This window comes from Micromonospora sp. NPDC005707 (assembly GCF_040631005.1).
Lineage (GTDB): Bacteria > Actinomycetota > Actinomycetes > Mycobacteriales > Micromonosporaceae > Micromonospora.
In genome coordinates this window covers 113841-168090 of the sequence record NZ_JBEXYR010000008.1, presented here as the reverse complement: position 1 = coordinate 168090, position 54250 = coordinate 113841, and the positions used below count along the sequence as shown (strand labels likewise).

Genomic DNA, 54250 nt, shown 5'->3' with positions numbered 1-54250 from the left:
CCTGGACGTGGTCCAGCCGGGCGTGGATGATCAGCCGCTGGTAGTTGTCGAACTTGGGGTTGCAGGTGGTCAGGGTGAGCAGCTTCTCGCTCGGCCGCTCGGTCGGCTTGCCCGGCACCGGCGCGACGACCTCGACCTGGTACGGCTTGACGATCCGCTGCTGGTAGACCTTGTAGATGAACCACTCGGTCTGCGTCTCGACCACGACGGCGTCGCCGGGGCGCAGCTCGTCCAGGCGCCAGAAGGTGGCCCGGATGCGGTGGCCGGCGACGGAGAAGTTGCCCACCTGGCCCGGCATGGCGCTCTTCGGGTAGTGGCCCGGGGCGTACCGGATGTCGTCCGGGCTGACGCCCTCGACCACCACCCAGTGCTTGTCGAACTTGGGGAGGTAGAGCCCGGCGACCGGCTTGCCCTCGGCGGGCGGCTTCGGTTTGACGCTCGGCCCGGTCGACGGCGCGACCGTCGGGTCCGCCCCCCACTCCTGGGCGAGCTGGCTGCTGAGGTCGTTCTGGTGGGCGTCGACGATCACCGCCTTGCCCCAGATCTCGTAGCCGGCGAAGAGCAGCACCACCAGGCCGAAGGTGATCAGCACCTCGCCGGTGCCGCGCACGATCCCCCGCAGCCGGGAACCGACGGTGGGCCGGGTCAGCTCGGAGTAGACGCTCTTGTACCCCTCGCCGGTCTGCTCGGGCCGGAGCTGCACCACGCGCTCGCCGCGGCGGGGCTGCGGCGGCTCGGCCGGGGCGCCGGCCGGGTCGCCGTCGCCGGTGTCCGGGACCGGGGGCACGGCACCCATCAGCGCGGTGTGGTCCAGCGCCGCCGGACGGGCCGGCGGGCGGCTGACGGCCGGGATCACCGCGGTCGCCCCCGGGTCCGCCGGGCCGGTCGCCGCCGGTACCGCCGGGCCGGTCGCTCCCGGTACCGCCGGGCCGGTCGCTCCCGGGACCGCCGGGCCGGTCGCCGTCGGTCGAGGCGGGCCGCCGTCGGCCGGGCCGGCCGACCGCGGTACGCCGGCTCCCGGCGCGCCGGGACGCAGCGGCCCGGCGGCGGGGCGGCGTTCCGGCCGCTCGCCGAGCGGGGGGATGAACGCGGTCGGCGCGTCCGCAGGAGACGTCGGCCGTGCCGCGTCGGGCCGGCGCCCGGGCTCGGCAGGGGGTCTGGTCGGCCCGTCGGGGCCGCCGTCGCGCTGGTGCCAGGCCGGCTGACCGTCGGGTGCCGGCGGGCGGTTCCGATCGCCGGGCCAGACCGGCGGCGGGGCCGCGGGCGGGCGCGCCGGCCGCTGTTCGCTGACCGGGGGCGGCGCCGCCTGGTCCGGCCAGGGCAGGTCGAGCGGGGGGCGGGGCGGCGCGGGTGCCGGCCGGTCGACCTTCGGCAGGAAGGCGGTCGCGTCGTCGCTCTGGTCGCGGTGGCGGCCGTCCCGGTCCCGGGGGTCGTCCCGGCTCACCGCGGCACCTTCGCCGACTGCAGCGCGGTCGAGTCCTCGAATGCCGGCACGGTGACCGTGGAGACGGTCTCGGAGTAGCCGAGCTGGTAGTGGTCGACGGCTTCCCTGAACAACCGGACTCCCTTGGACGCGGCGAGTTCCCGCTGGAACGCGGCGGGGTCGCCGATAGCCACGATCTTGAAAGGAGGGGAGTACACCCGGCCGTGCAGCAGCAGAGTGTTACCGACGCAGCGTACCGCGCTGGTGCTGAGCACGCGCACGTTCATGATTGACATGGCCTCCGCGCCGCCCGCCCAGAGCGCGTTCACGACGGCCTGGACGTCGCTCTGGTGGACCACCAGGTCGTCGTTGCTCGCGCCCTTGGGCAAGGGCTGGTCGGCGCGCCGGGGCGCGTCGTTCAGCTCGATGGTGATGCCGTTGCCGGTGAGCGCGGTGAACCCGGCGGCCTGCCGGGTGGCGGCGGCCCGGTCCCGCTGTGCCTTGATCGGGCCGTCGGCGCCGGCCAGGGCGCCGGTCTGCTCCTCGACCTCGGCGCGCAGCCGGGCGGCCTTCGCCTCGCTGGCCGCCACCTGCTCGCGTCGGTCCTCGATCAACTGGGTGAGCTGGGGACGCCGGTCCTCCCGCAGCGCGGTGCCGCCGGCGGTGGTGGCGGTCGTGGTGAACAGCAGCCCGGCCGCGGCGGCGATCAGGGGTACGCCGATCGACCAGCCCGGGCGGCGCTGGCGCGGCCGGCGCGGCAGCAGGCCGACCACCGCGCGCCGGAGGACCTTCTGCCAGGAGGCGGCGCCGGACGTGTACTCCACCGGGCGTTCCCTTTCCCGTCGTCTCGTTCCGGCCCGCGACGGCGCGGACCGGTCTGCTCGACCCGAAAAGTCCCGCTCTTTTCGGTCACTCCGTGCACCGGCCTGACCCCATTCGTGGCCTGTAGGGTCTGTCGGGACTACGCTAGCTGTCGAACATTATTGGCCATGGACCGTCGCCCCCGCGCCCGGTTGTCAGGCCGGACGAGGTCGTACCCCCCTCTGGAGAGCGTCGTGCCCAAGTCTCAGGTCCGCAAGAAGAAGGTGTACACCCCGCCGACGGACGTGCGTCCGACGGCGACGGCGGCGACGCGCAAGCCTAGCCCGGTCTGGCTGCCGATCACCGCGGTCGCGCTGATCGTGGTGGGCATCGGCTGGCTGGTCATCTACTACCTCTCCGAGCAGGCCTACCCGGTCGCGACGTGGGGCTACTGGAACCTCGCCGTGGGCTTCGGCGCGATGGTCTCCTCGCTGATCCTGCTCTCCCGCTGGCGCTGACCCCGACCGGCTCCGCCGCCCTGCGACCGAGGGCGTACGTCACGCCGGGACGCCCCTGACCGGCGCCCGGCGCCCGCTGCCCCTAAGGTGTCGGCAGGGCGGCGTGGCCGGATGCGAGATGACTCACGTTACTGCTGGGTAACCTTGCGCGTAGGCTGCACTGACAAGCAGCAGACCGGGAGGCCAACTCGATGGGCAGCGTCCAGATCGTCACCACGATCCTCGCGGCCGCCATCACCGCCGTGGCGGTGTGGCTTGCGGTGCGCGCGGTCATGAAGATGACGGCCGTCATCCGGCTCGGCCAGCCCGCGCCGGAGCGGTTCGACGACAAGGGCGCCCGCACGAAGAAGATGCTGGTGGAGACCGCCGGCCACACCCGCATGCTCAAGTGGAGCGTGGTGGGCGCGGCGCACTGGTTCGTGATGGTCGGCTTCATCGTGCTGTCGCTGCTGGTGCTCGAGGCGTACTTCGAGGTGGTCACCCCCGGCGGCGGGCTCCCGATTATCGGGCACTGGACGGTCTTCGGCCTGGCCACCGAGTGGATCGGGATCCTGGGCCTGGCCGGCATCCTGGTGCTGATGGGCATCCGGCTGCGCAACCGGCCCACCCGGCCGGGCGGCCGCTCCCGGTTCACCGGATCGACCATGTGGCAGGGCTACTTCGTCGAGTGGGTCGTGCTGCTGGTCCTGATCTTCGGCTTCGTGATCCGCGGCTTCAAGGTCGCCACCGACCACTTCGAGTACCCGGTCTGGGCCACCCCGCTGAGTCACGCGGTCGGCGCCGCGCTCCCGGCCTGGACGGCCGGCGTCAGCGTCGCCGCCCTCATCAAGATCGCCATCTCGATGACCTGGCTCATCGTGATCTCGCTGAACGTCACCATGGGCGTCGCCTGGCACCGGTTCCTTGCGTTCCCGAACATCTTCTTCAAGCGCGACCCGGAGAAGCCGGCCGGCTCCGGCCTCGGCCCGCTGCGCCCCATGACGAGCGAGGGCAAGCCGCTCGACTTCGAGGAAGCGGACCCGGAGAAGGACCAGTTCGGTGTCGCCCAGGTCGAGCAGTTCACCTGGAAGGGCCTGCTGGACTTCAGCACCTGCACCGAGTGCGGTCGCTGCCAGTCGCAGTGCCCGGCCTGGAACACCGGCAAGCCGCTGTCGCCGAAGCTGCTCGTGCTGAGCCTGCGCGACCACGCGTACGCCAAGGCGCCGTACCTGCTGGCCGGCGGAGGCAAGGACCTGACCGGCGAGGAGAAGGCCACCGCCGCGCAGCTCGCCCACATGGACGTGCTGGCCCTCGCCGAGGCCGACCGGCCGCTGATCGGCACCGCCGAGGAGGGCGGCGTCATCGACCCGGACGTGCTCTGGTCGTGCACCACCTGCGGCGCCTGCGTCGAGCAGTGCCCGGTGGACATCGAGCACGTCGACCACATCGTCGACATGCGCCGCTACCAGGTGCTGATCGAGTCGAGCTTCCCGTCCGAGGCCGGCGTCATGCTCCGCAACCTGGAGAACAAGGGCAACCCGTGGGGCGCCCCGCAGAACACCCGCGAGGACTGGACCAAGGGCCTCGGCTTCGAGGTGCCGCGGGTCGGCGAGGTCGACGACTTCGAGTACCTGTTCTGGGTCGGCTGCGCCGGCGCGTTCGAGGACCGGGCCAAGAAGACCACCCGCGCGGTGGCCACGCTGCTCAACGAGGCCGGCGTCTCCTTCGCCATCCTCGGCGAGGGCGAGACCTGCTCCGGTGACCCGGCCCGCCGGATCGGCAACGAGTTCGTCTTCCAGATGCTCGCCCAGCAGAACGTCGAGACGCTGAACGAGGCGTTCGAGGGCCGGGAGAAGAGCAAGCGGAAGATCGTCGCCACCTGCCCGCACTGCTTCAACACCCTGGGCAACGAGTACGGCCAGCTCGGCGGCGAGTTCGAGGTGGTGCACCACACCCAGCTGCTGGCCCACCTGGTGGCCGCCGGCAAGCTCACCCCGGTGCAGCCCGTCGACGGCGGCGTCACCTACCACGACCCCTGCTACCTGGGTCGGCACAACCGGATCTTCGCCGCCCCGCGTGAGGTGCTCGGCGACTCGATTCAGGGCGAGCTGACCGAGATGCCGCGCAACAGCGAGCGCTCCTTCTGCTGCGGCGCCGGCGGCGCCCGGATGTGGATGGAGGAGAAGATCGGCAAGCGGATCAACGTGGACCGGGTCGAGGAGGCCATGTCCACCGGGGCGAAGACCATCGCGGTCGGCTGCCCGTTCTGCTCGACGATGCTCAACGACGGTGTCAACGGCAAGGGCGCCGGCGAGCAGGTCGAGGTGGTCGACGTGGCGAGCGTGCTGCTCCGCTCGGTCAAGCCGGACGCCCCGGCGGGCGAGAAGGAGACCGAGACGGTCGCCGGCTGAGGCGTACCCCCGGAAGAGCTGAACCACGACGGCGGCGGCACCCACGAGGGTGCCGCCGCCGTCGCCGGTCAGGAGACCGTCGTGGTCGCGATGGCGGCCGTGGCGGCAGCGGTCGTCGCCACCAGCACCGCGGCCTGCGTCTCCTCGATCGCCTTCTTCGTGGCCGCGGAGGCCCAGTCGCCCGCGGCGATCTCGGCCAGGCGGGCCTTGACCCGGTCCCTCGGCAGCTCGCGGAAGAGCTTCCGGTCCAGGCCGACCGCCCGGGTCAGGGTGAGCAGCGCGGCCGTCCGCGCGTCCACGGGGCCGGCGGCGGCCAGCGCGGCGAGCATCCGCTCCCGGGCCGCCGTCTCCACCGCCGGCTCCGCACCGGTGGGCGAGGGATAGCGGGTACGCGGGAACACCCACAGCACCCGGTCCGACTCGCGGCGCAGCACCCCGGCGTCGACCAGGCCGTCGAGCACCCGGTCCGGCAGGCCCTTGGCCAGCTTGCCGATCCAGTCCTTCGGCTTGCGCGGCCGGTCCCCGGCGACGGTGGCGAGCGCCCGGTCCAGCAGCGGCACGCCGGTCGGGGCGGGGTCGGTCACCGCGAGCCGGCCGCCGGTCACCTCGACGCGGCCGGCCAGGGCCAGCTCCAGCAGGACGGCCCCGGCGAGGCCGTAGTCCAGGTGCGGCCGGCCGAGCCGGTTGGTGCCGCCGTCGTCGTAGGCGAGCAGGACCAGTTCGTCGGTGAGCAGCAGGCGGTTCATGCGACCCACGCTACGTCCGGGTCGCCAGCCAGCCGGCCGCCGGCTCGTGCCCGCTGCCGGCCCGTGGAACAATCTCGCTCATCGACGGCCTGCTGGTTACCGCGCTGTTGCCCCTGGTCGGCTTCGTGCTGCTGACCGCCGGCAACGCGTTCTTCGTCGCGGCCGAGTTCGCCCTGGTCACCGTCGACCGGGCGGAGATCGACCGGCGGGCCGGTGAGGGCGACGGCCGGGCCACCACGGTCCGCCGGGCGCTGCGCGAGTTGTCCTTCCAGCTCTCCGGCGCCCAGCTCGGCATCACCATCACGGCGCTGCTCACCGGCTACCTGGCCGAACCGGCGCTGTCCCGCCTCTTCGCCCCGCTGCTGCGCCCGGTCGGCGGGGCCGAACGGTTCACCGGGCTGCTCGCCCTGGCGCTGGCCACCCTCATCTCGATGCTCTTCGGCGAGCTGGTGCCCAAGAACCTCGCGCTGGCCCGCCCGATGCCCACCGCGCTCGGCACCGCCGGACCGATGCGCACCTTCTCCCGTACCTTCGGCTGGCTGATCCGGCTGCTCAACGACTCGGCCAACCGGCTGGTCCGGCGGCTCGGCGTGGAGCCGCAGGAGGAGCTGGCCAGCGCCCGGTCCCCGGAGGAGCTGGGACTGCTCGCCGCCATCTCGGCCCGGGCCGGCGCGCTGCCGCCGGACACCGCCATGCTGCTGCGCCGCACCATTCGGTTCGGCGACAAGCGGGCCGCCGAGGCGATGACGCCGCGGGTCGACGTGATCGCGCTGCGGGCCACCGCGACGGTCGCCGAGCTGCTCGACCTGTCCCGGCAGACCGGCCGGACCCGGTTCCCGGTCTACGAGGAGACGCTGGACCTGGTCACCGGCGTGGCCGGGGTGCCGGACGCGCTCGGGGTGCCGCTCGCCAGCCGGGCCGCCACCACGGTCGGCGCGGTCGCCCGCGAACCGGTGTACGTCCCGGAGAGCCTCGACCTCGACGGGGTGCTGGCCGCGCTCAAGGACGCCGGCGCCGACCTGGCCATCGTGGTTGACGAGTACGGCGGCACGGACGGTGTGGTGACCGTGGAGGACCTGGTCGAGGAGCTGGTCGGGGAGATCGCCGACGAGTTCGACCCGGCCGCGGTGGACGATGCCGGGCCGGTCGAGCTGACCGTGCCGGGCGGCGAGCGCACTGTGCTGGTGGATGGCGTGCTCCGGGAGGACGAGCTGGTCGAGCAGACCGGTTTCCGGCTGCCCGAGGGGCCGTACGAGACCCTGGCCGGCTTTCTGATGGCCCGGCTCGGGCACATTCCGGTGCCGGGCGAGACGGTCGAGGAGGCCGGGTACGAGTTCACCGTGGTGGAGGTCGACCGGCACCGGATCGAGCAGGTGCGGGTGGTCCGGCCCGAGGAGCCCGACGACGGTGAGTGAACTGCTGATCGCCCTGGTGCTGCTGCTCGGCAACGCCTTCTTCGTGGGCAGCGAGTTCGCCCTCATCGCCTCCCGCCGTACGGTGCTCGAACCGCTGGCGGCGACCTCGAAGCGGGCCCGGTGGGCGCTGTCGGCGATGAACCAGATCCCGCTGATGATCGCCGGGGCGCAGCTCGGCATCACGGTCTGCTCGCTCGGCCTCGGCGCGATCGCCGAGCCGGCGCTGGCCCACCTGCTGGAGGCGCCGTTCGAGGCGCTCGGCCTGCCCGCCTCGGCGGTGCACCCGGTGGCCTTCGTGATCGCCCTCGGTGTGGTGGTCTTCCTGCACACCGTGGTGGGCGAGATGGTGCCGAAGAACATCACCCTGGCCGGCCCGGAGCCGTCGGCGCTCTGGCTGGGGCCGGCCATGCTCGCCTTCTGCCTGGCCACCAAGCCGCTGCTGCTGGCCATGAAGTGGTCGGCCCGGCAGGTGCTGTGGTTGTGGCGGGTGGAGGCGACCGACGCCGTGAAGACGGTGTTCACCGCGGAGGAGTTGGCCGGCCTGGTCTCGCAGGCGCGCACCGAGGGGTTGCTGGACGCCGAGGAGCACGCGCGGATCACCGGGGCGCTGGCCCTGCACAGCCGGACGGCCGCCGACGCCCTGCAGCCCTGGTCGACGGTGACCACGGTGGCCGAGGACGTCTCACCGGCGTCGCTGGAGGTGCTGGCCACCCGCACCGGCCGGTCCCGCTTCCCGGTGGTGCAGCGGTCCACCCGCCGGGTGCTCGGTTTCGTCCACGTGAAGGACGTGCTGGGCTACGCGGGCGCCACCCGCCGGGCGCCGGTGCCGGCCGACATCTACCGGCCGCTGGCCGTGGTGCCGCCGGACCGTACGCTGGCCGACCTGTTGCTCTCGATGCGCCGCGAGCGCCGGCACATGGTGCTGGTGAGTGACGGCCGTCGACCGCTGGGTGTGGTGACGCTCGACGACGTATTGACCGCGATCGTTGGCAAGTAAACGAATACCCTTGGTGTGCAAGCGGTTGCGCAGACGTGATTGAACTAAACGTCGCCTTGATTCCACCCCCGTGCCTTCCCTAATGTGGGGCACCGACCGCCTCTGGGTCGTCTGCCTCGACCTTCCCTCTCGCGAGGCGCCCGGCGGTCGGTTGCAAAGGAGTCCGTGCCGGTGGCAACCATGCCCCCTGAACGTCACGCCCCGAGCCAGCCGCCCGTCCGCCCGGCCGGGACGCGCCGGGTGGTACGCCGTCTCCTCACCCTGGTCGCGGCCGTCGCGGTCGGCGCCGGGATGCTGACGGCCCCGGCGCACGCGGCGCCGTCGGTGGACGAGATCGACGCGCAGATCGACAAGCAGTGGGAGAAGCTCGAACCCACGATCGAGCAGTACAACAAGGTCCGCTCCCAGCTCAAGGTCAACAAGAAGAAGTCCGCGGACCTGCAGAAGAAGATGGTGCCGCTGGAGCTGGAGTCGGCGCTCGCGATGAACAAGGTCGGCGACATCGCCGCCCGCTACTACATCCAGGGCCCGTCCCAGGACCTCGGCGCCCTGCTGGTGAGCACCAGGCCCGGCACCCTCGCCGAGCAGCTGGTGATCCTCGACCGGCTCGCCGACGACCAGCGCAAGCAGATCGCCGGCGTGCTCGCCGTCCGGGACAAGTACAACAAGCAGAAGCAGAAGCTGGACGCGCTGATCGCCACCGAGCTCAAGCAGGAGAAGGATCTGGCGACGAAGAAGAAGCAGATCGACTCCGAGATCAAGCGGTTGACGGCCATGCTGCCGGTGACCTCGATCCGGCCGGCCGGCTGCCCGGCTATCGACGGCGTGGTCAGCAGCGCCGCGCGTACCGCGATCAAGACCGCGTGCGCGCAGGTCGGCGACCCGTACGTGTGGGGCGCCACCGGCCCGAACTCGTTCGACTGCTCCGGCCTCACCCAGTACGCCTACAAGGCGGCGGGCATCTCGCTCACCCACTTCACGGGCGCGCAGTGGAACGAGGGCCGCAAGGTCTCCCGCTCCGACGCCAGACCGGGTGACCTCGTCTTCTTCGGCAGCGACCTGCACCACGTCGGGCTATACCTCGGCAACGGGGTGATGGTGCACGCGCCACGGACCGGCAAGCCGGTCCAGGTGTCGAGCATCAGCACACAGCCGCTCGCCGGTTTCGTCCGGGTCACCTGACCCGTCCCCCAGCGACGAGAAGGCCCCCGGTCCGCCTGGACCGGGGGCCTTCTCCGTCGAGCGCTGGCTGCTACCTCGGTGCGCCGACCGGGGACGGCAGTATCAGCACGTCGTCGAGGTTGACGAACATGATCCGGTGGCCGAACTGGACCTGCGCGTACTTGGTCTCACCCCGGACCACGGTCCGGTCGCCCGGTGCCGAGCCGTCGAACGAGACGGCCCGGTAGTACTCGCTCGGCAGGACGCCGCCGAGTGCGTACCGCTGGCCGGCCGCGAACGTGTACTGGAGCGGGGACACGCCCTGGAACGGGATGGTGGCCGGGTAGGCCGCCTGCTCCGGGTAGGCGCGGCCGTACACCGGGATGGTGGTCTTCCCAGGCTTGGGCGTCACCACGAAGCCCGTCGACCACTTGGCGGTCGGCGCCGAGGCCGGGTTGAGGAACCAGGCCTTCTGCCCGAGGTACCAGATCGCCGTCCAGTCACCCTGCACGTCGGCCACGGCGTACGTCTGGCCGGCCGAGGCGCGGGCGCCGTGGTCGGAGATGTACATGGTGTCCGGCGTGCCGTCCGGGCGCAGCCCGAGGTCGTTGACCAGCGGGGCGGTCGCGCTCGGCGCGGTGTGCAGGACCACCGCGGACGAGCCGCGCAGCGGGCACGGCGCGGCCGGCGGGGTGGGCTTTGGGACGCCCGGCGGCTGCTGGTTGCAACCGACGAAGGCGGGCTGGTTGGTGGCGAAGTCCGGGTCGATGGTGACCAGGCCGGTGTGCGCGTTGCCGAGGGACCGGAAGGGCGCCTTCATGAGGTCGAAGTAGTGCGACCAGTCCCAGTACGGGCCCGGGTCCCAGTGCATCCCGCGCACGGTCGAGGCGGTGGTGCCGGGGACGTTGTCGTGGCCGATGATGTGCTGCCGGTCCAGCGGGATCTGGAACTTCAGCGCCAGGTGCCGGACCAGCTTGGCCGAGGCCCGGTACATCGCCTCGGTGTACCAGGTGCCGTGCCCGGCGAAGCCCTCGTGCTCCAGGCCGATGGACTTGGCGTTGACGTACCAGTTGCCGGCGTGCCAGCCGACGTCCTTGGCCTTGATGTGCTGGGCCACGTAGCCGTCCACCGAGCGCAGCGTGTAGTGCCAGCCCAGGTAGTCGGCGCGCTTCACCAGGTCGACGCTCGGGCCGAAGTAGCCCTCGGTGTCGTGGATGACGATGTATTCGATCTTCTGCTGGGCCGGCCGGTTGCCGAGGTCGTGGTTGCCGTAGTCGCCCGGGTCCGCGCTGAGCTGCTCGTAGGGGGCGGGAATCCACTCGCAGGCCAGCCGGACCGGGCACTCCAGGCCGTCCGGCCGCTCGGCCCGGCGCAGCCCGAGCCGGTGCAGCGCGGACTGGTCCGGCTTCACCGCGGTGGCGGCCAGGGTCACCCGCTGGCCGTCGTCGGTGGTCCGGGCCGCGCCGAGGCCGAGCTGGTCGTAGACCTCGTCGGCGAAGGCCGCCGCCGCGTCCTCGGTGTCCGCGCCGGAGTAGCGGGCCACCGCGCCGTACCAGGCCGCCGGGTCGGTGGTGGCGCCGACCGGCGAGCCCAACTGCTTCTGGTACGAGGCGAGCAGCGCCGCGCCGCCCCGGATGTTCGCGGCCGCGTCGGTGCGCAGCGTCTCCTCGGCGAGGCCGGTGAGCGCCGCGGCGGCGTCGAGCGTCTGCAGGGACGCCTGCGGCAGCACGTCCTCCGCCGGTGCGGCCGCGGTGGCCGGGTCGAGGGTGAGCGGCCGCGAGTCGTCGCCCCGCGGGTCCTCGTCCTCGCTGACGTGGCCGCTGGCCGGGGTCGCGAGGACGTGTTCGGCGTCGGTGAGGTGCATCGGGCCGTAGCCGCCGCTGGTGCTCGGCTGGCCCGGGTGGGTGTCCCAGCGCGACTCCAGGTACGAGACGCCGAGCAGGACGCTCTGCGGCACGCCGTACTCCGCCGCGGCGGCGGCGTACTGGTCCTGGCGGTCGGTGGCGGGTTGGGTGGTGAGCGGCTGGGCGGCCACCGGACCGGTCGCCACCAGGGCGGTGGCGGCTGCAACGGCTGCTGCCAGCAGCATCCGTCTGCCCGACGGCGGGGGTGAGAGGTGCATCGAACCTCCAGACAGGGATGGGGGTCACTGCGCCTCACCCTCACCCCGCGCACGGCCCGGGTCAATACCTTTCCGAGAGGTAATCTCCGCTGAAAGAATCTTTCGGGTACGGAGTGTCACGGCGTCTCGGGTTGCGGAACGATAACGACGCTCTCTACTCTGGTCAATCGTCGGCCGCGAGTTTCACCGTCCAACCCGGGTGGTGACGGTCCGGCACCGCCGAGTCGCCTCCGGGCGAGCCGGGGACCCAGGTAACTGGGGTGAATCCGCAGCCACTGCGGTAGGGCGCCTCCCTTCCCGCCCGAACCCGTCAGCTAACCCGGTAGGCGGCCAGGAAGAAGGAGTACGGAAGCCCGGTGGCACACCATGCCCCGCGGCCACCGTCGGTCCGGTCGGTCGACCGGTCGACGGCTGCGCCGCGTTCCCGCTGGTCCCGTTTCACCACCGCCCTCGCCGCCCTGGCCGGCACCGCCGTCGTCCTGACCGGCGGCGCCACGGCGGCTCACGCCGAACCGTCGGTCACCGAGATCGAGCGCCAGATCGACCAGGACTGGAACAAGCTCGAACCGATCATCGAACAGGTCAACGCCACCCGCGAGCAGCTCGCCGCCAAGCGGAAGCAGGCCGCCACGCTGGCCAAGCAGATCGCCCCGCTCCAGGCCCGGGTGGACGCCGCCCTCGGTCAGGTGGGCGGGCTCGCGGCCGACGCCTACAAGGGCGACAACAACCTCTCCACGGTCAACGCGCTGCTGGGCAGCCGGTCGCCGAGCGACCTGGTCGACGGCCTCGCCCTGCTCGACCGCTTCGCGAACCGCCAGCAGAAGCAGGTGCGGACCGTCGCCGCGCTGCGCGACCAGCTGGCCGCCAAGAAGCAGCCGCTCGACGAGATGATCACTGAGCTGTCGCGCACCGAGGCCCAGCTCGCGGCCAAGAAGAAGCAGATCGACGCCGAGATCGTCAAGCTCCAGAAGCTGCGCCTCAAGGTCTACGGCAACGGCGGCGGCGGTCCGCTGCGCCCGGCGCCCTGCCCCGCCGGCTACCCCGGCGGCCCGGCCGGCACCGCGGTCAAGTTCGCCTGCGCCCAGATCGGCAAGATCTACGTCTGGGGCGCCGCCGGCCCGGACCACTACGACTGCTCGGGCCTGACCATGGCTGCCTGGGCCAAGGCCGGCGTCTCGCTGCCGCACAACGCGCGGCAGCAGCACGACGTGACCCGGCGGGTGAGCCGGAGCGAGCTGCGCGCCGGTGACCTCGTCTTCTACTACAGCGACCTGCACCACGTCGGCATGTACGTCGGTGACGGCTGGGTGGTGCACGCCTCCCAGTCCGGCAAGCCGATCACGATGAAGCGCGTCGACGACGGCCAGATCAACAGCTACGGCCGCCCGGGCTGAGCGGTCCGCAGGGGTTGAGCGGTCCGCAGGGGCTCCCGCGTCGCGGGGGCCCCTGCGCCGTTGCCGGCCTCGGGCCGGTCAGCGGGTCGGCCAGGTGCGCCAGCTCTGCCAGGAGCGGCTCGGGGTCGGGCCGCGCTGGCCCTGGTAGCGCGAGCCGTACACCTCAGAGCCGTACGGGTGCTCGGCCGGCGAGGAGAGCCGGAAGATGCAGAGCTGGCCGATCTTCATGCCCGGCCAGAGCGTGATCGGCAGGTTCGCCACGTTGGACAGCTCCAGCGTGACGTGACCGGAGAAGCCCGGGTCGATGAAGCCGGCGGTCGAGTGGGTGAGCAGGCCGAGCCGGCCCAGTGAGCTCTTGCCCTCAAGTCGTCCGGCGAGCTGGTCGCCGAGCGAGATCACCTCCAGTGTGGAGGCGAGCACGAACTCGCCCGGGTGCAGCACGAACGGCTGGCCCTCGGCCACCTCCACCAACGAGGTGAGGTCGTCCTGCTGCACGGACGGGTCGATGTGCGTGTAGAGATGGTTGTTGAAGACCCGGAACAACCGGTCCAGACGGACGTCGATGCTGGACGGTTGCACCAGCGTGGGCTCGAAGGGCTCCAGCGCGAGCGTGCCAGTCTTGATCTCGGAGACCAGGTCCCGGTCGGAGAGCAGCATCGGAACACCATAGCGACCGGTACGGGTGACCTGCGTGTCGGACTACATCTTCGTACACCTGTTCGATAGAATGTCCGCATGGCTTCCTGGTCCGAATTCGCCGCCGACGAGCCCCGCCTCGCCGACGAGATCCGCCTCCTGTTGCAGCAGTACGGGCCGGGTTTCGGCTACCTCGCCACGGTCCGCGCCGACGGCGGCCCGCGCGTGCACCCCGTCTCCCCGGTCATCACCGACGACGGGCTCTGGTGCTTCGTCATCGACTCGCCCAAGCGTCGCGACCTCGAACGCGACGGCCGCTACGCGCTGCACTCCTTCCCGCCGGAGGAGAGCGACGACGAGGCCTACGTGGCCGGCCGGGCGCTCCCGGTGACCGACCCGGCGACCGTCGCCCGGGTGGCCCGGATCGGCCGGGCCGCGCCGCAGGGCGACTGGCGGCTGTTCGAGTTCACCGTCGACGTGGCGATGCTGACCCGGCGTGACCAGGTGGCCTGCCCCGGCGCCGGCCGGCCGGAGGTGCGCGTCTGGCTCGACCCGGGGGCCGGCGTCCCGGCCCGGCGTGACCCGCTCGCCGCGGAAGGCCGGCGTGGCCGGCACGGCTTCGACACCCGCCGCCCGGCGGCCTGAGTCCGTACCCGATGGGTTCCGGCCCGAACAGAGCCGGCGCCGGCCCCGTCCGAGGACGGGACCGGCGCCGGCGTGTGGTGCGTGGCGGTCAGGCCGCGCGGTAGGCGTTCCACGCGGTCAGCATGCGGCTCGCCTGACCAGCGGTGAACTGGTACATGCACGAGTCGTAGGTGTAGTCCATGAAGTTGGTGATCGGGTCCTTGCCGGTGGCGGTGCAGGTGTCGCGACCGGTCGGGCACTGATAGGCCGGCGAGGCCTCGGCCGGGGTGTCGGAGACGCTGTCACCCGAGCCCGAGCAGCCACCCTGGAAGGTGTGGTAGAGGTTCAGCCAGTGGCCGACCTCGTGGGTGCCGGTGTCGCCCTGGTTGTAGTTCGTCGCGGTGCCACCCGGCAGCGACTCGCTCAGCGCGACCACGCCGTCCATGCTGTTCAGCTTGCGCTGCGGGAAGGTGGCCCAGCCGAGCAGGTCGTCGCTCAACTCGCCCAGGTAGAGGTTGAGCGTGTTCTTGCCGCCCTCGCGCAGCGAGGTCTTCATCGAGCGCTCGGCGGAGGAGCCCTGGACGATCGGGTACCAGGCGGCGTTGGTGACGTGGTGCACCTTGGTCAGCTGGAAGCTGAAGGCGGTCGCCGCGCCACCGGTGCCACCGCTGTACGCCGTGTTCAGCACGGAGATCTGCTGGGTCACCATCGAGTCCGGGATGTTGCCGCCCGCTCGGGTGCTGTCCCGCTGGATGACGTGGACGACGACGGGGATGGTCACCGTGGCCAGCGGGGTGGCCCCGGCGCCGGCGCGGAAGCTCGCCCGCTCACGCAGCGCCGCGGCGAGGTCGGCGTCACGCTCGCGGACCTGCTTGGCCGTCAGCTCGTTCGGGTCGAGCTTGGCGTGGCCGCCCTTCTTCACCCGTGCGTCCGAGTGGACGTCGGCGGGCTCGGCGCAGGAGCCGGACGGGGCGGCCGAGAAGGCCGAAGCTGCGGGGACGACGCCTACCGCGGCGGTGCTGAGCAGCAGCGCGAGGGTCGTCGACGCGACACCGGCGGTACGCCGGGTCAGCAGGTTGGGACGAAGTCCCATGGGCCCACCTCTTTCTGCGGGCGTGACAGGGGGTGTGTCACGCCCGGTCGGAGAACGTGGACGAGACGTTACATCCGATCGAAAGATTTGAGAACAACCATATGTTGCCGTGGTGAAACTTTCTGCTGGTAGTCCGCGGGCCGTCGCGCTCGGTCCGGCTGCGGGGTACCTGGGTGCACGGAGGCGGTGACCTCCTGTACAGTGGTGCCGCCTGCGGGTGTAGTTCAATGGCAGAACATCAGCTTCCCAAGCTGACAGTGCGGGTTCGATTCCCGTCACCCGCTCCACGCGAAGGCCCTGGTCAGGACGTAAGTCCCAGCCAGGGCCTTCGACGTTGCTGCGGTCAGCAGCGCCCGGCGGGCCATCCACGGGCCACTAGCCACGCTTTTTGCCCTTGCCCTTGGCGGAGGAGCCGGCCGCCGGCTTCTTGGCTTTCTTGCGCTCGGCCTTCACCGCGTCGCTCACCGCCTGGGCGATGGCCCGATCCGCCTCCGAGGTGGCGTGCTGGTAGATCATGGCCGCTTGCGCCGAGTCGTGACCCATCCGGGCCATCAGGTCGCGGGTGCTCGCACCGGTCCTGGCCGCGATCGTGTTACCCGTATGCCGCAGATCATGGAAGTGCAGACCCGGAACGCCGAGCTTGCCGGCCGCCGTCGACCAGCCGATGACCTTGTTCAGGTTGCCGCGCCAGATCGGCCGGCCGGAAGGCGTCGTGAAGACCAGCGCTTCCGGGTTGTCGTCGACGAACGCCGCCAAGTGCTCACGCAGGGCCGGCAGGATGGCCGCCGGCACCGACACGGCACGCCGACCAGCACGTGACTTCGGCGGACCCAGAACCATCCCGACGCCGCGCACCTCTGTGAACGTCTGCCGGACACGGATCACCCCGGCGTCGGCGTCAACGTCCTGCCGTTGCAACGCGGATACCTCGCCCCACCGCAGGCAGGCGAACGTGGTCACCAGGACCAGGGCGCGGTACTGCTCGTCCATCAGCTCTGCGAGCTTGAGCACCTGGGCGAGCGTGAGAACGGGTCGCTCGGCCGCCTTCTCCTGATCCGCGCCCGGAATCCGGCACGGGTTCTTGCGCAGCAGCTCGTCCTCGTTGACCGCCGTCATCAGCACGGCCCGCAGCAGCCGGTACGCCTTGGCGGCCATCGTCTCCGAGACGCCGTTGCCGAGCAGTCTCGCCCGCCACTCGCGGATCATCGGCGTATCCAAGCGGCTCAGCTCCACCCCGCCCAGGTACGGCGTGATGTGCTTGCCGAGCAGCCACCGGTACAGCGCCACCGTCCGAGGACGCAGCCCAGGGCGTTGCGCGATCCACCGCTCCGCATAGTCAGCGAGGGTGATCCGCGCTCGCTCGGGGTCGATCCACTCCCCGCGCGTCATCTGCGCTTCCACCATTGACAGGTACCGGTCCGCGTCCGACTTGCGCGTGAAGGTGTCCGGAGCGGTCCGCTGGCGCCCATCCGGTCCCGGGTAGCGCACCTGGTACCGGCCAGAGTCACGCTTGCGGATGCTGCCGAAACGTCGCCGCGCCGTCATCAGGCAACGCTCCGCAGGCCGGTCCACACCTCGGAGGCGGTGAGCGGCTCCACCCTGCCGGCGTTGATGTGGGCGTCCACGTCCGAAGCCTTGAGGCGGACGCTTCGGCCGACCTTGTGGAAGGCGATGCGCCGCTGCGCAACCAGCCGGCGCACGTGGCCTGCTGGCGACCTCCGGCCGGCATCGGCCGGGCCGGCCGGCCACGCTTGGGGACGACAGTGCCTTGAAGACCTCGGGGCTCCGCCCCGAACCCCGACCCTCCTCAGAGATGCCGCCCGCGGCTCACCTCGCCGGGCACCACAAGGGCTACCAGCCTCCCCAGACGGGGACCAGGTCGTTCGTCCGGTAGGGCGCTCCACCTGGTCCCCGTCTGGGGAGGCTGGACGGTCTGGCGACTGCCCGACGAGGAGATCCGCTAGGAAGCCGTACGGTTTCCCGCATGACACATGTCCCTCCCGACGCCGAGCAGCCGGCGTTCCTCGCCCGCATGAACCAGCTCGCAGCCGAGGTTGACGAGACGGGCGACGTCTACGCGGCAGGCTTGCGGCTGTGGGAGGTGTCTGGGCGCGCAGTCGACGCGGGGGAGCTTGCGGGGAACTTCTGCGCTTTGTGGGGTGCACTGACCGACTGGATAGAGCTGAAGCCCGACGAGGCGGACCAGGCTGAAGCCGCTATGAGGCGGGCCGCGCGGGAGTGGCTTGGCCTTGACCAGACGGACAGCGGTGCGATCCAGAGATATCTCGATCACTGGCTCCACGACATCTGTGGCTACGAGCGCCCCTAGCTGGGCCACATGGGCCAGTAGCCGTGGCCCGCAGCGGTCACGAGCGGGCACGAGGGGAAGTCAGCATTGCCGCCGGACGCAGGCGTTTCGGGCATCACGACCGGTTGAGCGCGCTCTTCCAGACTGACGATGCCGTTGGTCGGCGGTCAGGGCAGCAATGCCCGAAGTCGGCCTATCCCATCCAGCACGTCGGCACGGTGCTTGCCATCCTTGATCCACGCGGGCAAGCGCTCAACCAGGGTCTGGCTTCCCATGTCCTGGCCGCGTTCCCGCAGCCGAGCGGACACATACGCCTCCAGCAGGTCCAGGTGCTCGGCGTTGAACGCCCAGAGCACTCGCCCACGGCACTCGATCGAAAGCCAGAGGGGCAGGCCGAAGTACGGGTCATTCGGGCCCGAGAACTCAGGCAATGCGCGCGCGTTGCCTGCGAGGCGAGGAGCCTCCCAGAGATCCGTATACGCGCACCCCAGACAACTGAGCCGACGGCTCAGCCAGACATGATGCCGGGAGTTGTCGGCCGATTCAGGGTCAGGAAGGACCGAAGCCCGGCCGGCACAGCGTGGGCAACGGACGAAAATCTCGCCAGCAGCCAAGCCGCGCAGCCAAGACTTCGGATCGCGGAAGCGTCCGCCGTTGCCTTCCTCGGCCGCTGCCATAGATCAACTGTACAGCCATCGATACAGCCAAGACCGCCGCCAACCGCCGACACCAACGGACGACGACGGACGGCCCGGCCAGGGAAATTCCCACCCGACCAGCGATCCGCGATCTTCTTCTAATCCCAAGGCCATCGGGCCCCCCGCTAGGGTCCTCCCTGTGGCAGCAGGTGGCGACCTTGGCGAAGTCTGGCGCGTCTACGGTGCGGGCGGCGAACTGCTCGGAGAGATCGAGGTTGAGGAGCACGACATGCCCTGGAACCGGGGCAGGTTCCGACCTCAGCCCGGGTTCGAGCAGTTGCGTCCGCTCTTTGATGAGTGGAACCGTGCGGTTGACTCGGGCGATCCGGAGCCGATCGACCAGGCGTACGAGGCGATCCGCGCCGCAGTCACGATGACCTACCCCGACGGCCGCCAGGTCCCCGAGTTCATGCTTGGAATCGAGGGTGATTACGCGGGGTTTCGGTGGCACGACGAACCCTTCGGTGACGACTAGCTCGCTCGCTTCTGGCCCTCGTAGCTTCGAGTTGGACGGGCCACCCATGGGCCACAAGCCCCTGTCACGGGAGGCTAACCCAGGCCGCCAGCGACCAGGCCGAGCAGGAGAAACGCCGTACCAGAGCCCGATCTTGTCCAATTCCCAAGCTGACAGTGCGGGTTCGATTCCCGTCACCCGCTCCACGGTCGAGGCCCTGGTCAGGACGCGAGTCCGAGCCGGGGCCTTTGACGTTCCGTAGCCTGCGATCGTTGCCCGTGCCATTGGCGACCTTCTAGGGTCAACGATCATGCCGCTTGTCCCTGGCGTGCAGGGGGGTCGGATGGAGACGTGGCGTGTCCTGGCGGCTGTCATCACGGGCCCGGCTGTGAGCCTCGTCGGCCTCGCCCTGGCCACCAACTTTCGCGGCGTGACGGAGTGGCACGTGCGGCGCTCGATGTCCACCGCAGGCGTGCTACGGCGAGTTCCGCCATGGCGCTGGCTACCAGACGTCCCGCACGAGGAGCGTCTGGCGCGCTTCATTCTGTTGGAACGAGTGATTGGCGTAGCAATCGCAGTGGCCGGCATCATGATCTTGCTTACCGTCGCCTACAGCGTCTTGACCGGTCAGCCGATGCGGACGGTGAAGTAGACAACCTGACCTCGCCCGCCGGCCAGGTCGATCAGCGTCTACGCAGACGAGGCCCAGGATGACGACCAGCAGGGCGAAGAGTGCCAGTTCGACCGGCTGAGCATCGGCTCTCGCCGCAACATCCATGCGTCGATCATGACTTGTCTCTCCAACCGGTGCCGACAGGGCGGGTTAGAGTCCCGTCACCCGCTCCAGCGCGAAGGCCCTGACCAGGATGTGAGTCCCGGTCAGGGCCTTCGATGCTTCAGACGCCGGTGCGGCGCTCAGCCTTCGGCTGATCCGCTCTGCCACTGCGAGCGGAGCTCGGCCAGCCAGGGGCCCGTGGCGTGCTGTGCCGTGACGGTGATCGTGACCGTGTCGCCGTCCTTCACCGACGCCAGCTCGGGCACGCACCACCCCTGATCGTTCCGCTTGACCTGGCAGCTGGCGTTCGGACCGTTACCGACATAGTCGTAGACCTCGCCGGTGAGCACGCTCACGCCGTTGACGGAGACGCGGTAGATGCCCGGCGTCTGCGCGACCACGGTGAAGTCGTAACCGCGATGCCAGACCATCGTCGTGCTGACCGGTCGGTTGGGATCTGCCGGGTCGCTGTGGAGGACCTTGGTGCCGGGCTCGCTGGCCATGCCGTCCGGCTTCGGCGGCTTCAGCGCGGCCGGCCGGGCCGGCAGGGGGTACTGGGTGAAGGGCACCCTCTCGGCCACGGCGAAGTGCAGGGTGCCCTGCGTCGGGATCGTCGACAACCGGCGCCCGCCGCCCTGGGCGCCGGTGACCGTGTACGTCACCGACACCGTGTCGCCGACGCTCGCTCCCAACCCGGGGGGCACCGATCCCGTCGGGTCCTGGTGCAGCTCCGAATCGCAGTTCACCGAGTACCCGATGGGCTCGTCGTTGATCGCAATCTCGGCGTCGAGTGCGCGCTGATGAGGTAGGCCGGGGCAGTAGCTGAAGAACTGGACGTCCGTCGAGTTGACCGTCCAGCTGAGCCGCACCTTCTTCGCGCTCACCGGCGCCGTGCCGACGGCGACCACCCGGTAACCACGGGCGTACTCGTCGAAGGGCCCGATCTTGCGGCCCGCCACGGGTTTCGGAGAAGCCGACGCACTGGCGGGCCTCGCTGACGGGGTCGTCGATCCGGCGGTGAAGGCCGAGGGCGGAGCCGGCTCCCCACCGGGACCGAGGGTGGCGGAGCCGACCGCCACCGCCGCTGCCGCCGCTGCCACCGCTCCCGCCACGACCCGCCTGCGCCGCCGTACGCCGATCTTGCGCTGGACCTCGACCAGTCGTCCATCGGAGGGCATGCCGTGAGCGGAGCGCTCATCCATGAGGTCCTTGAGGTCGATCACCGCTGCAACGCCTCCAACGTCAGCGACCTGTCCAGCCGCAGCTTCTCCAGTGCCTTCTTGGCCTGGCTCTTGACGGTGCCCACCGAGATGCTCATCGCGTCCGCGATCTGCGCCTCGGTCATGTCTTCGAAGTAGCGCAGCACCAGCACCGCCCGCTGCCGGCGGGGCAGCCTCCCGAGCGCCTGCCACACCTCGTCGCGCCTGTCCACCTGAGACATGTGGTCGACGGCCGCCTGCTCCGGCAGCTGCGCCGTCGGCTGCTCCACGTGGCGCCATCTGCGCCGCCACCACGAGGCGTAGACGTTCACGAGGATCCTCCGCACGTACGGCTCCGGGTCCCCGTGGATCCGCCCCCACGCGCTCCATGCGCGCACCAGGGCCGTCTGCAGCAGATCCTCTGCCTGCGCCCAGTCGTGGGTGAGCAGATAGGCGGTGCGCTGAAGACGGGGTGATCGCGCCGTCACGAACTCAGCGAACGTGTCGCTCGGTGCCACCGGCTCTCCTTCGAACGGGGTCACCGGCTACTACCCGACCGACGCCTCGGGAGGTTGCCCCGCGCGCGAAATGACCGACGGACGCATTGTCCAGCCGTACTCCCGCGCCTGGGTCGCTGACGGCCTTCGAGCGGGGACAGCGGCGTTGGCAGGCGCTGCCTATCCTCTCGGCTATGGGAGCTATCAAGCCGTGGCATCTGGCGGTCCTGTCAATCTGCTGCCTGTTGCCGGCGGTCGCAGCGGTCGTGGGCGGGGTGTGGGCGGTTCGCCGGTCCCGCAACCGTCGTTGACCGCACGGCTCACCACCGCTGTCCGCGCTCCCCTTCGAGTCGCGTGATGAGCGAGAGCACGGCGGCGGGGCCGTCGTCGGCGCGGACCCGACGAGCGAGTTCGGTGGCGCGCTGCCGGTAGGTCGATCGTTCGAGCAGGACCGCAGCGCGTCGGTCAGGGTGTCGGCGGTCAGCTCGCGCAGTGGCAGTGGCCGGGGCGCAACGCCGACGCGTGCCGCTGCGCTTCTCGGCCGCGTTCATGGCGGCGGAGACGGCCGGATGGCGGAGTGTTGCCGGTGGGCTGTGACGCGATGATGAGCCGCATGGGGTTTGGTTTCAAGACCACCTGGCTCGCCGTGCGGGAGCGGAGCCCGGAGGAGGTCGCCGACGCGCTGCAGTTGACCGACCGCGAGCGTCTCTCCTGGGACGAGGGCGTCGACCGGGCGTACGTCTCCGGCGTGTTCGTGGCCGGTCCCGTGGCCGGGTGGACCCTGGCGCATGGCCGGCGCGATCTCGCCACGTTCGACTACAGCGCCACCGATCCGCGATTCCCGGAATGGTTCGCAGCCCTGAGCGCGCGCCTGGGTGAGGTCCAGTTCTTCGTCAACGAGCGGGGTTGGTTCTCCCACGGATGGGTGCGGGCGGTCGACGGGGTCGTCGTGCGGGCGTTCGCCACCTTCGACGGCGACGTCCCCCTGTTCATCGGTGACGTCACGCCGGCCGAGCGCGAGGTCGGCAAGGGCCTCCGGGGCTGGGGGGACAACTGGCGGAACTGGCAGGAGGAGGACTGGGACGCCTGGTACGAGTCGGCGCCCCACGAACACGACGTGCTCAAGCTGGCGGCCCGGTGGAGCCTCAACCCCATGCTGGTCGACAGCACACAGGTCGGCGACGGGGGGATCTACGGGATGCCCGCGCAACGGCGCTGACCCGCGGGACGAGTGCCCTGGCCGGTGCGGGCGGGTCAGCCGCCGAAGCGACGCCAGGCGTCGTCGCCGACCGCCATGAGGTTGTGCCGCCGCTCCGGCAGAGCACCCGGGGCGCGATCACTTCGCGCAGCAGGACGCCCCCGTCGCCGTGACACCCGGGCGGCTCCACTGCGCGACCGGGCGGCCGTCGAGTCGCCACGGGTGCCCGCTGACCGTCGGCCACCCCTCCGGTGAGTCCTCCCAGTTCTCCTGCCGGCCGTAGACCGTGAGGTCGAGGGCGTGGTAGCTGGTCGTCAGCGCCTCCACGCCGCGCCCTGTGGTCCAGTAGGTCTCGTAGACCCGGTCGTCGTCGCGCAGGTAGCAGGCGATGAACCCGAAGTCACGGCCGTCCGCCAGCGCCGGGTCGGAGTCCCGCGCCGAGTACCAGGGGAACGAATAGCCCATGAACTCCGCGAACGCTGCGCTGTCGGCGTAGGGGCCCTGACAGAACACGGCGTAGGTGACGTCGCGGGCGTGCAGGTAGTCCCGCATCTCCAGGTGGCAGGTCGCGAAGGTGCAACCCTCGCACTGGTCCTCGAACGGCTTGCCGTCGTGCCACATGTGGAAGTAGGCCATCAGCATGCGGCGGCCCTCGAAGACCTCCAGCAGCGGCGTCTCCCCGTCGGGGCCCTGCACGGTGACGGGCGGCACCAACGTCATCGGCAGTCGGCGCCGGGCGGCGGCGATCGCGTCGCCCTCGCGGGTGTGCGCCTTCTCCCGGGCCAGCAGCTGGTCGCGCTCGCGCAGCCAGGTCTCCCGGTCGACGATCGGCGGCAGGGCAGCGCGGAATGTGGGGGTTGCCATCGGGGCGGTCTCCTTCGCGGCGTCCGAGTCGGTCACCGGTATGGACCTGTCCGGCCGGCGATTTTCGTCGGTCGACCGGAAATCAGGAGTGCCCGGTGAGGTCGAGGACGTGGCGCAGGCAGGGCTGGCCGCTGAGCTGCACCTCCTCGACCGGCACGAATCCGGTCCGCCGGAGCACCGCCAGCGAGGCCGGGTTCGCCAGCGCGGCCGAGGCGACCAGTTGGCGCAGCCCGTACTCGTCGCGGGCCAGCTTGCAGACCCGGCGGACACCCTCGCGGGCCAGGCCGCGCCCGGTGGCCCGCTCGGCCACCCGGTAGCCCAGCTCGGCGCTGCCGTCGGCGACGTCGACCAGGTTGAACCGGCCCAGCACGGTGCCGTCCTCGTCGTCGACCAGGACGTGGAAGTGGCACAGTCCGCTGTCCTGCTCGGCCAGCAGGCCCGCGAGCCGGTCGGCGAACTTGTCGAAGTAGTCGTCGCCCCGGTCCGGGACGAACCGGGCGAAGTACGCCCGGTTCACCTGCTCGAAGCGGAGCAACGCCGGGGCGTGCCGGAGTGCGAGCCGTTCGAGTTCGGGCATCAGGCGACGCTAGCAACCCGCAGGTCGGCCAGCAGATCCTCCACGGCGGCGAACTCGTCCGGCCGCAGCGGACCCTGGGCGAGCGCGCCGGCGTTCTGCTCGACCTGGGCGACGGTGCGGAACCCGGGGATCGGGACGGTGGCTCCGCTGCGCGCCCAGAGCCAGGCCAGCGCGCCCTGCGTCGGCGTGCGGCCGCCGGTGGCGAACACCTCCCGCAGTGCCTCCACCCGCGCCAGCCACTCGGGTGCCCCGGCGCCGCCGCGGAAGTACGTCATCCACTCGTAGCTCTGCGACCGCACGTCGTCCCGGGCCACCGTGCGCCCGTCGGCGTACTTGCCGCTGAGCAGGCCCATGGCCAGCGGCCCCCGGTTGATGCTGGCCAGCCCGGCCCGCTCGCACAGCTCGATCATCGCCGGCCGGTCGGCCAGCACCGACATGTCGTGCTGCACGGCCGTGCAGTGCGGGCCGGCGGCGGCGAAGGCCGCGGCGCGTTCCGGGTCGTCGGTGCTCCAGCCGTACGCCCGGATCTTGCCGGCGGTGACCAGGTCCTCCAGCGGGGCGACGAGGTCCAGGGCCTCCGCGACCGGCAGGTCGCCGAGGTGGAGCTGGTAGAGGTCGACGTGGTCGGTGCCCAGCCGCCGCAGCGAGCCGTCCAGGCAACTGCGCAGGTACGCGACGCTGCTGTCCGTGCCGAGCGCCTCCCTGGTCCGCTCGTCGAAGGTGAACCCCCACTTCGTGGCGATCACCACCCGGTCCCGGTCGGCGCCGAGCGCCTTGCCGAGCACCACCTCGCTGTGCCCGGCGCCGTAGCTGCTCGCCGTGTCGAAGAAGGTGACGCCGAGTTCGAGGGCCCGCTGGACGGCCCGGGTCGACTCGGCGTCGTCGACCCGGCCCCAGCCGTACTGGTTGTCGCCACCGGCGTACGGGCCGCCGATCGCCCAGCAGCCCATGCCCAGCGCGCTGACCTCGATGCCGCTCCGCCCCAACGTGCGCTTCATGATCCGCTTCCCGTCCCGCGTCGTGGTTCCGCCGGTTGCCACTCTCCGGCTTCGAGCGGGCTCGAAGTCAAGACCCCGGATACCAGCGCAGCTCGACGGTGTTGCCGTCCGGGTCGCGGACGTAGATGGAGGTGGCCGTGCCCCGCGCCCCGAAGCGCGGCACCGGCCCGGTCAGCACGGTGAACACCCCGGACTCGACCACCTCCGCCCAGTCCAGCGGCTCGACGACGAGGCAGAAGTGGTCCACGTTCGACCCGTCCGGCTCCCCACGGACCAGGTCGATGATGGTGTCGGCGTTGACGCGTACCGAGGGGAAGGGCACCTCGCCGGCCCGCCAGCGGTCGACGCGCACCGGCGCCAGGCCGAGGGTGCCGCAGTAGAACTCCAGGGACCGTTCGACGTCGGTGACGGCGAGGACCAGGTGGTCGAAGCCGGTCACCCGCACGGCGCTCACCGGGTCTCCAGCGCGTACGCGTCGCGCAGCCAGCCGGCGAACAGCTCCGGGTCGATCTCGTCCACGGTACGCAGCTTCACCGAGGCCATCCGGCGGGCGCCCGGGGCGAGCCGTCCGGAGCCGTCCGCCACGTCCTGTCCCCGCCACAGCCCGAACGTGACGTACGCCGGGTACGCCTTGACCAGGCAGACGGGGGTCTGGCCGGGCCGGTCGCCCAGCCCCCACACCGGGTGGCCGTGCCACATCGCGCCGGTGGCCTCCGGCAGTGCGGCCTCGATGACGGAACGCAGCTTCTCGGCGGTCTCGCGCAACGGTGCGTCGAGGCCGGTCAGATAGGTGGTGACGGGGTCCATGTGGTCCTCCAGTGTGCGGTGGGAACACCGTCAACACTCGTCCTCGCCGCCGTCCGGACCAAGACGCGATCGGGCTACGATCGTTGATCAGGATTCAACGATGGGGGCGGCGGGTGCTGGAGCGGTACGAGGTCGAGACGTTCCTGACCCTCGCCGAGGAGCTGCACTTCGGGCGGACCGCGGAGCGCCTGCGGGTGACCACTGGCCGGATCAGCCACGTGGTGCGGAAGCTGGAACGCCGGATCGGCGCGCCGCTCTTCGAGCGCACCAGCCGGGTGGTCCGGCTCACCCCGATCGGCGCCCGCCTCGCCGACGACCTGCGTCCGCTGGTGGCCGGCATCGAGGACGCCGTGCAGCGCGCCGTTGACGCCGGGCGCGGGCTCACCGGCGAACTGCGGGTGGCGTACGTCGGTGAGTCGACCGCCCCGGTCCTGCTGCGGGCCGTCACGCTGTTCGGCGAGCGCCACCCGGACTGCGTGGTGCACGTCCACGAGGCCCCGCTCGCCACCACCCGGTCGAGCCTGCGGGACGGCACGCTCGACGTGCTGATCGCCTCGTACCCCTTCGACGGCATGGCGAACGGTCCGGCGCTGCTGCACGAGGCCCGGGTGCTCGCGGTGGCCGCGAACCATCCGCTGGCCGGCGCGGAGTCGGTGTCGCTGGAGGTGCTGGGCGACCATCCGGTGGTGCAGTACCCGGCGGTGACCTCGGCCGCGTTCAAGCGGGACCGCACCCCGGACCGGACCCCGGCGGGGCGGCCGGTGCCGCGGGGGCCGGTCGGCGGCAGCTTCTCCGAGATGCTGGCCCTGGTCGCCATGGGCCGCGGGGTGCTGCCGGTGGGCGAGCAGACCCGGCACTACCACGCCCGCCCCGACCTGGCGTACGTGCCGATCCACGACGCGCCGCCGATCCGGCGCGGTCCGGTGTGGCTGGCCAGCAACACCACCACCCGGGTACGCGAGTTCGTCCGCGCCGCGGTCGACGCCAACCCGGCCCCGGCGGCCTGAGGCTGTCGGACCCGGCTGGCAGCATGACGGCGTGCGGGACGAGATCCGGGCGCTGGTCGAGGCGCTCACGCCGGGCGACGAGCAGGAGGCGCGGCACCGCGCCACGACGCTGGCCTGGCTGGCCACGACGGAGGACATCTTCCGCCGGGCGAAGCCGCGCACGCCCTCGCCGCACCTGGTGGCCTACTTCCTGCTCCACGACGAGACCGACGGCGCCGTGCTGCTGGTCGACCACCGCAAGGCTGGAATGTGGCTGCCCAGCGGCGGTCACGTCGAGCCGGGCGAGCACCCCGCGCAGACCGTACGCCGGGAGATGGTGGAGGAGTTGGGCGTGCCGGCCGTCTTCGCGCCGGCCCTCGGCGAGCGTCCGGCCTTCCTCACGGTGACCGAGACCGTCGGCCCGCCGGAGGACCGGCACACCGACGTCAGCCTCTGGTACGTGCTGTCCGGCAGCCGCGACCAGAAGCTGATCCCCGACCCGGCCGAGTTCCGGGGCGTCCGCTGGTGGACGCCGGGCGAGGTGGCCGGGGCCGCGCCGGGAACGGTCGAGCCACACCTCGGCCGGATGCTGGCGAAGCTCAGCCGAGGCGCACGGTCAGGGGGCGCGGGTCCCGGCGGGGCGTCAGTGCGGTGAGCAGCAGCACCAACGCGCTGGCCAGCCCGATCAGGAAGAACAGCGAGAGGGTCGGCTGACCCAGCCACTCCCAGAGCGGGTGCCAGCTCGGGTGCGGCTCGTCGAGGTGGTGCCGGGCCAGCGACGAGGTGGCGAGCGCCACGGGCACCCACCAGAAGAACAGGGTGACCCCCAGCAGCAGCGGTGCGCGCCGCCGCCCCTCGGTGCGCCGGCTCGCCCAGGCGAAGACCAGCCAGGCCAGCGCGCCCCCGGCCAGTCCGGCCAGCACGGCGGCCGGCAGTACGGCCGGCGGCGCGGCCCGCTGCAGCGCCACCCCGAGGTACGAGCCGAAGGACCGGGGGTCGTCGAAGGTGGCTCGGAGCACCGTGTCGCCCCGCCGGGCCACCAGGACGGTCTCGACCGGCTGGCTGGCCGGGTCGCAGCGCGGGTCGGCGCAGGTTTGGAGCACCTCGGAGGTCGGCTCGTACACCTGCCAGCCGGCGGCCCGGAGGCGCTGCTGCGCCGTCGCCAGCGTCTGCGCCTCGGACGTCGGCATCGGGCCGGTCGCCGAGCCGCCGGCCACCCCCTCCTGGTATTCGCCGCCGTCGCCGAACAGCAGATCGCGCAGGGACGCCCGGGACAGCGGCTGGCCGTAGATGACGAACAGCGCGCGGGCGCTCGACACGTCCTCGCCGAGCCGGTGGCCGGGGAACGCCTCGGTGAAGACCGCCGTGAACTCGGCCCGGTCGGGTTGCGGCCGGGAGGTCTCCCACGCCACCCGGGCGGCCAGCGCGCCGGTGAACAGCCCGCAGATCAGCGCCGTGAGGACCGCCCAGACGCCGACCGTGCGGCTGGCCGGCCGGCCCAGGCGGCAGCGCAGCCCCGCCCGGACCAGGTCGGCCGCCTCGCGCAGGGTGGGCCGGGTCCGCCCGGCGGGCGCGCTGTCGAGCAGCAGGCCGAGGATCTCCTCGCCGCGCTCGCGTCGGTAGGCACTCGGATAGGCGAGCAGCAGCCGTCGGTAGCGGCGGGCGAGGGGGTCCCCCGTCGGTGGCATGGCCGTCCCCTTCAGGTCGTTCGGGTGGTGGGCCGGTGGCGGCCCGGGACGCGGGTCAGGCGGTGCGGGGGCGCAGGGCGCGCAGCCGGGCCTCGGCGGCCGTGGTGAGCTGGCGCAGCCGGGCGGTCTCGGCGCTCAGGGCGTCGAGGCCGACGGAGGTGAGCCGGTAGTAGCGGCGCAGCCGGCCGTCCACCACCTCCTCGTGGTCGGGCTCGACCAGGCCCTGTGCCGTGAGGCGGTCCAACGCGGTGTAGAGGGTGCCGGGCAGCAGGGTGACGCGCGCGGCGGAGAGAGTGGTGACCTCCTGGATGATCCCGTAGCCGTGCCGGGGGCCACCGGCGAGCGCGGTGAGGATCAGGAACGTGGGCTCCCGCATCTGAGTCACACCGGCAACATATATAAGTGATCGATACATCGTCAACGCCTTGACCCTGCCCCTGCGGCAAGGCCCAGCGTGGTCCGTGCCGGTCGCCGCGACCGGCACGAGGAGACGCGACCGGCGCGAGGAGGATGGGCCTGTGGAGCTGCTGACCATCGGGGCGTTCGCCCGCGCGGCGCGCCTGACGCCGAAGGCGCTGCGGCTCTACGACGAGTTGGGGCTGCTGCCGCCCGCCGCCGTCGACCCGCACTCGGGCTACCGGTACTACGCGCCGGCCCAGCTCGACCGCGCCCGGCTGATCGCCGCGCTGCGCCGGGCCGGCATGCCGCTGGTCGAGATCCAGGCCGTCTGCGGCCTGCCGCCGGACGCCGCCGCCGAGGCCGTCGACGCCTGGTGGCGGCGGGTCAGCGCCGACACGGCAGCCCGCGGTCGCACCGTCGCGCTCCTCGTCGACCAGCTCACCGAGAGGGGCACCACCATGTCCGACACCACCTTCCGGTACGCCGTCCGCTGCGAGACCGGCACCGTCCGGGACTCCAACGAGGACACCGCGTACGCCAGCGGGACACTGCTCGCCGTGGCGGACGGTATGCGGGGCCCGGGCGGTGCGGCCGCCAGCACCGCCGCCGTGGACGCCCTGCGGCCGCTGGAGCCGGCCGACGCGCCGGACACCGAACTGCTCGCGGCGCTGGCCGACGCGGTGGGCGCCGCCGACCGGGCGGTACGCGCGCACGCCACCGACGACCACCAGCCGGTCACCACGCTCACCGCCGTCCTGCGGCGCGGCACCCGGCTGGCCCTGGTGCACGTCGGGGACACCCGGGCGTACCTGCTGCGTGGCGGCGAGCTGTCCCGGCTCACCCAGGACCACACCTACGTCCAGTCGCTGGTGGACCAGGGGAAGCTCAGCCCGGCCGAGGCCGGGGCGCATCCGCAGCGGGCCCTGCTGGCCCGGGCGCTCGGGGCCGGGGTCGAGGTCGAGGCGGACCTGGCGCTGCGGACCGCCCTGCCCGGCGACCGCTACCTGCTCTGCTCCGACGGGCTCGCCGCGGTGGTCGACCCCGAGGCGTTGCACGCCGCGCTCGCCGGGGCCGACGACCCGGAGACCGCCGTCGGGCGCCTGGTCGACCTCGCGTACGACGCGGGCGCTCCCGACAACATCGCCTGCGTGGTCGCCGATCTCGTGGAGGCGTAGTCGGTCGACCCGGGTCGGCCTGTCCGACCCGGGTCGTACCCTGGCGATCATGCGAATTGGCATCGTGATCCTGCCCGACCAGCGCTGGTCGGACTCGCGGCGGCGCTGGCGGCAGGCGGACGAGTGGGGCTTCGACCACGCCTGGACCTATGACCACCTGGGGTGGCGCGACCTGGTCGACGGCCCCTGGTTCGACTCGATGACCACGCTGACCGCCGCCGCGACGGTGACGTCCCGGATCCGCCTCGGCACCCTTGTCGCCTCGCCGAACTTCCGGCACCCGGCCGCGTTCGCCCGGCAGGTGACCGCGCTGGACGACGTCTCCGAGGGGCGGGTGCTGCTCGGCCTCGGGGCCGGCGGCATCGGTTTCGACTCGGCGGTCCTCGGCGGGGAGACCCTGCCGCCCCGGCAGCGGGTCGACCGGTTCGCCGAGTTCACCGAGCTGCTCGACCTGATCCTGCGGGAGGACGGCACGACCTGGCGCGGCGAGTGGTTCGCGGCGGTCGACGCGCGGAACAATCCCGGCTGCGTCCAGCAGCCCCGGGTGCCGTTCGTGCTCGCCGCGAACGGGCCCCGCTCGATGCGGCTGGTCGCCCGCTTCGGGCAGGGCTGGGTGACCACCGGTCTCGGCGGCGACGACCTGGAGAGCTGGTGGTCGACGGTGGCGGAGCTGTCCGCCCGGCTGGACGCGACGCTGGAGCAGGCGGGGCGCGATCCGGCCACCCTGGACCGCTACCTGTCGCTGGACTCGGCGCCGGTCTTCTCGCTGCGCGACGCGGACCTCTTCGCCGAGCAGGTCGCCCGGGCCGCCCGGCTGGGCTTCACCGACGTGGTGACCCACTGGCCCCGGGCCAGCAGCTGGTACGCCGGCGACGAGGCGGTGCTGGTCCGGGCGGCCGAGCTGCTGCCGGAGCTGCGCCGGCTCTGACCGGTCAGGTGCCGAGGTCGCCCGTGCTGATGCCGCCGTCACCGGCGGAGACCAGCCGGAACCGGATGCAGACCACCTGGCTGTCGTCGTCGACGGGGAAGCCCACCCGGGCCCAGTAGCGGCGGTGGCCCTCGCGCCACTCCTCGATGGACCGGTCCCCCTCCCCCTCGGAGCGGGCGAAATCCCAGGACACGTCGGCGAAGCGGACCACCTCGACGTCGGTGACCTCGACCACGCCGATCAGCTTGTCGTCGTCGTCCACCAGGACGAGGCGCTCGCCGACGTGCTCCAGCTCCTCGTTCTCGGTGGCGTACTCGTCGGTCAGCAGGCCGGCGGTCGCGGTCTTCACGCCGGAGAGCACGAGGGTGTTGAGGGTGGTGCGCAGCTCGCCGGGCGTGCCGAGGGCGAGGGTGCGGAGTCCACCGATGCGGGGCCACATCCTGCCGAGGCTAACCGCCGGCCGCCGGCCCGTCGCGGGATTTCGCCCGCCCCACGAGCCGGGGTCGGCGACGCCGTCGAGGACCTCCTCAGAGGAGCTGGCCGGCGTAGCCGGCGGCGGCCAGCACTTGGGCGTCACCGGTCGCCGCGTGCGCCTCCAGCACCGCGTCGGCCAGCTTCACGACGTGCTCGTCGCCGTGCCGGGCCGCCCGGGCGAACACCTCCGCCGGCTCACCCGCCGCAACCGCCGGCGTGGGGGCCGGTGTGGGTGGGGCGTACACCGAGGTCACGGCGGCCGTTGCCGACCAGGCCGCGGCGAGGCTCGGCGCCCAGAGCGCCGGATCCAGGGCCGGCAGGGTACGCAGTACCGCGGTCGGCGCGGTCACCGCGTGCACCAGCATCACGGGGTTGCCGTGCCCGAACCGCAGATAGTCCAGCGCGGTCCGGTGCACCAGTTCGGTGAGGGTCCGCTCGGCTCCGGCCGGGTCGGCGGGTGGGCGCAGCGCCGTGACCGCGGCGGGCCATTCCGGTACGTCGGTCAGCCGGCCCAGCCGGTTCCGGATCCCGCCGGTCTGCGCCGGGATCCGGGGCACCGCCTCGAGCGCGGCCGGCACGTCCGACCGCCCGGTGAGCGGGCCGGCGCCGGGCACGGGCTGCCAGCGGGCGGCCCAGTAGCCGAGCGCCTGGCCCAGCTCGGCCAGCCGCTGCGGGTTCTCCCCGTCGGTACGCAGCACCCGCACCGCGTGCCCGACCCGGATCACCCCGTGGGTGGCCCCGGCCGCGATGCCCGGCAGCAGCCGCGGCCACCAGTCGCCGAGCACCTCGCGCCAGGGGCGCTCGCGCAGCTCCCGGTCGAAGTGGGCGAGCCAGTCGCCCGCCCGTTTCGGGTCGCCCAGGGCGGCCCGCCAGTCGTCGACCGGCCGTAGCCCGCGAGGCAGCTCGTCCAGCCGGCGCAGGTAGTCGTCGAGCCACCGGTGCACGCGGGGGCCGTGGCCGTGGCGGACCAGCGCCTCGACCGCCATGGGTCCGTGGTTGGAGAGCCAGCCCGCGAACTCCGGGCCGGTCCGGTGCAGCCGTTGGTACGCCTCGTCGAGGATGCCGTCGTCCATGCGTCGATCCTCGGAGTTGAAGCTCCCTTCAGGTCAACCCTCAGGGCAACTGGTCCCCGGTGAGCAGGGCGCGCAGCCCGAGCCGCTCGGCGACCGGCGCCGGACAGGTCGCGACGAGCGCGGCCGTCCCGACGAACTCGGCCCCGCTGTCCCGGACGAGGTGGTGCAGCGCGTCGAGCTGCGCCCCGGTGGCCACCCAGTCGTCGGCGAGCAGCACCCGGTCGCCGGGGCCGAGGCGGCGGGCGTCCACGCCGATCCGGAGCTGCCGGCCCCGGTAGTCGGGGGGTGTGTCGGCCCAGCGCATCGGCCCGGGCCGGCGCCGCTCCCCGCCGTCCTTGTACGCCGGCACGAACCCGGCGCCGGCGGCCACCGCGACCAGCGGGCCGAGCAGCAGCCCGGTCACCTCCGGGGCGATCACGACGGTCGGCCGGGCGGCCGGGAACAGGCCGGCCAGGGCGGGCCCGACCCCGGCCAGCACCTCGGGATCGCGCCACCAGGCGGAGAGGTCGCTGACCAGATGGCTGCTCCCCGGGCCGGGGTCGACCCAGTGGAACAGCTCGACCAGGCGTCGGCTCAGCACGCCCTCCATCCTGGGGCACCGGTGCCAGACCGTGGCGCACCGGCCCCGGCCAGCGCTCATTCGTCCGTTCGGTGGAGTGGTGCTGGCTTGATCGGCTACACGTACCAGGGTAAATGCGGGCATAGCACCATGATCACGTTGACTTCCGAAGTGCTTCTCTCGTTACGGTCCGAGCCGGTTTGTTCAGCTAAGGAAAGGACCGGGCGGTGGCTGGTAGGCACCTTCGTACCCGCAAGTTCTCCTCGCCGGCCGGCATCGCCGCCACCGCGGCCGTCGGCGTGGTGCTCGCCGTCGGCGGCACCGTCGGCGCGGTCCAGCTCACCTCGGCCGAGCCCGCCACGGCCCCGGCCGCGGTCGAGGCCCTGCCCAGCACGCTCGCCCCCACCTCGGCGTCGCCCTCCGCCTCGCCGAGCGCGTCACCGAGCCTCAGCCCCTCGCCGAAGGCCACCCCGAGCCCGACGGCGACCCGGACCCAGGCGGCGTCCCGGAGCAAGACCCGGACCGCGAGCCCGAAGCCGACCGCGAAGAAGACCGCCTCCGCCGCGAAGGTCGTGAGCAGCGGCTCCTGCGGCGCGTCCTTCTATGACGAGGGGCAGATGACCGCGAACGGCGAGACGTTCAACCCGGACGCGCTGACCGCCGCGCACAAGACCCTGCCGTTCAACACGAAGGTCCGGGTGACCAACCCGGCCAACGGCAAGTCGGTCGTGGTCCGGATCAACGACCGCGGCCCGTACATCGACGGCCGGTGCATCGACCTCTCCCGGGCCGCCTTCGCCGCGATCGCCTCGACCGACCTCGGCGAGCTGACCGTCAGGTACGAGGTCCTCGGCTGACCGGGTGGCCGGCGGCGATCGGGCCGGTGAGGGGAGCCGGCCGGCCAGAACATCCTCGGACGACGGGCCAGGTTCATTCACCCGTTCACGTCCATCAGGCATGCTGTCCGGTGTACGCACGCAACCCTTCCAGTCGGGCCGCGGCCCGCTGAGCCCCGGATCCCGCGCCGGCCTCGGCGCGGCCCTCGCGCTGCTCGCGATCGTCTCCGCCGTCGAGCTGGCCGACGGGCGGCCGGCGCACTACATCGCGCTCATGGTGGCCGCCCCGTTCCTCGCCGCCGCGCTCGCGTCCTGGCGGGTGGTGCTCGGGGTGGGCCTGCTCGCCACCGGGATCGGGGCCGCGTTCGCCCTCGCCGAGCAGACCATGTCGCTGGTCACCGCGGTCAACGTGGCCGGCATCGCGCTGGCCACCGCCATCGCCGGCGCCGTGGCGGGGGTCCGCGAGCGCCAGTCCGAGCGGATCGCCGAGTTGTCCCGGCTCGCCTCGGTCGCCCAGCAGGCGGTGCTCCGGTCGCTCGGCCCGCAGGTGGGCACCCTGGCGGTGGCCGCACGCTACATCTCCTCCACGGCGACCGCCGAGATCGGCGGCGACCTGTACGAGGCGATGGACACCCCGTACGGCGTCCGCATGATCATCGGTGACGTGCGCGGCAAGGGGCTGGACGCGGTCCGGCTGGCCAGCATCGTGCTGGGCTCCTACCGGCACGTGGCGTACGAGCGGGCGGACCTGCGCGCCGTGGTGACCGACCTGGACCGGGCGGTGGCCCGCAACGTGGGCGACGAGGACTTCGTCACCGCCGCGCTGGTCGAGGAGCGGGGCGGCACCCTCACCATCGTCAACTGCGGCCACCCGCCGCCGCTGCTGCTGCGCCGGGGCGCGGTCATCCCGCTCGAACCGCCGGCGCCCGCGCCGCCGCTCGGGTTCATGCCGGTGGTCCGGCCCCGGGTGGAGCGGCTGGAGCCGGGCGACCGGCTGCTGCTCTTCACCGACGGGCTGGGCGAGGCGCGACGGGACGGGGAGTTCTTCCCGACCGCCGATCGGGCCTGGCGGCTGCTCGGCCACGGCACCGTGGCCGACGGTCTGGCCTCGCTGGAGACCGCCCTGGTCGAGTGGGTGCACGGCCGGCTCGACGACGACATCGCGCTGGTCCTGATGGAGTACACCGGGCCGCGCAGCGCCGCCGCCGCGCCCGTGCCGAGCTGGGAGGTCGGCGCGGCCGAGGGCTGAGCCGGCGGTCACCATCGGGTGAACCGGAAGTGTGTAATCGCTGTCACTTCCGAGATCGGCTTGTCGTTGGCTACCGGCGAGTAATACAGTCTGGAGTTACTGATCGGTAACACCTGTCCGGAAGCGGGGCCAGCGAGCATGACCCACTACAAGAGCAATCTTCGGGACCTCGAGTTCAACCTGTTCGAGGTCTTCGGGGCGGACCGGACGTTCGGCCAGGAGCCGTACACGGACCTGGACGTCGACACCGCCCGCAGCTTCCTCTCCGAGGTCGACCGCCTGGCCCGCGAGGACCTGGCCGCCAGCTACTCGGACAGTGACCGCAACCCGCCGGTCTTCGACCCGGCGACGCACACCGCGCCGCTGCCGGAGTCGTTCAAGAAGTCCTACCAGGCGTTCATGGACTCGGAGTTCTGGCGCCTGGACCTGCCGGAGGCCCTCGGCGGCACCAACGCCCCGCGCGCCCTCTGGTGGTCGCTGGCCGAGCTGGTGCTCGGCGCCAACGCCCCGATCTGGATGTACGCCTCCGGCCCGTCCTTCGCGCACGTGCTGCACGTCGAGGGCACCGAGCAGCAGAAGAAGTGGGCCCGGCTCTTCATCGAGAAGCAGTGGGGCTCGACCATGGTGCTGACCGAGCCGGACGCCGGCTCGGACGTCGGCGCCGGCCGCACCCGCGCCGTCCCGCAGCCGGACGGCTCCTGGCACATCGAGGGCGTCAAGCGCTTCATCACCTCCGGTGAGCACGACCTGACCGACAACATCGTCCACTACGTGCTGGCCCGCCCGGTCGGCGTCGAGGGCGTCGGCGGTCCGGGCACCAAGGGCCTGTCCCTCTTCGTCGTGCCGAAGTTCCACTTCGACGAGGAGACCGGCGAGCTGGGCGAGCGCAACGGCGTCTTCGCCACCAACGTCGAGCACAAGATGGGCCTGAAGGTCTCCAACACCTGCGAGGTGACCTTCGGCGAGCACGGCGTGCCGGCCAAGGGTTGGCTGCTCGGCGAGAAGCACGACGGCATCCGGCAGATGTTCATGATCATCGAGTACGCCCGGATGATGGTCGGCACCAAGGCGATCGCCACCCTGTCGACCGGCTACCTCAACGCCCTGGAGTACGCCAAGAACCGGGTGCAGGGCGCCGACCTGGTCCAGCAGGCCGACAAGGCCGCCCCGCGGGTGACCATCACGCACCACCCGGACGTGCGCCGCTCGCTGCTCATGCAGAAGTCGTACGCCGAGGGCCTGCGCGCGCTCGTCTGCTACACGGCCACCTGGCAGGACCGGGTCGCGGTCGCCGAGGCCGCCGGTGACGAGAAGGCCACCAAGCTGGCCAAGCGGGTCAACGACCTGCTCCTCCCGCTGGTGAAGGGCGTCGGCTCGGAGCGGGCGTACGAGCTGCTCGGCCACGAGTCGCTGCAGACCTTCGGCGGCTCCGGCTTCCTGCAGGACTACCCGCTGGAGCAGTACGTCCGGGACGCCAAGATCGACACCCTCTACGAGGGCACGACCGCGATCCAGAGCCTCGACCTGATCTTCCGGAAGATCGTCCGGGACAACGGCAAGGCCCTCATGGCGGTCGCCGGCGAGATCCAGGAGTTCATCGCCTCCGAGGCCGGCAACGGCCAGCTCAAGGAGGAGCGGCAGGCGCTCGGCAAGGCGCTCGGCGAGATCCAGAACATCCTCGGCGTGATGATGGGCTGGCTGACCGAGGCCCAGGGTGGCGACGCCCGCGCCCTCTACAAGGTCGGCCTGAGCAGCCGCCGGTTCCTGCTGGCGGTCGGCGACCTGGTGGTCGGCTGGCTGCTGCAGAAGCAGGCGGACGTGGCGCTGAAGGCGCTCGGCGGCGAGGTCTCCGCCACCGACAAGGCGTTCTACACCGGCAAGGTGGCCGCCGCCCGGTTCTTCGCCCGCGAGGTGCTGCCCCGCATCGGCGCCGACCGGCGGATCATCGAGGGCACCGACCTGGAGATCATGGACCTCCCGGAGGAGGCGTTCTGATCCCCGCTGGGGCGATTCGACCCTGACGACCGGCGGCCGGCGAGCGCACAGCTCGCCGGCCGCCGCCGTGTTTTCACCCCGTGGCCGGTAGGCCTGCCGCGTGGCGGGTAACCGTCGCGGACCACGACAGGGCACGCCCAAGGGCCACCGCACGGGGGAGTGCAGCGCACATGGGCATTGGCAGCGCAATCTTTCTCATCGCGCTCGGCGCGATCATGACCTTCGCCATCCGGGCCAACGTCTGGTGGATCGACCTGCGCGCGGTCGGCTGGGTGTTCATCCTGGCCGGGCTGGGCGTGTTGCTCACCACGCTCTGGTTCTGGCAGGACCGCCGCAAGCGGGCACGCACGCTCATCGTGGAGGAGAACCGGCTCTCCCACCCGACCGCGATGATGCCCCCGCCGCCGGACCCGCCGCCGCCCACGGCCCCGCCGTCCTGACCGGCTGAGCCCGCCGCCCGGCGGGCTCAGCCGCGTGCGGTGTGCCGGGCGGTGATGGGTGCCCCGCCCGGCCCGAGCTCGGCCCATCGGGTGGTGGGCCGGTGCACGACCAGGTCGGTGGTGCGCAGCCCGTCCGGATCTGCCCGTTCGGGGTCGAGCAGCGCGGAGAGCAGCGAGATGCCCGGATTGTGGGCGATCAGCAGCACGGAACCGGCCTTCGGGTCGACCGCCCGGACCACGTCCAGCAGGACGTCCGGGTGCGCGTCGTACGCGGCCGGCTCGTAGCGGACCACCGGCGCGGATCCCGCCGGGCCCCCCTCCGGCGGGGATCCCGTCGCGCCCAGCGCCAGCCCGTGCCAGGTCTGCCGGGTCCGCCGGGCGGTCGAGCAGAGCACCACGTCGGGGAGGAGCGCGTGCCGGGCCAGCCAGGCGCCGGCCGCCGCCGCGTCGGCGTGCCCCCGTGCGGTCAGCGACCGTTCCTCATCCGGGATCTCCTCGGACTGCTCGGCCTTGGCGTGTCGCAACAGCACCAACGTCCGCTGCTGGTTCCTGCCGTCCGTCATGCGCTCAGCTTGCCTGATTGGCGATCTCGGCGCCTGGGTATGTCGATGTGTGCCGCTACCTGAGCCATGGCCGCGGCGGGCAGGAAACGCCAGCAGGACGCCAAGGAGGCGACGTCATGGGCATCGGTGCCAGCATCTTCCTCATCGCGCTCGGCGCGATCTTCGCGTTCGCCATCGACGCCAACCTGGGATGGCTGAACCTGAACGTGGTGGGGTGGGTGCTCATGCTCGCCGGAGTGGCGGGCCTGATCACCACGCTCTACTTCTGGAACAGCCGCCGCCGGGTGGTGGCCGCCCCGGTGCGGGAGCGCGTCGTCGCCGAGCCGGTCGTGCCGGTGCAGGACGACCGGGTCGTGCGCGAGGAGTACCGCGAGGTGCGCCGCCCGGGCTCGGGCTACCCGGTCTGACCCGCGCCACGAACTGTCGAGGGCCCCGCGACGGCGCGGGGCCCTCGCCCGTCTTCCGGACCGGCGGCGATCAGGCGAACAGCGCGAAGTAGATCGCGATGTGGTGGCAGATCGCCGCGACGAGCGTGCAGGCGTGGAAGAACTCGTGGTGGCCGAAGACGGTGGGCCACGGGTTCGGCCGGCGCAACGCGTAGAAGACCGCGCCGACGCTGTAGATCGCCCCGCCGACCGTCAGCAGCACCAGGGCGGTGACGCCGCCGGCGTGCAGGATCTCCGGCAGCATCGCCACCGCGACCCAGCCGAGCGCCAGGTAGAGCGGGGCGGAGACCCAGCGCGGCGCGTGCGGCCAGATCAGCTTGATCGCCACCCCGGCCAGCGCCCCGCCCCACACCAGGCCGAGCATGATCGTGGCGTGCCGGGTGTCCAGCAGCAGCGTGCAGAACGGCGTGTAGGTGCCGGCGATGAACACGAAGATCATCGAATGGTCCATCCGGCGCATGATCTGGTAGCCCCGCTCGGACCAGACCCGGCGGTGGTAGAGCGCGCTGGTGCCGAAGAGCCCGCACACGGTCAGGCTGTAGATCAGGCAGCTCACCAGCGGGGCCCAGCCCGGGCGGATGGCGGCGATGGAGCACAGCACGAGGCCGCAGACCAGCGCGGCGAAGAACGCGTAGGTGTGCAGCCAGCCGCGCATGCGGGGTTTCCCGATGTCGGCCGGCTTGAGCCGGAGCGGTGCGGAGGTGGTCACGCCAATCAGGTTACGACACCGTAGGTTACTTGCAAGTAGTGTGGACCGTCACGGCCGCCGACGCGAGGATGACGAGATGCGGATCCGGCCCGTCGGCGCGCACGCCCTGCTGCTCGACTGCGACGGCCCCGAGCAGGTCGAGGCGTGGCGGGCCGAGCTGTGGCGCCGCCGCGCGGCCGGCGACCTGAGCGCCGTCGAGATCGTCCCGGCGGCGGCCACCGTCCTGGTCGACGGCGTGCCGGACCCCGGGGCCGCCGCCGCGCGGATCGCCGGGTGGAGCCCCGCAGACGTGGCCACCACCGCCGGCGCCGCCGAGGTCCGGGTCCCCACGGTGTACGACGGCGCGGACCTGCCCGCCGTCGCCGAGCACTGGGGCGTCGACGTGCCCGCCGTGGTCGAGCGGCTGCGGGGGACCGAGTTCCGGGTGGCGTTCTGCGGCTTCGCGCCGGGGTTCGCGTACCTCACCGGGCTGCCGCCGGAGCTGGCGGTGCCCCGGCTCGCCACCCCGCGTACCCGGGTGCCGGCCGGCTCGGTGGCGCTGGCCGGCCCGTACGCGGGGATCTACCCGACCGCCTCGCCCGGCGGCTGGCTGCTGGTCGGTCGGACCGACCTCGTCCTCTTCGACGTGCACGCCGACCCACCCGCCCGGCTCACCCCGGGCACCCGCGTCCGGCTGGTGAGCGCGTGATCGAGGTGCTCCGGGCCGGTGCCCTCACCACCGTGCAGGACCAGGGCCGCCCCGGCTGGGCCCACCTCGGCGTGCCCCGCTCGGGCGCGCTGGACCCGGCCGCCCTGCGGCTGGCCAACCGGCTCGTCGGAAACCCCGAACACGCCGCCGGCCTGGAGATCACCCTGACCGGCTGCGTGCTGCGGTTCGGCCGGGCCGTCACGGTGGCACTCACCGGCGCGGCGGTGGACGTGCTGGTCGAGCACCGGCCCGCCGAAGTGCCGACCGGTGGTGCCCGTCCGGCCGGGCACCGGTGCTCCGGCGTGCCCTTCGGCGTCGAGCGGCGGCCCGGGGACACGGGCCGGCCGCTGTCGCTGCCCGCCGGGGCGACCCTGCGGGTCGGTCCCGCCCGCGCCGGGGTGCGCAGCTGGCTCGCCGTCTCCGGCGGGATCGCGGTCGAGCCGGTGCTCGGCAGCCGGGCCACCGACACGCTCTCCGGCCTCGGCCCGCCCCCGCTGCGCGACGGCGACTGGCTGCCCCTGGGCGCACCGACGGGCCCGCCCGCCCCGGTGGACCTCACCGTCGACCCGGCCGTGCCGGCCGCCCTGCGGCTGGCCCTGCGCCCCGGCCCCCGGCAGGACTGGTTCACCCCCGCGGCGCTCGACCTGCTGCTCCGCACCGCGTACGCGATCAGTCCCGCCAGCAACCGCGTCGGCGCGCGACTGGCCGGCGCGGCCCTGCCCCGCGCGGTGGCCGGCGAGCTGCCCAGCGAGGGCCTCGTCCTCGGCGCGGTGCAGGTGCCGCCGGACGGCCAACCGCTGATCTTCCTGGCCGACCACCCCACCACCGGCGGATACCCGGTCATCGGGGTGGTCGAGGACGTGACCCCGCTCGCGCAGGCCCGCCCAGGGACTACGGTGACGTTCCATGGACCTCAACGCTGACCTCGGTGAGGGATTCGGCATCTGGCGGCTCGGCGACGACGAGGCGCTGCTGGGGCTGGTCACCTCCGCGAACGTCGCCTGCGGCTTCCACGGCGGTGACGCGTCCACCATGCACCGGATCTGCGCCGCCGCCACGCGGCGCGGGGTCGCCGTCGGCGCCCAGGTCGGCTACCGGGACCTCGCCGGATTCGGCCGGCGGCACATCGCGTACGACTTCGCCGTCCTGCGCGACGAGACGATCTACCAGCTCGGGGCGCTGGACGCCTTCTGCCGGCTGGCCGGCACCCGGGTGCGCTACCTCAAGCCGCACGGCGCGCTCTACCACGCGGCCGCCTGCGACGAGGTCCAGGCCGCCGCGCTGGTCGCCGCGGTCAGCGGGTACGACCACGAGCTGCCGGTGCTCTGCCCGCCCGGCTCCGTGCTCGCCCAGCTCGCCGTGGGCGCGGGCCTGCGGGTGGTAGCCGAGGGCTTCGCCGACCGGAACTACCTGCCGAACGGGCATCTGGTGCCCCGGAGCGCGGCGAACGCGCTAGTCACCGACCCCGACGAGGTGGCCACGCGGGCGGTGCGGATGGCCACCGAGCGGACCGTCGTGGCGGTCGACGGCAGCGTGGTGCCCTGTCCGGCCGAGTCGATCTGCCTGCACGGCGACACCCCGGGCGCGGTGCGCTGCGCCGAACTGGTCCGGGCCGCCCTCATCGACGCCGGGGTCACCCCGACCCCGTTCGCGTGAAAGAAAGGGCCCCCTCCGGTAGCGGAGGCCCTTCCTGACGTCTGGGCGGGGTTCAGCCTTCGTCCAGGCCGCGCAGCACCAGCGGCAGGCGGCTCGACCCGCCGGGCACCACGCGGACCGGGACGCCCCAGTCCTGGCGGGTGAGGTGGCAGGCGGCGTGCTCGACGTCGGCGTCGCAGGTGGCCGCCTGGGCGGTCACCTGGAGCACGCCCTCCGCCACATCGCCGCTGAGCACCAGCCGGCGGGACAGGTCCGTGCTCGTCCCGGCCCCCTCGACCAGCAGCTCCGGCGGCGACGCCGAGACCACCACCCGGGTCGACGGCCCGTACGTCTCGTCCAACTTCTGCCCGGGCGCGGGCGTGAAGATCACGTCGAGGGTCAGCTCGCCGGCCGCCACGTCGGTGGGCTTGCGCTCCAGCTTGTGCCGCGGGCCGTCCACGGTGTTCGCGCCCGCCGCGGTCAACGCGCCCGGGGCCAGCCGGGTCAGCCGGTGCGCGGCCGACTCGACCACCAGCACCTCGCCCTCGGCGGTGAGCACCAGGTCGCTCGGCTCGGCCAGCCCGTCGGCCACCGTGGCGACCTGCTCGGTCTCCGGGTCGAAGCGGCGCACCGCGCCGTTGTAGGTGTCCGCGATCAGCACCGAACCGTCCGGCAGCGCACACACCCCCAGCGGGTGCTGGAGCAGCGCCCGGTCCGCCGGCCCGTCGACGTGGCCGAAGTCGAACAGGCCCTGCCCGACGGCGGTGCCCATCACGCCGTTCTCCACGTAGCGGACGGCGCTAGTCTCGCTGTCGGCGACCCAGAGCCGGGCGCCGTCGGCCGAGACGGAGAGGCCGGAGGGCTGGGCCATCCAGACGTCCGGCAGCGGGCCGTCCCGCAGCGCCTCCACCGTGGTCCCGGCGTACATGCCGGCGGTCCGCTTCGCCGGGTCGAACCACCAGAGCTGGTGGATGCCGGCCATCGCGACGATGACGCGGTCGTCGTACCAGGCGACGTCCCAGGGGGAGGAGAGGTCGACCGAGCGGGCGTCGTGCGAGTGGTCGTCGACCGTCGAGCGCCACTGGCGCCCGGTGCCGGCGACCGTGACCACCTCGCCGGTCTCCAGCTGCACGCCGCGCAGCAGGTGGTTGACGGTGTCCGCCACGACCAGGTCGTAGCCGGCCAGCTCGGCCACCTGCGGGGGCAGCAGGCAGAGCCCCTGCGGCTCGGAGAACGTGGCCTCCCCCGCCGGGCCGTCGGCGTGACCGCGGTCGCCCGTGCCGATCCGCCGGACCACGGTCTCCCCGTCCGGGGCCAGCTCGACCAGGGAGTGCCGGGCCGAGTCGGAGACCAGCAGGTTGCCGCCGTCGAGCACCACGGCCTTGCCGGGGAAGCGCAGCGCCGTCTCCGGCTCGGCCAGCGGCACGTACGGGCCCTCGCCCCGGTGCAGGGTGCCCTTCGCCTCGTGGGTGGCGATCAGGTCGTCGATCAGCCGGACCAGCCCCTCGGCGTGCCCCTCGCCGGCCATGGTGGCGACCACATAGCCCTCGGGATCGACCACCGACAGGGTCGGCCAGGCCTTCGCCGCGTACTGCTGCCACATGTCCATCTCGGGGTCGTCGAGCACCGGGTGGTGCACGCCGTACCGCTCGACGGCGGCGGCGAGGGCCGCGGCGTCCTTCTCGTGCTCGAACTTCGGCGAGTGGACCCCGATCACGACCAGGACGTCGCCGTACTTCTCCTCGAGCGGGCGCAGCTCGTCGAGCACGTGGAGGCAGTTGATGCAGCAGAAGGTCCAGAAATCCAACAAGACGATCTTGCCGCGCAGGTCGGCCAGGGTGACGTCCTTGCCGCCGGTGTTCAGCCAGCCCCGGCCGCGCAGCTCGGGGGCCCGTACTCGTGCGCTCATGCCCCCATCGTGCCGCACCGCCGGCGGCCGCCGGCCCGATGGGGCGGTGAAGAGCGACACCTTCCGGCGATCACCCGTCGGAGCGGCTCCGCCAGCGGGCCACCAGGTCCTCCTGCCGGGCCGGGGCGCCGGGGAGCGGGGCCTCGACGGGATTGTGCAGGGCCTGGAGCAGCAGGGTGAGGTAGCGGTGCCGCAGCGCGGCCCCGCGGTCGGCGCCGGGGAGGTCGACCAGCATGACGGTCTCCAGCAGCAGCACGATGTCGGCGCCGCTGACGTCGTCGCGCAGGTCGCCGGACCGGCGTACCCGGTCGAGGAGCGTGTCGGCCAGTTGGGTCGCCCGTTCCGCCATGCGGCTCAACTCCGGGGTGGGGGCGAACGTGCCGGCCAGCCGCTGCGCGAGGGCCTGGCCGCCGCCCTCGACGACCCGGTGCAGGCAGGTGACGTAGGCGTCCCAGGGTGGCGCCTCGGCGGAGAGAGCGTCCTCCAGGTCGGCGATGTAGCGGGCCAGGCCGTCGGCCGCGAGGGCGCGCAGCAGGTCCTGCTTACTGGGGTGGCGCCGGTAGAGGGCGCTGATGCCGACGCCCGCACGGGCGGCCACGGCCGAGACGGGCGCGTCGGGGTCGGCCAGGAAAACCTCGCGGGCGGCGTCGAGGATGCGGGTGTCGTTGCGGGCCGCCTGGGCGCGGCGGCCGCTGAGCGGGCCGGTCTCGGGTTCGGACATGGGTCGACGATAGCAGTGGAACGGATCGTTCCGTTCTGTTAAGCTTGAACGGAACGAAACATTCCGTTCCACGAAAGGACCGGCCTCGTGAGCTTCCCCGTCCTCACCACCGCTCTCGACCTCCTGCGCCGCGCCGCCGAGGGGGTGCCGGCCGACCGGCTCGACGACCCGACCCCGTGCGCCCAGTGGACCGTCGGGCAGGTGCTCATGCACGCCGCCGGTGACCAGCACGCGTGGGCGGCGTCCGTCGGCGCCGGCACGATGCCGGCGTACAACCCGTTCGACCCGCCGCGCGGCCACGACGAGGGCGTCCAGAGCGTCGTCCGGAGCGCGGTCGAGGCGGCCACCGCCGTGTGGGCGCGGGTCGACCCGGCGGCCGGTCCGGTCGGCACGCCGCTGCCGCCCGTGCCGACCCTGGACCCCCAGCTCGCCGCCGCGGCCTGCGCGCTGGACGCCGCCATCCACGCCTGGGACGTCGCGGTGGCCACCGGGCAGCCGGCCCCGCTCACCGCCGAGCTCGCCGAGCAGCTCATGCCGGCGGCCCGGGCGACCGCCGAGCCACTGAGCGGATTCGCGTACGCCGCCGCGCTGCCCGCGGAGCCCGGTGCCGACCCGGTGGCCGCCCTGCTGGCCTACCTCGGTCGCGACCCAAACTGGCAGAAGTGACAGACGACGGCGGGGCCACGGATCACCGTGGCCCCGCCGTCGTGGGAGTTGCTACTGGCCGGCCGGCTTGAGGCAGAGCACCCGGTTGGTCCCGTCGCCGGGAAGGACCACCTGGGGCTGCGCCGGGTCGGCGCACTTGTCCTTGCTGTCCACCTTCGACACCACGGTGAACGCCCCCTGCTCGCCGCAGTTGGCCGCCACGGCGGTCGTGCCGGACTGCTTCACGCAGGAACCCACCGCCGGGTCGAAGGCCGCCGGCTTGTCGTCCCCGCCGATCTTGCCGAGCAGGGTGAGCAGGCCGAGCGGCACGGCGAGGATGAGCACCGCGGCAATCAGCACCGCGGCCAGCACCCGGCCGTTGCGCACCTTCGGCGTGGGCGCCTCGGTCTTCGGCTCCGCGTCCGGCTTGAACGCCTCGAAGCGGCCCTGGTCCGGGTCGCCACCGGGAGCGGCCTGCGGCCAGGCCGGCGGGCCCTGCTGGGGCGGCGGCGGGAACGCCGGCGGGAAGCCGCCCGGCTCGCCCATCGGCCCCTGCCCCGGTACGCCGACCGAGGCTCGGCCGCCGGCCGGCCCGCCGAACGATTCACCGGGCCCGCCCGGCCCGCCGAACTGGTCGCGGTGGCCGGGAGGCCCACCGAACGGGTCCTGGTGCCCACCGGGAGCGCCGAACGGCTCGTGGGGGCCGGCGGGGCCGCCGAACGGGTCGTGCGGCCCGCCCGGGCGCTCGCCGTTGTGCGGGTGAACCCCGTTGACCGGCCGGTTGTTGCCCGGCGGGTCAACGAAGGACGGCACGCCGGGCGGGAACGGCGGCGGGGCGGCGGGCGAGGACGGCGGGGCCGAGTGCACCGGGGGCGCGTCGGCGTATCCGTGCTGGCGGTCCGACTCGTCCATCCGGGGGTGCGGGCCCGGCTCGGCGAAGCCGTTCGGGCCGTCCTGCCCGGGCGCCTCCTCCGGCTCGGGACGGGCGGGCCGGCCGTAGACGCGCGGCTGTGGGCCGGGCGCGCCGCTCGTGGGCAGCGGCTGGTCGGCCGGAGGCGTCACCCGGCTGGTCATCGGCACCGAGGCGCTGGCCGAGACGGCACCGCCCTCCGGCGAGGTACGCGGCCCGGGCACCATCGGCCCGGCCGGTGACTGCGGCTCCTCGTGCGCCCGGCCGGCGTCGGCGGCCGGCTCGTACGCCTGCGGGTTGCGGTCGCCCGGCTCGCCGCCCGGGTTGAACGGGGCGTAGTCGGCGGGCGGAGCGGCGGCCAGGGCGGCGCCCGGCACCCGCTGCTCCTGCGGGGGCAGCGGCACCGCATTGGCCGGGGAGATCCCCGGGCCCGGCGCCGGCTGGTAGATCGGACCGTCGTCGGCGCGGGTCGGCTCCCAGCCCGGTGCCGCGGACTGCTCGGGCTGGGCCTCGGCGGCGCGGCCCCAGGCCTCGCCGGGCGCCCACGGCTCGGCCTCCGGGATGGCCGGACGCTCGCGCCCCCACTGCCCCTGGTTGTCCTGGTTGCCGCCCCAGGCGGGCGGCGAGTCGGGGGACGGCACGGACGCGCTGGCCCGGGCGGGCGACTCGGCAGCCGCCGGGACGGCGGCGGAACCCCAGCCGGGCTGCCCCGGCTCGTCCGCCGGACGCTCCGGCTCGCGCTGGTGCGGCACCGACGCGGCACCGTTCCACGCGGTGCCCGGACGCTGCTCGTCGCCCCAGGCGGCCGGCTGCGGCGCCTCGGCGGCGCCGGCGGACCGGCCCGCGGCCCAGCCGCCGGAGCGGTCCGGATCGTCGTCCTGCGCGGCCCGGCCGTTCTGCCAGCGGCCGGAGTCGCCCTGCTCGTCGGCCTGGCCCTGCTGCCAGCGGCCGGGATTGCCCTGGTCCTCGCCCTGCGACGGGGCCGGGGCGCTCTGCCAGGCACCGGCGTGACCCGGGTCGTCCTGGTCCGGCCAGGCGCTCTCGGGCCGGGCGGCGCCCGGGACGGAGACCTTGGCGGCGGCGCGGGCGGGCGGCTCGGTCGGCGACCAGCCCTGCTCGCCCTGCTGGCCCCAGGCGGGCTGGGCGTCCTGCTGCTGGGCGGCGGCCCCGACGGCCCAGCCGCCGGAGTTGTCCTCCTGCGCCGCGCGCCAGCCGCCGGAGCGGCCGGGATCGTCGTCCTGCTGACCGGTCGCCGGGGTCCACCCACCGGGCCGGTTCGCGTCGTCCTGCCCGGCGGGGGTGGCCCACGACTCGTTCGGGACAGTGGCGGGCGCGGGCACCGAGGCGGCGCCGCGGGCACCCGGCTCGCCGGCCTGCGCCCACGCGGGCTGCTCACCGGACGGGGCCGGGGCGGCGCCCCAGGTCGGCCCGCTCTGCTCGTTCGCCCAGGCCGGCGGTGCCGACTCCGTGGCGTTGTCCGGCGGGGCGGCGGCCCAGGCGGGCTGCCCCGGCTCGGCGCCGCGGTGGGGGTTGGCCTGCTCGGGCGCGCCCCAGGCGGGTGCTCCCTGGTCGGGCGCGCCCCAGGCCGGGGCGGACTGCTCCGGAGCGGCCCAGGCGGGCTGCGAGGCAGGGCTCCAGCCGCCCGGCTCGGCCGGCGGCGGCACCTGCGCGGTGGCGCGGCCGGCGGCGGGCTGGTTGCCCGGAGGTGTCCAGGCGGGGGGCTGGTCGTCGGCCGCGGCCCAGGCGGGGGCCGGCTGGGCGGGCCGACCGGCCGGCGGGGGCGGGGCCCAGCCGAGGTCGGGCGCGCCGTACCCGTTGTCCTGCTGCGCCGGGCGGTCGCCGTACGGCACCGGTCCGCCGGCGCCCGGCGACACCTCGCCCGGCTCCTGGCCGGGGCGGTGCGGGGCCTCGGACGTCATGGGTGCGCCTCCTCCATCACATGTCGGCCGCCGATGCCGATCGGGACCGTCGGCATGGCTGCCGGAGTCGCCGGCAGGTACCGGCCGTGCGGGCTCCCCGCACCGTATCCGGTGGCCGCCCGGAGGCGCCCGGGGGAGCACGGGCCGTCACCGAACGTCACCGGACGATATCGATCGGTTGCTCCATGAGGCGATCGGTCCGGGGGCGGGCGGTTGGCGACCGAGCCCCACCGTACCGGGCGGTGCGGCGAGGTGGAATCCCGGTGTCAATCGACGTGAAACGCCGAAGACCCGCCCGGTTGCCCGGGCGGGTCTTCGAACTGGAGGAGGTGAGGAAAGTAGTGGAGCGTCAGCTCATGTGACGCTGGGCGATGGCGAGAAGCTCCTCGCGGACGGCCGGCGAGTTGGCGGAACGCAGCGCGTGCTCGATGGCACGGGCGCGGCGGTTGGCGTCGCGGCGGTTGCGGATTCGCTCGATCATGCTCATCTGGGTCTCTCCTCCTGGCTATTCGGTTGTCAGCCCCTTGATGTCTCTATTGAACCCCAGAACGCCCCGAACTTCCATCGATTATTAGGTGAGCTGAGCCACGTGCCTAAGGATCGTAGGCAAGCGGGGTGTCGGGACCGACGTTTCGTTCCCCAACGGCAACGGCCGGTGTGCCCGGGCGTTCACCCGTGCACACCGGCCGTGGCCTGGTGCGATGCGCCGTCAGGTCCAGGCGAGCAGCGCCGCCTCCGGGTCGGCCAGGAAGTCCCCGATGTCGCGGAGGAACTTCGAGCCGAGCTCACCGTCGATGATCCGGTGGTCGAAGGAGAGGCCCAGCGTGGTGACCTGGCGCGGCTTGACCTTGCCCTTGTGCACCCAGGGCAGCTCCCGCACCGCGCCGAAGGCGAGGATGGCGGACTCGCCCGGAGGCAGGATCGGGGTGCCGGTGTCGACGCCGAAGACGCCGACGTTGGTGATGGTCAGCGTGCCGCCCGACATGTCGGCCGGCGAGGTCTTCCCCGCCTTGGCCGTCTGGACGAGAGCGGTCATGGCGTCCGCCAGCTCGCGCAGCGAGAGCCGGCCGGCGTCCTTGATGTTCGGCACGATCAGGCCACGCTCGGTGGCCGCCGCGATGCCCAGGTTCACGTAGTCCTTGACCACGATCTCGTCGCCGGCCCAGGTCGAGTTGACCATCGGGTGGCGCTTGACCGCCAGCAGCACCGCCTTGGCGACCAGCAGCAGCGGCGAGACCCGCACGTCCCGCCACTCGCGCCGCTCGCGGAGCCGGTCCAGGGCCTTCATGGCCCGGGTCACGTCGACGGTCAGGAACTCCGTGACGTGCGGGGCGGTGAACGCCGAGCGGGCCATGTTCTCCGCGGTGAGCTTGCGTACCCCCTTGACCGGGATGCGCTGCTCGCGGTCGGCGCCGAAGCTCGCGGCCGCCGTGACCGGCGCGGTGACCGCCAGCGGCTCGGCCGCCGCCGGGGCCGCCGCCGCCCGCTGTACGTCCTCACGGGTGATCGAGCCCAGCGGGCCCGACCCGGTCAGCGTGGCGAGGTCGACGCCGAGGTCCTTGGCGAGCTTGCGGACCGGCGGCTTGGCCAGCACCGGGCCGCCGGCCGGCCGGCCGTTGCCGTTCAGCGCGGGTGCCGGGACCACCGGGGCCGGCGCCGGAGCCGGCTGGACCGGAGCGGCCTGGACCGGAGCGGCCGGGGCCGGGACGCCACCCTTGCGCGGCCGCCGCTTGGCCGGCGCGTTCCGCGGACCGTAGCCGACCAGCACCGCGGTACGCCCGCCCGGCGCCACACCGCCGATGAGGCCCGGCTCGACCATGCCCTCCTCGGGCGCGACCTCCACGGCGGCCAGCGAGGCCGCCGACGGGGTGGGCAGGTCCGCGGCCGGCGCGCCGGTCGTCGACTGCTCGATCGGCCCGGCGTTCGGGTCGGTGTCGATCGCGATGATCGGGCTGCCGACCTCGACCGTGGCGCCCTCCGGGTGGTAGATCGCCTGCACCCGGCCGGCCCACTTCGCCGGGATCTCGACCGCCGCCTTGGCGGTCTCCACCTCGACGATCGGCTGGTTCAGCTCGATGTCGTCGCCCACCTTGACCAGCCAGGCGAGGATCTCGCCCTCGGTCAGGCCCTCGCCCAGGTCGGGCAGGTTGAACGTCTTGATCCGTGACATGCCGCTCACCAGCCGAAGGTGCGGTCGACGGCGTCGAGCACCCGGTCGAGGTCGGGCAGGTACTCCTCCTCCACCCGGGCGGCCGGGTAGGGGGTGTCGAAGCCGGTGACCCGCAGCACCGGGGACTCCAGGGAGTAGAAGCACTCCTCGGTGATCCGGGCGGCGATCTCCGACCCGAGGCCCAGGTTGCCCGGGGCCTCGTGGACGACCACGCAGCGGCCGGTGCGCTTCACCGACTCGTACGCGGCGGTCAGGTCCAGCGGCGAGAGCGTGCGCAGGTCGATGACCTCCAGCTCCCGGCCGTCCTCGGCGGCGGCGGTGGCCGCGTCCAGGGCGGTACGCACCATCGGGCCGTACGCCAGCACGGTGGCGTCGGTGCCCGGCCGGGCGACCCGGGCGGCGTGCAGCGGGTACGCCTCGGCCAGCGGGGCGTCCAGCTCGACCGGACCCTTCTCCCAGTAGCGCCGCTTCGGCTCCAGGAAGACGATCGGGTCGTCGGACGCGATGGCCTGCTGGATCATCGAGTAGCCGTCCTGCGGGTTGGCGCAGGTGACGACCTTGAGGCCGGCGGTGTGCGCGAAGTACGCCTCGGGCGACTCCGAGTGGTGCTCGACCGCGCCGATGCCGCCGCCGTACGGGATCCGGATGACCATCGGGATCCGCACCTTGCCCTGCGAGCGGTAGTGCATCTTCGCCACCTGCGACACGATCTGGTCGTAGGCCGGGTAGACGAAGCCGTCGAACTGGATCTCGCAGACCGGCCGGAAGCCGCGGATGGCCAGGCCGACCGCGGTGCCGATGATGCCGGACTCGGCGAGCGGGGTGTCGATCACCCGCTGGTCGCCGAAGTCCTTCTGGAGGCCGTCGGTGATCCGGAAGACGCCGCCGAGCTTGCCGACGTCCTCGCCCATGATGACGACCTTCGGGTCGTTCTCCAGGGCCTTGCGCAGGCCGGCGTTGAGGGCCTTGCCGAGGGTGAGCGTCTCCGTGGCCATCAGTGGGCGCTCCCCTCGAACGACTCCAGGTACTTGCTGAACTGGGCCCGCTGCTCGTCGAGCTCCGGGGACCCGTTGGGGTAGACGTGGTCGAACATGGTCACCGGCTCCGGGTCGGGCATGGCGAGCACCCGCTCGCGCAGGTGCACCGCCTCGGCGCGGGCCTGCTCGTCGACCTCGGCGAAGAACGACTCGTCGACGATCTGCTGCCTGGTGAGGAACGCCTTCATCCGGGCGATCGGGTCCTTGGCCTGCCAGGCCTCGACCTCGCTGGCGATCCGGTAGCGGGTCGGGTCGTCGGAGGTGGTGTGCGCGCCCATCCGGTAGGTGTATGCCTCGATGAGGCTCGGGCCCTGGCCGTGCCGCGCGTTGTCCAGCGCGTGCCGGGTCACCGCGTACGACGCGAGCACGTCGTTGCCGTCCACCCGGACGCCGGGGAAGCCGAAGCCGCCGGCCCGCTGGTAGAGCGGGACGCGGGTCTGGCGCTCCAGCGGCTCGGAGATGGCGTACTGGTTGTTCTGGCAGAAGAACACCAGCGGGGCGTTGAAGACGCTGGCCCAGACGAACGACTCGTTGACATCGCCCTGGCTGGTGGCGCCGTCGCCGAAGTAGGCGATCACCGCCTCGCCGTCCTCGCTGCCGGTCTTGCCGTCCATGGCGACACCCATGGCGTAGCCGGTCGCGTGCAGGGTCTGCGCCCCGATGACGATCGTGTACATGTTGAACTTGAACTCGTTCGGGTCCCAGCCGCCCTGGTCGACGCCGCGGAACAGGCCGAGCGGCATGATCGGGTCGATGCCCCGGCAGTAAAGGACGCCGTGCTCCCGGTAGGTCGGGAAGGCCATGTCCTGCGTACGCAGCGCCCGGCCGGAGCCGACCTGCGCCGCCTCCTGGCCCAGCAGGCTGGCCCAGAGGCCCAGCTCGCCCTGGCGCTGGAGCGCCGTGGCCTCGGCGTCGAGCTTCCGGACCAGCACGAGGTCGCGGTAGAGCCCGCGGTACTCCTCGTCGGTGAAGTCGACGCGGTACTCGGTCCCGTCCGGGCCGAGCGCGCTCTCGATCCGCTCGCCCTCGGGCGTGAGCAGCTGCACGAGCTCCGGCTCACTCGTGGCGGCGGCGCGCTTGGTACGGGGTGCGGCCCGCTTGCTGCGGGTGGCGGCCCCGGGATCGCCCTTTGCCATCCGTCTCTCCCTGTCTGGTCTGCGCCGGCGCCGGGGGGTGACCCGTGCCGCGCACATCGTGCGCCCGATCCGGCTGGTGCCGGACCGGTCCCTGGCGGCCGCGCCTAGCCCCGGTGAGGGTTGCCGCGCGGCGTGAGCCGGGTCCGTTTCCGAGCCCGACCCGGGAGCGCCGGCGCCGTACCGCACCAGCCGCGGGGTGCGCGGAGGTGGCGGCTGCGTTGCCGTCGTGCCTGAATGATTGCAGAGGAGGTGAGCGGGCCCACAGTACGGCCTCCTCCGCCGGTGCCGTTCCGCCGTGTTCGCGATGCATAGACACATTTGTCCGTTGAGCCGTCGCCGAGCGACGGACAATTTGTGTGTCGACACGCTGTGGTGACTGGTGAACTGAGCGTCACTGGTTCAAGCTGACGGTGGTCCCCCTGAGGCATTTGTCCGTTTAGCCTGGCCGGGATCCCGCCCTGTCGACACGTACGAGGAGTGTGCCGGTGTCCGAGCCGCCAGAGGGTCCTCCGGGAGCTCCGTTCCTCGGCCGGCACCGGGCGGTGCCGCGATCCGGCTACCGGCGGGTGGTCGGCGCGCACCGCGCGCAGGGCCTGGGCGGCCCGAGCCGGGGCTACCTGTTCACCGTCGCGCTGCTGGCCGGCACCGCGTCCATGCCGATCCTCGCGGCGATCAGCGCCGGGTCGGCCACGGTGGGAAACAGCGCCCTCCCGGACAGCAGCACCCCGTTCATCCCGACCCCCTCGGTCGGCCCGGTGGTGATCCCGCTGCCCGAGGGGACCCAGTCCCCGCTGCTGCCCACCCCGTCGCCGGTCGCCGGAGCCACCACCGTGCCGCCCGCGGCGCCGGTGCTCCCCGCCGCCCCGGCCCTGCCCGACGACACCGACCTCGGCGCCCGCCACCGGTCGCACCCGGCCGCTCCCGCGCCGGCGCCGACGCCTCGCCCCGTCCGGACCACACCGGCCGGCCCGCCGCGCCCGTCGCCGGTGCCCTCACCGTCGCCGTCCGACCCGGAGCCGAGCCCCAGCCCGACCGCCGAGCCGTCGCCGACCGCCGAGCCGACCCCGACCTCCGAGCCGTCGCCGACCGCCGAGCCGACCCCGACCGCCGAGCCGTCGCCGTCCGACGACCCGGACCCGACGACCGAGCCGACCGACGGCACGCCGTCACCGACCAGCACGCCGCCGGAGGAGTCGCCCACGCCGACGGTCAGCCCGCGCGACGACCCGCACCCGAGCGTCACGGCGTCGGGCAGCACGGCCCCGACCGCGCACTGAACGTGAGCCACTCCCCGGCGGGTCAGGCCGGGTCGTCGGTGAGGCGGTGGCGGTTCGCCTCGATCCAGGCGTCCAGCGCCGCCGGATCGTCCGGGTCGACGCCGTCCGCCATGAGCTGGGCGACGGCGGCCGTGGCCGGGCTGCGGCGCTCGCCGGTGCTGTAGAGCCGGGCGAACTCGGGGACCATCTCCTCGATCGCCTCGTCCGTGCGGGCGGCCGCCGCCGGCGCGAGCCCGCGCTGGCGGGCCGCGTACGCCGCCCAGCCGCGTAGCACCCGGGGCAGCATGGCGGCGTCGTCCATGTCCAGCACGGCCCGCCGGTGCACCCAGTCGAGCAGGAACAGCTCCGCGACCGTCGGGCTCCAGCGCATCGGGTCGGCGTCCGGGAAGCTCGCCGCGTGGTCCAGCAGCAGCCCCAGGCAGAAGTGCAGCGAGGCCAGCTCCCCGTCGGCGACCCGGTCCAGGCCGAACCGGACCGCCTCGGGTGAGCCGAGGAAGGCCCGTACCAGCCGGGTCCGCGCCTCGTCCGTGAGCGGCGGGACGTCGGCCGTCCCCGCCGGAGCCGAGCCGGGCAGCGCGGCCAGCCGCGCACCCACCAGCGCCCGGTCGGTGGCCAGCGAGCCCTGCGCCGGCAGCTCGCCGAGGTCGTCGGTGACCGCCAGGTGGCGGCTGACCTCCGTGCGCATCCGGGCCGGGTCCTCGGTGCGGAACCAGGTGAACTCGTCCTGGGTGCAGATCTCCCGGGCCTGCTCGACGATCCGGGCGGCCGGACCGCCCACGAACACGTCCTTGGTGATCCCGATGTTGTGGTCGACAAGGGCCACCAGGGCGTGCTCCGGCCCGCCCTCGTCGTCGTCGTAGGCGAAGGTGGCCAGGTAGGAGGTCTGGTCGCCGTACACGTCGCCGTACGACCAGGCGCCCGTGAGGTGCACCCGGCCCAGCTGGCCGGCCCACGCCGGGGCGTAGGCGCCGGGGCGGACCCGGGCGGC

56 protein-coding genes, 1 tRNA gene and 1 riboswitch (2 of these 58 only partly in view) are annotated in these 54250 nt (G+C 73.0%); of the genes, 26 read left to right on the top strand and 31 right to left on the bottom strand.

Annotated elements, in window-relative coordinates; genetic code table 11:
• Together ABZ452_RS18190 and ABZ452_RS18185 are read right to left on the bottom strand one after the other, a co-directional pair.
• Nucleotides 1-1444, bottom strand: the 5' portion of a protein-coding gene (locus tag ABZ452_RS18190; protein ID WP_357944004.1) for a class E sortase. Its footprint begins 38 nt before the window's first position; the window shows 1444 of its 1482 coding nt (coding positions 1-1444); the start codon lies at nucleotides 1442-1444; its stop codon lies beyond the left edge, outside the window.
• A complete protein-coding gene (locus tag ABZ452_RS18185) occupies nucleotides 1441-2247 on the bottom strand; it encodes a DUF881 domain-containing protein (protein ID WP_357944002.1) in 807 nt (268 codons plus the stop codon). Before ABZ452_RS18185 ends, ABZ452_RS18190 begins: the two co-directional genes overlap by 4 nt.
• Before the next feature lie 231 nt (nucleotides 2248-2478).
• Here ABZ452_RS18185 and ABZ452_RS18180 point away from each other — a divergent pair, with 231 nt between their 5' ends.
• Together ABZ452_RS18180 and ABZ452_RS18175 are read left to right on the top strand one after the other, a co-directional pair.
• Nucleotides 2479-2742: a cell division protein CrgA gene (locus ABZ452_RS18180; protein ID WP_151462593.1), complete on the top strand. Its 264-nt coding sequence runs from the start codon at nucleotides 2479-2481 to the stop codon at nucleotides 2740-2742.
• A gap of 191 nt (nucleotides 2743-2933) precedes the next feature.
• Nucleotides 2934-5132: a (Fe-S)-binding protein gene (locus tag ABZ452_RS18175; RefSeq protein ID WP_357943999.1), complete on the top strand. Its 2199-nt coding sequence runs from the start codon at nucleotides 2934-2936 to the stop codon at nucleotides 5130-5132.
• A 68-nt stretch (nucleotides 5133-5200) separates the two neighbouring features.
• On the opposite strand, the gene ABZ452_RS18170 is transcribed toward ABZ452_RS18175, so the two are convergent.
• Entirely contained in the window at nucleotides 5201-5878 is a 678-nt protein-coding gene (locus ABZ452_RS18170; protein ID WP_357943997.1) for a GPP34 family phosphoprotein, read from the bottom strand.
• 107 nt (nucleotides 5879-5985) lie between these two features.
• Here ABZ452_RS18170 and ABZ452_RS18165 point away from each other — a divergent pair, with 107 nt between their 5' ends.
• The 3 genes from ABZ452_RS18165 (at nucleotide 5986) to ABZ452_RS18155 (ending at nucleotide 9472) form a co-directional block, all read left to right on the top strand.
• Complete coding sequence (locus ABZ452_RS18165; protein WP_357943995.1) at nucleotides 5986-7293, top strand: hemolysin family protein; 1308 nt, start codon at nucleotides 5986-5988, stop codon at nucleotides 7291-7293.
• A complete protein-coding gene (locus ABZ452_RS18160; protein WP_357943993.1) occupies nucleotides 7286-8290 on the top strand; it encodes a hemolysin family protein in 1005 nt (334 codons plus the stop codon). The genes ABZ452_RS18165 and ABZ452_RS18160 overlap by 8 nt, the downstream gene beginning before the upstream one ends.
• A gap of 171 nt (nucleotides 8291-8461) precedes the next feature.
• Nucleotides 8462-9472, top strand: coding sequence for an NlpC/P60 family protein (locus ABZ452_RS18155; RefSeq protein WP_357943991.1), 1011 nt, complete (start codon nucleotides 8462-8464; stop codon nucleotides 9470-9472).
• A 70-nt stretch (nucleotides 9473-9542) separates the two neighbouring features.
• Here the strand turns inward: ABZ452_RS18155 and ABZ452_RS18150 are convergent, their stop codons facing one another.
• A complete protein-coding gene (locus tag ABZ452_RS18150) occupies nucleotides 9543-11540 on the bottom strand; it encodes a peptidoglycan recognition family protein (RefSeq protein WP_357943989.1) in 1998 nt (665 codons plus the stop codon).
• 240 nt (nucleotides 11541-11780) lie between these two features.
• Nucleotides 11781-11916: riboswitch (cyclic di-AMP (ydaO/yuaA leader) on the top strand.
• 13 nt (nucleotides 11917-11929) lie between these two features.
• On the opposite strand from ABZ452_RS18150, the gene ABZ452_RS18145 reads away from it, so the two are divergent.
• Nucleotides 11930-12967 (top strand): NlpC/P60 family protein, encoded by a 1038-nt coding sequence (locus ABZ452_RS18145; RefSeq protein WP_357943987.1) that lies wholly within the window; start codon nucleotides 11930-11932, stop codon nucleotides 12965-12967.
• A 78-nt stretch (nucleotides 12968-13045) separates the two neighbouring features.
• On the opposite strand, the gene dcd is transcribed toward ABZ452_RS18145, so the two are convergent.
• Nucleotides 13046-13624: a dCTP deaminase gene (dcd, locus tag ABZ452_RS18140; protein WP_357943985.1), complete on the bottom strand. Its 579-nt coding sequence runs from the start codon at nucleotides 13622-13624 to the stop codon at nucleotides 13046-13048.
• Nucleotides 13625-13702: 78 nt separating this feature from the next.
• Between dcd and ABZ452_RS18135 the strand changes: the two genes are divergently transcribed.
• A complete protein-coding gene (locus ABZ452_RS18135) occupies nucleotides 13703-14248 on the top strand; it encodes a pyridoxamine 5'-phosphate oxidase family protein (RefSeq protein ID WP_357943983.1) in 546 nt (181 codons plus the stop codon).
• Nucleotides 14249-14336: 88 nt separating this feature from the next.
• Here the strand turns inward: ABZ452_RS18135 and ABZ452_RS18130 are convergent, their stop codons facing one another.
• Nucleotides 14337-15320: a zinc metalloprotease gene (locus ABZ452_RS18130; protein WP_357943981.1), complete on the bottom strand. Its 984-nt coding sequence runs from the start codon at nucleotides 15318-15320 to the stop codon at nucleotides 14337-14339.
• A gap of 213 nt (nucleotides 15321-15533) precedes the next feature.
• Between ABZ452_RS18130 and ABZ452_RS18125 the strand changes: the two genes are divergently transcribed.
• Nucleotides 15534-15607 (top strand) — tRNA-Gly (locus ABZ452_RS18125).
• 88 nt (nucleotides 15608-15695) lie between these two features.
• Here the strand turns inward: ABZ452_RS18125 and ABZ452_RS18120 are convergent.
• Both ABZ452_RS18120 and ABZ452_RS18115 read right to left on the bottom strand, forming a co-directional pair.
• Nucleotides 15696-16865 carry a tyrosine-type recombinase/integrase gene (locus ABZ452_RS18120; protein WP_357943979.1) on the bottom strand — a complete coding sequence of 390 codons (1170 nt, stop codon included), beginning with the start codon at nucleotides 16863-16865 and terminating at the stop codon, nucleotides 15696-15698.
• Complete coding sequence (locus ABZ452_RS18115) at nucleotides 16865-17020, bottom strand: excisionase family DNA-binding protein (protein ID WP_357943977.1); 156 nt, start codon at nucleotides 17018-17020, stop codon at nucleotides 16865-16867. Before ABZ452_RS18115 ends, ABZ452_RS18120 begins: the two co-directional genes overlap by 1 nt.
• A 284-nt stretch (nucleotides 17021-17304) precedes the next feature.
• On the opposite strand from ABZ452_RS18115, the gene ABZ452_RS18110 reads away from it, so the two are divergent.
• The gene (locus ABZ452_RS18110; RefSeq protein ID WP_357943975.1) at nucleotides 17305-17649 is read left to right on the top strand and encodes a hypothetical protein; all 345 of its coding nucleotides are present in this window, start codon (nucleotides 17305-17307) and stop codon (nucleotides 17647-17649) included.
• A gap of 146 nt (nucleotides 17650-17795) precedes the next feature.
• Here the strand turns inward: ABZ452_RS18110 and ABZ452_RS18105 are convergent, their stop codons facing one another.
• The gene (locus tag ABZ452_RS18105) at nucleotides 17796-18305 is read right to left on the bottom strand and encodes a hypothetical protein (protein ID WP_357943973.1); all 510 of its coding nucleotides are present in this window, start codon (nucleotides 18303-18305) and stop codon (nucleotides 17796-17798) included.
• A 160-nt stretch (nucleotides 18306-18465) separates the two neighbouring features.
• On the opposite strand from ABZ452_RS18105, the gene ABZ452_RS18100 reads away from it, so the two are divergent.
• Nucleotides 18466-18801, top strand: coding sequence for a hypothetical protein (locus tag ABZ452_RS18100; RefSeq protein WP_357943971.1), 336 nt, complete (start codon nucleotides 18466-18468; stop codon nucleotides 18799-18801).
• Nucleotides 18802-19123: 322 nt separating this feature from the next.
• The gene (locus ABZ452_RS18095; protein ID WP_357943969.1) at nucleotides 19124-19432 is read left to right on the top strand and encodes a hypothetical protein; all 309 of its coding nucleotides are present in this window, start codon (nucleotides 19124-19126) and stop codon (nucleotides 19430-19432) included.
• Nucleotides 19433-19695: 263 nt separating this feature from the next.
• On the opposite strand, the gene ABZ452_RS18090 is transcribed toward ABZ452_RS18095, so the two are convergent.
• Both ABZ452_RS18090 and ABZ452_RS18085 read right to left on the bottom strand, forming a co-directional pair.
• Complete coding sequence (locus ABZ452_RS18090) at nucleotides 19696-20514, bottom strand: hypothetical protein (RefSeq protein WP_357943967.1); 819 nt, start codon at nucleotides 20512-20514, stop codon at nucleotides 19696-19698.
• Between the two features lie 260 nt (nucleotides 20515-20774).
• Complete coding sequence (locus ABZ452_RS18085; RefSeq protein WP_357943965.1) at nucleotides 20775-21272, bottom strand: SigE family RNA polymerase sigma factor; 498 nt, start codon at nucleotides 21270-21272, stop codon at nucleotides 20775-20777.
• A gap of 592 nt (nucleotides 21273-21864) precedes the next feature.
• Between ABZ452_RS18085 and ABZ452_RS18080 the strand changes: the two genes are divergently transcribed.
• Nucleotides 21865-22470, top strand: coding sequence for a hypothetical protein (locus ABZ452_RS18080; RefSeq protein ID WP_357943963.1), 606 nt, complete (start codon nucleotides 21865-21867; stop codon nucleotides 22468-22470).
• 117 nt (nucleotides 22471-22587) lie between these two features.
• On the opposite strand, the gene ABZ452_RS18075 is transcribed toward ABZ452_RS18080, so the two are convergent.
• The 5 genes from ABZ452_RS18075 to ABZ452_RS18055 all read right to left on the bottom strand — a co-directional run bounded on the left by ABZ452_RS18075 (nucleotide 22588) and on the right by ABZ452_RS18055 (nucleotide 25695).
• Nucleotides 22588-23313, bottom strand: a complete 726-nt coding sequence (locus tag ABZ452_RS18075) for a DUF899 family protein (protein ID WP_357943960.1) — start codon at nucleotides 23311-23313, stop codon at nucleotides 22588-22590.
• An 82-nt stretch (nucleotides 23314-23395) separates the two neighbouring features.
• On the bottom strand, nucleotides 23396-23890 hold the full coding sequence (locus tag ABZ452_RS18070; RefSeq protein ID WP_357943958.1) for a GNAT family N-acetyltransferase: 495 nt from the start codon (nucleotides 23888-23890) through the stop codon (nucleotides 23396-23398).
• Nucleotides 23890-24888 (bottom strand): aldo/keto reductase, encoded by a 999-nt coding sequence (locus ABZ452_RS18065; protein WP_357943956.1) that lies wholly within the window; start codon nucleotides 24886-24888, stop codon nucleotides 23890-23892. The genes ABZ452_RS18070 and ABZ452_RS18065 overlap by 1 nt, the downstream gene beginning before the upstream one ends.
• A 67-nt stretch (nucleotides 24889-24955) precedes the next feature.
• Complete coding sequence (locus tag ABZ452_RS18060) at nucleotides 24956-25342, bottom strand: VOC family protein (RefSeq protein WP_357943954.1); 387 nt, start codon at nucleotides 25340-25342, stop codon at nucleotides 24956-24958.
• Nucleotides 25339-25695, bottom strand: coding sequence for a DUF1801 domain-containing protein (locus tag ABZ452_RS18055; protein ID WP_357943952.1), 357 nt, complete (start codon nucleotides 25693-25695; stop codon nucleotides 25339-25341). The genes ABZ452_RS18060 and ABZ452_RS18055 overlap by 4 nt, the downstream gene beginning before the upstream one ends.
• Nucleotides 25696-25808: 113 nt before the next feature.
• On the opposite strand from ABZ452_RS18055, the gene ABZ452_RS18050 reads away from it, so the two are divergent.
• Nucleotides 25809-26702: a LysR family transcriptional regulator gene (locus tag ABZ452_RS18050; protein ID WP_357943950.1), complete on the top strand. Its 894-nt coding sequence runs from the start codon at nucleotides 25809-25811 to the stop codon at nucleotides 26700-26702.
• Between the two features lie 31 nt (nucleotides 26703-26733).
• The gene (locus tag ABZ452_RS18045) at nucleotides 26734-27336 is read left to right on the top strand and encodes an NUDIX domain-containing protein (RefSeq protein ID WP_357943948.1); all 603 of its coding nucleotides are present in this window, start codon (nucleotides 26734-26736) and stop codon (nucleotides 27334-27336) included.
• On the opposite strand, the gene ABZ452_RS18040 is transcribed toward ABZ452_RS18045, so the two are convergent.
• A complete protein-coding gene (locus ABZ452_RS18040) occupies nucleotides 27281-28369 on the bottom strand; it encodes a hypothetical protein (protein ID WP_357943946.1) in 1089 nt (362 codons plus the stop codon). The genes ABZ452_RS18045 and ABZ452_RS18040 overlap by 56 nt on opposite strands.
• Nucleotides 28370-28424: 55 nt before the next feature.
• Nucleotides 28425-28745, bottom strand: coding sequence for a helix-turn-helix transcriptional regulator (locus tag ABZ452_RS18035; protein WP_357944578.1), 321 nt, complete (start codon nucleotides 28743-28745; stop codon nucleotides 28425-28427).
• Nucleotides 28746-28887: 142 nt separating this feature from the next.
• On the opposite strand from ABZ452_RS18035, the gene ABZ452_RS18030 reads away from it, so the two are divergent.
• Together ABZ452_RS18030 and ABZ452_RS18025 are read left to right on the top strand one after the other, a co-directional pair.
• On the top strand, nucleotides 28888-29943 hold the full coding sequence (locus tag ABZ452_RS18030; RefSeq protein ID WP_357943944.1) for a MerR family transcriptional regulator: 1056 nt from the start codon (nucleotides 28888-28890) through the stop codon (nucleotides 29941-29943).
• Nucleotides 29944-29992: 49 nt separating this feature from the next.
• On the top strand, nucleotides 29993-30871 hold the full coding sequence (locus ABZ452_RS18025) for an LLM class flavin-dependent oxidoreductase (protein WP_357943942.1): 879 nt from the start codon (nucleotides 29993-29995) through the stop codon (nucleotides 30869-30871).
• Between the two features lie 4 nt (nucleotides 30872-30875).
• Here ABZ452_RS18025 and ABZ452_RS18020 read toward each other — a convergent pair whose 3' ends face one another.
• From ABZ452_RS18020 to ABZ452_RS18010, 3 genes are all read right to left on the bottom strand, one after another.
• Nucleotides 30876-31310 (bottom strand): ASCH domain-containing protein, encoded by a 435-nt coding sequence (locus ABZ452_RS18020; protein WP_313723723.1) that lies wholly within the window; start codon nucleotides 31308-31310, stop codon nucleotides 30876-30878.
• Between the two features lie 88 nt (nucleotides 31311-31398).
• A complete protein-coding gene (locus tag ABZ452_RS18015) occupies nucleotides 31399-32418 on the bottom strand; it encodes a hypothetical protein (RefSeq protein ID WP_357943940.1) in 1020 nt (339 codons plus the stop codon).
• A 40-nt stretch (nucleotides 32419-32458) separates the two neighbouring features.
• Entirely contained in the window at nucleotides 32459-33007 is a 549-nt protein-coding gene (locus ABZ452_RS18010) for a phosphoribosyltransferase (RefSeq protein ID WP_357943938.1), read from the bottom strand.
• Between the two features lie 197 nt (nucleotides 33008-33204).
• Between ABZ452_RS18010 and ABZ452_RS18005 the strand changes: the two genes are divergently transcribed.
• The 4 genes from ABZ452_RS18005 (at nucleotide 33205) to ABZ452_RS17990 (ending at nucleotide 37497) form a co-directional block, all read left to right on the top strand.
• Nucleotides 33205-33834 (top strand): septal ring lytic transglycosylase RlpA family protein, encoded by a 630-nt coding sequence (locus tag ABZ452_RS18005; RefSeq protein ID WP_357943935.1) that lies wholly within the window; start codon nucleotides 33205-33207, stop codon nucleotides 33832-33834.
• Between the two features lie 100 nt (nucleotides 33835-33934).
• Complete coding sequence (locus ABZ452_RS18000; protein ID WP_357943933.1) at nucleotides 33935-35062, top strand: PP2C family protein-serine/threonine phosphatase; 1128 nt, start codon at nucleotides 33935-33937, stop codon at nucleotides 35060-35062.
• A 138-nt stretch (nucleotides 35063-35200) separates the two neighbouring features.
• Nucleotides 35201-37057, top strand: coding sequence for an acyl-CoA dehydrogenase (locus tag ABZ452_RS17995; protein WP_357943931.1), 1857 nt, complete (start codon nucleotides 35201-35203; stop codon nucleotides 37055-37057).
• Nucleotides 37058-37227: 170 nt separating this feature from the next.
• Nucleotides 37228-37497: a DUF6458 family protein gene (locus tag ABZ452_RS17990; RefSeq protein ID WP_013283345.1), complete on the top strand. Its 270-nt coding sequence runs from the start codon at nucleotides 37228-37230 to the stop codon at nucleotides 37495-37497.
• A 26-nt stretch (nucleotides 37498-37523) separates the two neighbouring features.
• Here ABZ452_RS17990 and ABZ452_RS17985 read toward each other — a convergent pair whose 3' ends face one another.
• Nucleotides 37524-38060, bottom strand: a complete 537-nt coding sequence (locus tag ABZ452_RS17985; protein ID WP_357943929.1) for a histidine phosphatase family protein — start codon at nucleotides 38058-38060, stop codon at nucleotides 37524-37526.
• A gap of 116 nt (nucleotides 38061-38176) precedes the next feature.
• On the opposite strand from ABZ452_RS17985, the gene ABZ452_RS17980 reads away from it, so the two are divergent.
• On the top strand, nucleotides 38177-38467 hold the full coding sequence (locus ABZ452_RS17980; protein ID WP_357332072.1) for a DUF6458 family protein: 291 nt from the start codon (nucleotides 38177-38179) through the stop codon (nucleotides 38465-38467).
• Between the two features lie 70 nt (nucleotides 38468-38537).
• Here the strand turns inward: ABZ452_RS17980 and ABZ452_RS17975 are convergent, their stop codons facing one another.
• Entirely contained in the window at nucleotides 38538-39215 is a 678-nt protein-coding gene (locus ABZ452_RS17975; RefSeq protein ID WP_357943926.1) for a hemolysin III family protein, read from the bottom strand.
• Between the two features lie 76 nt (nucleotides 39216-39291).
• On the opposite strand from ABZ452_RS17975, the gene ABZ452_RS17970 reads away from it, so the two are divergent.
• From ABZ452_RS17970 to ABZ452_RS17960, 3 genes are read left to right on the top strand one after another with little or no spacing between them, the layout of a single operon-like run.
• On the top strand, nucleotides 39292-39903 hold the full coding sequence (locus tag ABZ452_RS17970) for an allophanate hydrolase subunit 1 (RefSeq protein ID WP_357943924.1): 612 nt from the start codon (nucleotides 39292-39294) through the stop codon (nucleotides 39901-39903).
• Nucleotides 39900-40826 carry a biotin-dependent carboxyltransferase family protein gene (locus ABZ452_RS17965; protein WP_357943922.1) on the top strand — a complete coding sequence of 309 codons (927 nt, stop codon included), beginning with the start codon at nucleotides 39900-39902 and terminating at the stop codon, nucleotides 40824-40826. The genes ABZ452_RS17970 and ABZ452_RS17965 overlap by 4 nt, the downstream gene beginning before the upstream one ends.
• On the top strand, nucleotides 40810-41559 hold the full coding sequence (locus ABZ452_RS17960; protein WP_357943920.1) for a 5-oxoprolinase subunit PxpA: 750 nt from the start codon (nucleotides 40810-40812) through the stop codon (nucleotides 41557-41559). Before ABZ452_RS17965 ends, ABZ452_RS17960 begins: the two co-directional genes overlap by 17 nt.
• 52 nt (nucleotides 41560-41611) lie before the next feature.
• On the opposite strand, the gene ABZ452_RS17955 is transcribed toward ABZ452_RS17960, so the two are convergent.
• On the bottom strand, nucleotides 41612-43447 hold the full coding sequence (locus tag ABZ452_RS17955; RefSeq protein WP_357943918.1) for an NHL domain-containing thioredoxin family protein: 1836 nt from the start codon (nucleotides 43445-43447) through the stop codon (nucleotides 41612-41614).
• A gap of 70 nt (nucleotides 43448-43517) precedes the next feature.
• The gene (locus tag ABZ452_RS17950; RefSeq protein ID WP_357943916.1) at nucleotides 43518-44168 is read right to left on the bottom strand and encodes a helix-turn-helix domain-containing protein; all 651 of its coding nucleotides are present in this window, start codon (nucleotides 44166-44168) and stop codon (nucleotides 43518-43520) included.
• Nucleotides 44169-44255: 87 nt separating this feature from the next.
• Between ABZ452_RS17950 and ABZ452_RS17945 the strand changes: the two genes are divergently transcribed.
• Nucleotides 44256-44834 (top strand): TIGR03086 family metal-binding protein, encoded by a 579-nt coding sequence (locus ABZ452_RS17945; protein ID WP_357943913.1) that lies wholly within the window; start codon nucleotides 44256-44258, stop codon nucleotides 44832-44834.
• 51 nt (nucleotides 44835-44885) lie between these two features.
• Here the strand turns inward: ABZ452_RS17945 and ABZ452_RS17940 are convergent, their stop codons facing one another.
• The 5 genes from ABZ452_RS17940 to pdhA all read right to left on the bottom strand — a co-directional run bounded on the left by ABZ452_RS17940 (nucleotide 44886) and on the right by pdhA (nucleotide 51985).
• The gene (locus tag ABZ452_RS17940; protein ID WP_357943911.1) at nucleotides 44886-47642 is read right to left on the bottom strand and encodes a hypothetical protein; all 2757 of its coding nucleotides are present in this window, start codon (nucleotides 47640-47642) and stop codon (nucleotides 44886-44888) included.
• Nucleotides 47643-47991: 349 nt separating this feature from the next.
• Entirely contained in the window at nucleotides 47992-48129 is a 138-nt protein-coding gene (locus tag ABZ452_RS17935) for a hypothetical protein (RefSeq protein ID WP_165823299.1), read from the bottom strand.
• 222 nt (nucleotides 48130-48351) lie between these two features.
• Nucleotides 48352-49812, bottom strand: coding sequence for a dihydrolipoamide acetyltransferase family protein (locus tag ABZ452_RS17930; RefSeq protein WP_357944575.1), 1461 nt, complete (start codon nucleotides 49810-49812; stop codon nucleotides 48352-48354).
• Nucleotides 49813-49817: 5 nt separating this feature from the next.
• Entirely contained in the window at nucleotides 49818-50807 is a 990-nt protein-coding gene (locus ABZ452_RS17925; protein WP_357943909.1) for an alpha-ketoacid dehydrogenase subunit beta, read from the bottom strand.
• Nucleotides 50807-51985, bottom strand: coding sequence for a pyruvate dehydrogenase (acetyl-transferring) E1 component subunit alpha (gene pdhA / locus ABZ452_RS17920; RefSeq protein ID WP_357943907.1), 1179 nt, complete (start codon nucleotides 51983-51985; stop codon nucleotides 50807-50809). The genes ABZ452_RS17925 and pdhA overlap by 1 nt, the downstream gene beginning before the upstream one ends.
• Nucleotides 51986-52470: 485 nt before the next feature.
• On the opposite strand from pdhA, the gene ABZ452_RS17915 reads away from it, so the two are divergent.
• Nucleotides 52471-53262 (top strand): hypothetical protein, encoded by a 792-nt coding sequence (locus tag ABZ452_RS17915; protein ID WP_357943905.1) that lies wholly within the window; start codon nucleotides 52471-52473, stop codon nucleotides 53260-53262.
• A gap of 22 nt (nucleotides 53263-53284) precedes the next feature.
• On the opposite strand, the gene ABZ452_RS17910 is transcribed toward ABZ452_RS17915, so the two are convergent.
• A protein-coding gene (locus tag ABZ452_RS17910; protein ID WP_357943903.1) for a hypothetical protein crosses the window boundary here: on the bottom strand, nucleotides 53285-54250 show its 3' portion. Its footprint extends 255 nt past the window's final position; 966 of the gene's 1221 nt are visible here — the last part of the coding sequence; the start codon falls outside the window, past its right edge; it ends in the stop codon at nucleotides 53285-53287.

What these genes read in the sequence shown, in the direction of transcription:
- ABZ452_RS18175 (WP_357943999.1), top strand. Translation starts at nt 2,934, where the DNA reads ATGGGCAGCGTCCAGATCGTCACCACGATCCTCGCGGCCGCCATCACC.
- ABZ452_RS18170 (WP_357943997.1), bottom strand. Translation starts at nt 5,878, where the DNA reads ATGAACCGCCTGCTGCTCACCGACGAACTGGTCCTGCTCGCCTACGAC.
- ABZ452_RS18150 (WP_357943989.1), bottom strand. Translation starts at nt 11,540, where the DNA reads ATGCTGCTGGCAGCAGCCGTTGCAGCCGCCACCGCCCTGGTGGCGACC.
- dcd (WP_357943985.1), bottom strand. Translation starts at nt 13,624, where the DNA reads ATGCTGCTCTCCGACCGGGACCTGGTCTCCGAGATCAAGACTGGCACG.
- ABZ452_RS18135 (WP_357943983.1), top strand. Translation starts at nt 13,703, where the DNA reads ATGGCTTCCTGGTCCGAATTCGCCGCCGACGAGCCCCGCCTCGCCGAC.
- ABZ452_RS18130 (WP_357943981.1), bottom strand. Translation starts at nt 15,320, where the DNA reads ATGGGACTTCGTCCCAACCTGCTGACCCGGCGTACCGCCGGTGTCGCG.
- ABZ452_RS18120 (WP_357943979.1), bottom strand. Translation starts at nt 16,865, where the DNA reads ATGACGGCGCGGCGACGTTTCGGCAGCATCCGCAAGCGTGACTCTGGC.
- ABZ452_RS18110 (WP_357943975.1), top strand. Translation starts at nt 17,305, where the DNA reads ATGACACATGTCCCTCCCGACGCCGAGCAGCCGGCGTTCCTCGCCCGC.
- ABZ452_RS18105 (WP_357943973.1), bottom strand. Translation starts at nt 18,305, where the DNA reads ATGGCAGCGGCCGAGGAAGGCAACGGCGGACGCTTCCGCGATCCGAAG.
- ABZ452_RS18095 (WP_357943969.1), top strand. Translation starts at nt 19,124, where the DNA reads ATGGAGACGTGGCGTGTCCTGGCGGCTGTCATCACGGGCCCGGCTGTG.
- ABZ452_RS18080 (WP_357943963.1), top strand. Translation starts at nt 21,865, where the DNA reads ATGGGGTTTGGTTTCAAGACCACCTGGCTCGCCGTGCGGGAGCGGAGC.
- ABZ452_RS18075 (WP_357943960.1), bottom strand. Translation starts at nt 23,313, where the DNA reads ATGGCAACCCCCACATTCCGCGCTGCCCTGCCGCCGATCGTCGACCGG.
- ABZ452_RS18070 (WP_357943958.1), bottom strand. Translation starts at nt 23,890, where the DNA reads ATGCCCGAACTCGAACGGCTCGCACTCCGGCACGCCCCGGCGTTGCTC.
- ABZ452_RS18065 (WP_357943956.1), bottom strand. Translation starts at nt 24,888, where the DNA reads ATGAAGCGCACGTTGGGGCGGAGCGGCATCGAGGTCAGCGCGCTGGGC.
- ABZ452_RS18055 (WP_357943952.1), bottom strand. Translation starts at nt 25,695, where the DNA reads ATGGACCCCGTCACCACCTATCTGACCGGCCTCGACGCACCGTTGCGC.
- ABZ452_RS18040 (WP_357943946.1), bottom strand. Translation starts at nt 28,369, where the DNA reads ATGCCACCGACGGGGGACCCCCTCGCCCGCCGCTACCGACGGCTGCTG.
- ABZ452_RS18035 (WP_357944578.1), bottom strand. Translation starts at nt 28,745, where the DNA reads ATGCGGGAGCCCACGTTCCTGATCCTCACCGCGCTCGCCGGTGGCCCC.
- ABZ452_RS18025 (WP_357943942.1), top strand. Translation starts at nt 29,993, where the DNA reads ATGCGAATTGGCATCGTGATCCTGCCCGACCAGCGCTGGTCGGACTCG.
- ABZ452_RS18020 (WP_313723723.1), bottom strand. Translation starts at nt 31,310, where the DNA reads ATGTGGCCCCGCATCGGTGGACTCCGCACCCTCGCCCTCGGCACGCCC.
- ABZ452_RS18015 (WP_357943940.1), bottom strand. Translation starts at nt 32,418, where the DNA reads ATGGACGACGGCATCCTCGACGAGGCGTACCAACGGCTGCACCGGACC.
- ABZ452_RS18010 (WP_357943938.1), bottom strand. Translation starts at nt 33,007, where the DNA reads ATGGAGGGCGTGCTGAGCCGACGCCTGGTCGAGCTGTTCCACTGGGTC.
- ABZ452_RS18000 (WP_357943933.1), top strand. Translation starts at nt 33,935, where the DNA reads ATGCTGTCCGGTGTACGCACGCAACCCTTCCAGTCGGGCCGCGGCCCG.
- ABZ452_RS17995 (WP_357943931.1), top strand. Translation starts at nt 35,201, where the DNA reads ATGACCCACTACAAGAGCAATCTTCGGGACCTCGAGTTCAACCTGTTC.
- ABZ452_RS17990 (WP_013283345.1), top strand. Translation starts at nt 37,228, where the DNA reads ATGGGCATTGGCAGCGCAATCTTTCTCATCGCGCTCGGCGCGATCATG.
- ABZ452_RS17985 (WP_357943929.1), bottom strand. Translation starts at nt 38,060, where the DNA reads ATGACGGACGGCAGGAACCAGCAGCGGACGTTGGTGCTGTTGCGACAC.
- ABZ452_RS17980 (WP_357332072.1), top strand. Translation starts at nt 38,177, where the DNA reads ATGGGCATCGGTGCCAGCATCTTCCTCATCGCGCTCGGCGCGATCTTC.
- ABZ452_RS17970 (WP_357943924.1), top strand. Translation starts at nt 39,292, where the DNA reads ATGCGGATCCGGCCCGTCGGCGCGCACGCCCTGCTGCTCGACTGCGAC.
- ABZ452_RS17960 (WP_357943920.1), top strand. Translation starts at nt 40,810, where the DNA reads ATGGACCTCAACGCTGACCTCGGTGAGGGATTCGGCATCTGGCGGCTC.
- ABZ452_RS17955 (WP_357943918.1), bottom strand. Translation starts at nt 43,447, where the DNA reads ATGAGCGCACGAGTACGGGCCCCCGAGCTGCGCGGCCGGGGCTGGCTG.
- ABZ452_RS17950 (WP_357943916.1), bottom strand. Translation starts at nt 44,168, where the DNA reads ATGTCCGAACCCGAGACCGGCCCGCTCAGCGGCCGCCGCGCCCAGGCG.
- ABZ452_RS17940 (WP_357943911.1), bottom strand. Translation starts at nt 47,642, where the DNA reads ATGACGTCCGAGGCCCCGCACCGCCCCGGCCAGGAGCCGGGCGAGGTG.
- ABZ452_RS17935 (WP_165823299.1), bottom strand. Translation starts at nt 48,129, where the DNA reads ATGAGCATGATCGAGCGAATCCGCAACCGCCGCGACGCCAACCGCCGC.
- ABZ452_RS17930 (WP_357944575.1), bottom strand. Translation starts at nt 49,812, where the DNA reads ATGTCACGGATCAAGACGTTCAACCTGCCCGACCTGGGCGAGGGCCTG.
- ABZ452_RS17925 (WP_357943909.1), bottom strand. Translation starts at nt 50,807, where the DNA reads ATGGCCACGGAGACGCTCACCCTCGGCAAGGCCCTCAACGCCGGCCTG.
- pdhA (WP_357943907.1), bottom strand. Translation starts at nt 51,985, where the DNA reads ATGGCAAAGGGCGATCCCGGGGCCGCCACCCGCAGCAAGCGGGCCGCA.